This is a genomic window from Amycolatopsis sp. NPDC051373, from assembly GCF_040689465.1.
Classification (GTDB): domain Bacteria; phylum Actinomycetota; class Actinomycetes; order Mycobacteriales; family Pseudonocardiaceae; genus Amycolatopsis.
Genome location: NZ_JBFBAE010000014.1, coordinates 90593 through 147265, shown reverse-complemented (window position 1 = coordinate 147265; position 56673 = coordinate 90593). Strand labels below are relative to the sequence as shown.

General features: G+C 69.6%; 52 protein-coding genes, 1 pseudogene and 1 riboswitch (1 of these 54 running past the window's edge). Of the genes and pseudogenes, 20 read left to right on the top strand and 33 right to left on the bottom strand.

Annotation, left to right across the window (positions count from 1 at the left end):
* The 7 genes from asnB to AB0383_RS26615 all read right to left on the bottom strand — a co-directional run.
* On the bottom strand, positions 1-489 hold the start of the coding sequence (asnB, locus tag AB0383_RS26645; protein ID WP_366188814.1) for an asparagine synthase (glutamine-hydrolyzing). Its footprint begins 1347 nt before the window's first position; the window shows 489 of its 1836 coding nt (coding positions 1-489); its start codon is at positions 487-489; its stop codon lies beyond the left edge, outside the window.
* 163 nt (positions 490-652) lie between these two features.
* On the bottom strand, positions 653-1243 hold the full coding sequence (locus AB0383_RS26640; protein WP_220243583.1) for a TetR/AcrR family transcriptional regulator: 591 nt from the start codon (positions 1241-1243) through the stop codon (positions 653-655).
* Between the two features lie 22 nt (positions 1244-1265).
* Positions 1266-2570: an ABC transporter substrate-binding protein gene (locus AB0383_RS26635; protein ID WP_364184601.1), complete on the bottom strand. Its 1305-nt coding sequence runs from the start codon at positions 2568-2570 to the stop codon at positions 1266-1268.
* Positions 2567-3637 carry a branched-chain amino acid ABC transporter permease gene (locus AB0383_RS26630; RefSeq protein ID WP_366188813.1) on the bottom strand — a complete coding sequence of 357 codons (1071 nt, stop codon included), beginning with the start codon at positions 3635-3637 and terminating at the stop codon, positions 2567-2569. Before AB0383_RS26630 ends, AB0383_RS26635 begins: the two co-directional genes overlap by 4 nt.
* Positions 3634-4512, bottom strand: coding sequence for a branched-chain amino acid ABC transporter permease (locus AB0383_RS26625; protein ID WP_326565514.1), 879 nt, complete (start codon positions 4510-4512; stop codon positions 3634-3636). The genes AB0383_RS26630 and AB0383_RS26625 overlap by 4 nt, the downstream gene beginning before the upstream one ends.
* A complete protein-coding gene (locus AB0383_RS26620; protein ID WP_366188812.1) occupies positions 4512-5219 on the bottom strand; it encodes an ABC transporter ATP-binding protein in 708 nt (235 codons plus the stop codon). Before AB0383_RS26620 ends, AB0383_RS26625 begins: the two co-directional genes overlap by 1 nt.
* The gene (locus tag AB0383_RS26615; RefSeq protein ID WP_364184594.1) at positions 5212-6090 is read right to left on the bottom strand and encodes an ABC transporter ATP-binding protein; all 879 of its coding nucleotides are present in this window, start codon (positions 6088-6090) and stop codon (positions 5212-5214) included. Before AB0383_RS26615 ends, AB0383_RS26620 begins: the two co-directional genes overlap by 8 nt.
* A 66-nt stretch (positions 6091-6156) precedes the next feature.
* Here AB0383_RS26615 and AB0383_RS26610 point away from each other — a divergent pair, with 66 nt between their 5' ends.
* A complete protein-coding gene (locus AB0383_RS26610; protein ID WP_366188811.1) occupies positions 6157-8367 on the top strand; it encodes a DUF6351 family protein in 2211 nt (736 codons plus the stop codon).
* 58 nt (positions 8368-8425) lie between these two features.
* Here the strand turns inward: AB0383_RS26610 and AB0383_RS26605 are convergent, their stop codons facing one another.
* Both AB0383_RS26605 and AB0383_RS26600 read right to left on the bottom strand, forming a co-directional pair.
* Positions 8426-9511, bottom strand: coding sequence for a 5-aminoimidazole-4-carboxamide ribonucleotide transformylase (locus AB0383_RS26605; protein WP_366188810.1), 1086 nt, complete (start codon positions 9509-9511; stop codon positions 8426-8428).
* A gap of 27 nt (positions 9512-9538) precedes the next feature.
* Positions 9539-9618, bottom strand: a riboswitch (ZMP/ZTP riboswitch).
* A gap of 21 nt (positions 9619-9639) precedes the next feature.
* Positions 9640-11190, bottom strand: a complete 1551-nt coding sequence (locus AB0383_RS26600) for an alpha/beta hydrolase domain-containing protein (RefSeq protein WP_366188809.1) — start codon at positions 11188-11190, stop codon at positions 9640-9642.
* A gap of 456 nt (positions 11191-11646) precedes the next feature.
* Between AB0383_RS26600 and AB0383_RS26595 the strand changes: the two are divergent.
* Positions 11647-11691, top strand: a pseudogene (locus AB0383_RS26595) (hypothetical protein); the annotation flags it as partial.
* A gap of 37 nt (positions 11692-11728) precedes the next feature.
* On the opposite strand, the gene AB0383_RS26590 reads toward AB0383_RS26595, so the two are convergent.
* Complete coding sequence (locus AB0383_RS26590) at positions 11729-12085, bottom strand: oleate hydratase (RefSeq protein WP_366188808.1); 357 nt, start codon at positions 12083-12085, stop codon at positions 11729-11731.
* Between AB0383_RS26590 and AB0383_RS26585 the strand changes: the two genes are divergently transcribed.
* Positions 12069-12455: an oleate hydratase gene (locus AB0383_RS26585; RefSeq protein ID WP_366188807.1), complete on the top strand. Its 387-nt coding sequence runs from the start codon at positions 12069-12071 to the stop codon at positions 12453-12455. The two genes, AB0383_RS26590 and AB0383_RS26585, sit on opposite strands and share 17 nt — an antisense overlap.
* Before the next feature lie 110 nt (positions 12456-12565).
* On the opposite strand, the gene AB0383_RS26580 is transcribed toward AB0383_RS26585, so the two are convergent.
* The gene (locus AB0383_RS26580; protein WP_366188806.1) at positions 12566-12820 is read right to left on the bottom strand and encodes a hypothetical protein; all 255 of its coding nucleotides are present in this window, start codon (positions 12818-12820) and stop codon (positions 12566-12568) included.
* Between the two features lie 47 nt (positions 12821-12867).
* Here AB0383_RS26580 and AB0383_RS26575 point away from each other — a divergent pair, with 47 nt between their 5' ends.
* Positions 12868-14049: an alpha/beta hydrolase gene (locus tag AB0383_RS26575; RefSeq protein WP_366188805.1), complete on the top strand. Its 1182-nt coding sequence runs from the start codon at positions 12868-12870 to the stop codon at positions 14047-14049.
* A gap of 51 nt (positions 14050-14100) precedes the next feature.
* Here the strand turns inward: AB0383_RS26575 and AB0383_RS26570 are convergent, their stop codons facing one another.
* Positions 14101-14508 carry a YbjN domain-containing protein gene (locus AB0383_RS26570; protein ID WP_220243591.1) on the bottom strand — a complete coding sequence of 136 codons (408 nt, stop codon included), beginning with the start codon at positions 14506-14508 and terminating at the stop codon, positions 14101-14103.
* A gap of 124 nt (positions 14509-14632) precedes the next feature.
* On the opposite strand from AB0383_RS26570, the gene AB0383_RS26565 reads away from it, so the two are divergent.
* On the top strand, positions 14633-15184 hold the full coding sequence (locus tag AB0383_RS26565; protein ID WP_366188804.1) for a dihydrofolate reductase family protein: 552 nt from the start codon (positions 14633-14635) through the stop codon (positions 15182-15184).
* Here the strand turns inward: AB0383_RS26565 and AB0383_RS26560 are convergent.
* The gene (locus AB0383_RS26560; RefSeq protein WP_364184572.1) at positions 15181-16572 is read right to left on the bottom strand and encodes an aspartate aminotransferase family protein; all 1392 of its coding nucleotides are present in this window, start codon (positions 16570-16572) and stop codon (positions 15181-15183) included. The genes AB0383_RS26565 and AB0383_RS26560 overlap by 4 nt on opposite strands.
* Before the next feature lie 178 nt (positions 16573-16750).
* Entirely contained in the window at positions 16751-17248 is a 498-nt protein-coding gene (locus AB0383_RS26555) for an Lrp/AsnC family transcriptional regulator (protein ID WP_364184569.1), read from the bottom strand.
* A 166-nt stretch (positions 17249-17414) separates the two neighbouring features.
* Between AB0383_RS26555 and AB0383_RS26550 the strand changes: the two genes are divergently transcribed.
* A complete protein-coding gene (locus tag AB0383_RS26550) occupies positions 17415-18782 on the top strand; it encodes an APC family permease (RefSeq protein WP_366188803.1) in 1368 nt (455 codons plus the stop codon).
* Positions 18783-18786: 4 nt separating this feature from the next.
* On the opposite strand, the gene AB0383_RS26545 is transcribed toward AB0383_RS26550, so the two are convergent.
* The 3 genes from AB0383_RS26545 to rho all read right to left on the bottom strand — a co-directional run bounded on the left by AB0383_RS26545 (position 18787) and on the right by rho (position 22702).
* Positions 18787-21015, bottom strand: coding sequence for an LLM class flavin-dependent oxidoreductase (locus AB0383_RS26545; RefSeq protein WP_366188802.1), 2229 nt, complete (start codon positions 21013-21015; stop codon positions 18787-18789).
* Between the two features lie 105 nt (positions 21016-21120).
* A complete protein-coding gene (locus tag AB0383_RS26540; RefSeq protein WP_364184559.1) occupies positions 21121-21612 on the bottom strand; it encodes a MarR family winged helix-turn-helix transcriptional regulator in 492 nt (163 codons plus the stop codon).
* Positions 21613-21634: 22 nt separating this feature from the next.
* Entirely contained in the window at positions 21635-22702 is a 1068-nt protein-coding gene (gene rho / locus AB0383_RS26535; protein WP_364184556.1) for a transcription termination factor Rho, read from the bottom strand.
* A 207-nt stretch (positions 22703-22909) separates the two neighbouring features.
* Between rho and AB0383_RS26530 the strand changes: the two genes are divergently transcribed.
* Positions 22910-23215 carry a DUF6412 domain-containing protein gene (locus AB0383_RS26530; protein ID WP_366188801.1) on the top strand — a complete coding sequence of 102 codons (306 nt, stop codon included), beginning with the start codon at positions 22910-22912 and terminating at the stop codon, positions 23213-23215.
* A gap of 81 nt (positions 23216-23296) precedes the next feature.
* Positions 23297-23968 (top strand): membrane protein insertase YidC, encoded by a 672-nt coding sequence (gene yidC, locus AB0383_RS26525; RefSeq protein ID WP_366188800.1) that lies wholly within the window; start codon positions 23297-23299, stop codon positions 23966-23968.
* A 128-nt stretch (positions 23969-24096) separates the two neighbouring features.
* Here the strand turns inward: yidC and AB0383_RS26520 are convergent, their stop codons facing one another.
* The gene (locus AB0383_RS26520) at positions 24097-26112 is read right to left on the bottom strand and encodes a glycogen debranching N-terminal domain-containing protein (RefSeq protein WP_364184550.1); all 2016 of its coding nucleotides are present in this window, start codon (positions 26110-26112) and stop codon (positions 24097-24099) included.
* Between the two features lie 175 nt (positions 26113-26287).
* Between AB0383_RS26520 and AB0383_RS26515 the strand changes: the two genes are divergently transcribed.
* From AB0383_RS26515 to AB0383_RS26500, 4 genes are read left to right on the top strand one after another with little or no spacing between them, the layout of a single operon-like run.
* Positions 26288-27289: a LacI family DNA-binding transcriptional regulator gene (locus tag AB0383_RS26515; RefSeq protein ID WP_364184547.1), complete on the top strand. Its 1002-nt coding sequence runs from the start codon at positions 26288-26290 to the stop codon at positions 27287-27289.
* A gap of 30 nt (positions 27290-27319) precedes the next feature.
* Positions 27320-28561, top strand: coding sequence for an extracellular solute-binding protein (locus AB0383_RS26510; protein WP_366188799.1), 1242 nt, complete (start codon positions 27320-27322; stop codon positions 28559-28561).
* Positions 28562-28568: 7 nt separating this feature from the next.
* Positions 28569-29660 carry a sugar ABC transporter permease gene (locus AB0383_RS26505; RefSeq protein ID WP_364184542.1) on the top strand — a complete coding sequence of 364 codons (1092 nt, stop codon included), beginning with the start codon at positions 28569-28571 and terminating at the stop codon, positions 29658-29660.
* Positions 29657-30484 (top strand): carbohydrate ABC transporter permease, encoded by an 828-nt coding sequence (locus tag AB0383_RS26500; RefSeq protein ID WP_366188798.1) that lies wholly within the window; start codon positions 29657-29659, stop codon positions 30482-30484. The genes AB0383_RS26505 and AB0383_RS26500 overlap by 4 nt, the downstream gene beginning before the upstream one ends.
* A gap of 14 nt (positions 30485-30498) precedes the next feature.
* Here AB0383_RS26500 and AB0383_RS26495 read toward each other — a convergent pair whose 3' ends face one another.
* The 3 genes from AB0383_RS26495 to AB0383_RS26485 form a co-directional block, all read right to left on the bottom strand.
* The gene (locus AB0383_RS26495; RefSeq protein WP_364184613.1) at positions 30499-31266 is read right to left on the bottom strand and encodes a metalloregulator ArsR/SmtB family transcription factor; all 768 of its coding nucleotides are present in this window, start codon (positions 31264-31266) and stop codon (positions 30499-30501) included.
* Between the two features lie 429 nt (positions 31267-31695).
* Positions 31696-33159: a M81 family metallopeptidase gene (locus AB0383_RS26490; RefSeq protein ID WP_366188797.1), complete on the bottom strand. Its 1464-nt coding sequence runs from the start codon at positions 33157-33159 to the stop codon at positions 31696-31698.
* Complete coding sequence (locus AB0383_RS26485; protein ID WP_366188796.1) at positions 33156-34304, bottom strand: ROK family protein; 1149 nt, start codon at positions 34302-34304, stop codon at positions 33156-33158. Before AB0383_RS26485 ends, AB0383_RS26490 begins: the two co-directional genes overlap by 4 nt.
* Before the next feature lie 162 nt (positions 34305-34466).
* On the opposite strand from AB0383_RS26485, the gene AB0383_RS26480 reads away from it, so the two are divergent.
* Genes AB0383_RS26480 through AB0383_RS26460 form a run of 5 tightly spaced genes read left to right on the top strand, consistent with a single transcriptional unit; the run spans position 34467 to position 40584 of the window.
* Positions 34467-36278 carry a peptide ABC transporter substrate-binding protein gene (locus tag AB0383_RS26480; protein ID WP_366188795.1) on the top strand — a complete coding sequence of 604 codons (1812 nt, stop codon included), beginning with the start codon at positions 34467-34469 and terminating at the stop codon, positions 36276-36278.
* 4 nt (positions 36279-36282) lie between these two features.
* Positions 36283-37242, top strand: coding sequence for an ABC transporter permease (locus tag AB0383_RS26475; protein WP_364184533.1), 960 nt, complete (start codon positions 36283-36285; stop codon positions 37240-37242).
* Positions 37239-38069 (top strand): ABC transporter permease, encoded by an 831-nt coding sequence (locus tag AB0383_RS26470; RefSeq protein WP_366188794.1) that lies wholly within the window; start codon positions 37239-37241, stop codon positions 38067-38069. The genes AB0383_RS26475 and AB0383_RS26470 overlap by 4 nt, the downstream gene beginning before the upstream one ends.
* A complete protein-coding gene (locus tag AB0383_RS26465) occupies positions 38066-39691 on the top strand; it encodes an ABC transporter ATP-binding protein (RefSeq protein WP_366188793.1) in 1626 nt (541 codons plus the stop codon). Before AB0383_RS26470 ends, AB0383_RS26465 begins: the two co-directional genes overlap by 4 nt.
* Positions 39688-40584, top strand: coding sequence for an ROK family protein (locus tag AB0383_RS26460; protein WP_364184526.1), 897 nt, complete (start codon positions 39688-39690; stop codon positions 40582-40584). Before AB0383_RS26465 ends, AB0383_RS26460 begins: the two co-directional genes overlap by 4 nt.
* Here AB0383_RS26460 and AB0383_RS26455 read toward each other — a convergent pair.
* Positions 40571-41323, bottom strand: coding sequence for an MBL fold metallo-hydrolase (locus tag AB0383_RS26455; protein WP_366188792.1), 753 nt, complete (start codon positions 41321-41323; stop codon positions 40571-40573). The two genes, AB0383_RS26460 and AB0383_RS26455, sit on opposite strands and share 14 nt — an antisense overlap.
* An 86-nt stretch (positions 41324-41409) precedes the next feature.
* On the opposite strand from AB0383_RS26455, the gene AB0383_RS26450 reads away from it, so the two are divergent.
* Positions 41410-42363 (top strand): helix-turn-helix domain-containing protein, encoded by a 954-nt coding sequence (locus AB0383_RS26450; RefSeq protein WP_364184521.1) that lies wholly within the window; start codon positions 41410-41412, stop codon positions 42361-42363.
* Here the strand turns inward: AB0383_RS26450 and AB0383_RS26445 are convergent.
* A complete protein-coding gene (locus tag AB0383_RS26445) occupies positions 42341-44386 on the bottom strand; it encodes a glycoside hydrolase family 2 TIM barrel-domain containing protein (protein ID WP_366188791.1) in 2046 nt (681 codons plus the stop codon). The two genes, AB0383_RS26450 and AB0383_RS26445, sit on opposite strands and share 23 nt — an antisense overlap.
* A gap of 488 nt (positions 44387-44874) precedes the next feature.
* On the opposite strand from AB0383_RS26445, the gene AB0383_RS26440 reads away from it, so the two are divergent.
* On the top strand, positions 44875-45807 hold the full coding sequence (locus AB0383_RS26440; protein WP_364184515.1) for an MBL fold metallo-hydrolase: 933 nt from the start codon (positions 44875-44877) through the stop codon (positions 45805-45807).
* Between the two features lie 230 nt (positions 45808-46037).
* Positions 46038-46199, top strand: a complete 162-nt coding sequence (locus AB0383_RS26435) for an aldehyde dehydrogenase family protein (RefSeq protein WP_364184512.1) — start codon at positions 46038-46040, stop codon at positions 46197-46199.
* 69 nt (positions 46200-46268) lie between these two features.
* Here AB0383_RS26435 and AB0383_RS26430 read toward each other — a convergent pair whose 3' ends face one another.
* From AB0383_RS26430 to AB0383_RS26385, 10 genes are all read right to left on the bottom strand, one after another.
* The gene (locus AB0383_RS26430) at positions 46269-47273 is read right to left on the bottom strand and encodes an iron-siderophore ABC transporter substrate-binding protein (protein WP_364184510.1); all 1005 of its coding nucleotides are present in this window, start codon (positions 47271-47273) and stop codon (positions 46269-46271) included.
* Positions 47274-47289: 16 nt separating this feature from the next.
* Positions 47290-48090 (bottom strand): ABC transporter ATP-binding protein, encoded by an 801-nt coding sequence (locus tag AB0383_RS26425; RefSeq protein WP_364184611.1) that lies wholly within the window; start codon positions 48088-48090, stop codon positions 47290-47292.
* A 33-nt stretch (positions 48091-48123) separates the two neighbouring features.
* Positions 48124-49170 carry an iron chelate uptake ABC transporter family permease subunit gene (locus AB0383_RS26420; protein ID WP_255638390.1) on the bottom strand — a complete coding sequence of 349 codons (1047 nt, stop codon included), beginning with the start codon at positions 49168-49170 and terminating at the stop codon, positions 48124-48126.
* On the bottom strand, positions 49167-50186 hold the full coding sequence (locus AB0383_RS26415; RefSeq protein WP_364184507.1) for an iron chelate uptake ABC transporter family permease subunit: 1020 nt from the start codon (positions 50184-50186) through the stop codon (positions 49167-49169). Before AB0383_RS26415 ends, AB0383_RS26420 begins: the two co-directional genes overlap by 4 nt.
* Positions 50187-50392: 206 nt before the next feature.
* On the bottom strand, positions 50393-50812 hold the full coding sequence (locus AB0383_RS26410; RefSeq protein WP_364184505.1) for an Lsr2 family protein: 420 nt from the start codon (positions 50810-50812) through the stop codon (positions 50393-50395).
* A 57-nt stretch (positions 50813-50869) separates the two neighbouring features.
* A complete protein-coding gene (locus AB0383_RS26405; RefSeq protein WP_366188790.1) occupies positions 50870-51448 on the bottom strand; it encodes a GNAT family N-acetyltransferase in 579 nt (192 codons plus the stop codon).
* A gap of 88 nt (positions 51449-51536) precedes the next feature.
* Positions 51537-51920 (bottom strand): hypothetical protein, encoded by a 384-nt coding sequence (locus AB0383_RS26400; protein ID WP_364184500.1) that lies wholly within the window; start codon positions 51918-51920, stop codon positions 51537-51539.
* Between the two features lie 179 nt (positions 51921-52099).
* Positions 52100-53740 carry an alkaline phosphatase family protein gene (locus AB0383_RS26395; RefSeq protein ID WP_366188789.1) on the bottom strand — a complete coding sequence of 547 codons (1641 nt, stop codon included), beginning with the start codon at positions 53738-53740 and terminating at the stop codon, positions 52100-52102.
* Between the two features lie 59 nt (positions 53741-53799).
* A complete protein-coding gene (locus tag AB0383_RS26390) occupies positions 53800-55029 on the bottom strand; it encodes a Dyp-type peroxidase (protein ID WP_366188788.1) in 1230 nt (409 codons plus the stop codon).
* Positions 55026-56201: an EfeM/EfeO family lipoprotein gene (locus tag AB0383_RS26385; protein ID WP_364184491.1), complete on the bottom strand. Its 1176-nt coding sequence runs from the start codon at positions 56199-56201 to the stop codon at positions 55026-55028. Before AB0383_RS26385 ends, AB0383_RS26390 begins: the two co-directional genes overlap by 4 nt.
* Positions 56202-56673 lie beyond the last annotated feature (472 nt).

Here is a 56673-nt window from a genome sequence, read left to right as displayed (position 1 = left end):
GGGCTCGGAGCCGAACAGCAGCCCGTCGCCGTGCGGCGAGTAGTACAGCGGCTTGATGCCCATCCGGTCACGGATCAGGACCAGGCGCTCCTCGCGCGGGTCCCAGATCCCGAACGCGTACATGCCGTTGAGGCGCTCGGCCAGGCCGGTGCCCCATTCCAGGTAGCCGCGCAGGACCACCTCGGTGTCGCTGTTGGTGGTGAAGCGGTGTCCGCGCGCCTGCAGCTCCGCGCGCAGCTCGGCGAAGTTGTAGACCTCACCGCTGTAGGTCAGCGCGACGGTGCCGCCGGCCTCGGCCGTCATCGGCTGCGTGCCCAGCTCGAGGTCGATGATGGCCAGGCGCCGGTGGCCGAAGGCCACGTGACGGTCGAACCACATCCCGCTCGCGTCCGGCCCGCGGCACGCCATGGTGGCGGTCATGGCCGCCACCGTCTCCCGCTCGGCCGCCAGGTCGCGGCCGTAGTCCACCCATCCCGTGATCCCGCACATGTCCAGCCCCCGGAACCTTCAGAGAGAAACATTCATAGGGAATGAAACTGGTTTACGGGTGCGGGCGCCACCCGGACGAACCGGACTTGCGCGTGCCGATCCGACCGGGACGCCGACGTTTGCGCTGCTTGAGCGAGCGTGGGACCGAGAGGGGTGACCTGCGTCACGAAGTGGGGTAGAGGCGGCCCATCAGCTCGAGGACCTCCTCGATCATCTGCCCCGCCTTCGCCTTCGACCCAGCGGCCGCGACCTCGCGGCCCGCCTCGGTCGACATCGCGGTGAGCGAGAGCACGAGCATGTCCGAAAGCGGCCGGGTGTGGCCGTTGACCAGCGTGGCGTTGGCCGTGAGCCACTCCCGGAACCGCTCGCGCGTGAGCAGGCCGAAGCCCGCCGGGCCATTGCCGGACAGGAACAGCCGGGCGAGCTTGCGCTCCTGCCAGCACCCTTCGAGGTAGGCGCGCGCTCCGGAGATGTAGAGCCGGAGCGCGTCCTCCTCGCCCTGCGCCAGCGCCGTGCGGAACGCCTTGGCGGACCGGTGCTGCTGGCGGCGGTTGTATTCGTTGTAGAGCGTGATGTACAGATCGGACTTCGCGACGAAGTGGTGATACAGGCTGCCGATGCTGGCGCCGGCCCGTTCGGCGATGGCGGCCATGCTCGCCTGCTCGTACCCCGACGCGGTGAAGACCTCACCGGCCGCCTCGAGCAGCGCCGCGCGGGTCGCTTGCGCCCGCTTGCTCCCTGTCGCCTCCGTCATGGCGTGATTGTGCCGGACGGACTCACGCCGCGGGGATGCCGTTGGCCGGAGCCGGAGGTTGCGGTTGCGTGTAGGGGGTCACGGGACCGTCACCGTCGTCCGTGGTGAGCGGCGTCCCGGACGGCACCTGCTTGCCGTCCTTGATGGTCGCGATCTGCCCGCCGGTGTAGCCGGCGTGCGAATCGGCGCCGTAGCGGAACGGCACCAGGCCCGGCCCGGTGAGGCCGCCCTTCTTCAGCGCGTCGACCACGCCCTGGCGCGTCGGGTTCTGCCCGGCGCGGGCGAGCGCCTGTGTGAACGTGTAGGCGTAGGCCATGGCGTAGTAAACGTTGCCGTCGAAGGGCACATTCGGGATGTACTGGTCGTGGATCTTCTTGAACAGCGCGGTCCACGAGTTGCTCGTGTCGTCGAGCGGCGGCAGGTAGGCCGAGGTGACCAGGCCTTCGATCAGGTCCTGGCCCTTCACCGACGAACCCGCCTGCTTGGCGAAGTTCTCCAGCAGCCCCGACACCGTGATCGGGTCGGCGCCCACACTGGACGCGACGAGCGTCGGCGAGTAACCGAGCTTCAGCGACGTCAGCTTGAACAACGCGGTGTAGGCCGGGATCGCCTCGAGCACCACGACGTCGGCCTTCGACGCCGCGATCGCCGACACTTGCGCGGCCACGTCGGTGTTGCCCGGCTGGTACGGCTGGCGCGAGACGACGAGGCTCTGGTCGATGTACTTGTCGAGGCCCTTCATGCCGTCGCGGCCGAAGTCGTCGTCCTGGTAGAAGTACGCGACCTTCTTGCCGGCCAGGTTCTTCTTCACGTAGTCGCCGAGGATCTTGCCCTCCACCGTGTAGTCCGGCTGCCAGCCGAACGTGTAGGGGTTCTTCTGCGGCTGGTCCCAGCACGTGCAGCCGGACGCGACGAACAGGTCGGGCACGCGCGAGGAGTTGAGGAAGTCGACAACCTTCGTGTGCGTCGGTGTGCCGAGCGAGCCGACGATCGCGAACACCTTGTCCTGCAACACGAGCTGCTTGGTCAGCGTGACGGTCTGGGCCGGGTTGTAGGCGTCGTCGAGGTACTTGAGGGTGATCTTGCGGCCGTTGATGCCACCGTTGGCGTTGACGTAGTCGAAGAACGCCTTCGCGGCCGGGCCCTGCTCGCTGTAGCCCGGCGCGGCCGTGCCCGTGAGCGGGATGGTGGACCCGATGGTGACGGTGTCGGCGGTGATGCCGGGTGTCGACTCGGCGGCGTCGTCACCCGAGGCGCAGGCGGTGGCGGTGAGGGCGACCACCGCGGCCAGGGCGACCGCGACGGATACTGGTCGGCGTACGGTCATCTTCTCGTCTCCTGACGGGTCTGGAGTGGACGGACGAAACGAGCCTTGAGCAGGGCGCCGAGTTTGCGGACCCCCGACTGGATGCCGCCGGGGAACGCGATGATCACCACGATCAGCACCAGCCCGTAGAGCACGAGCGGGATGTTCGCGTAGATCGCGCGGGGCAGGTCGGCCTGCTGCGCGAGGTCGGCGGTCCAGTTGGGCAGCAGGGTCACGATCACCGCGCCGTACACCGCGCCGGCGAGGCTGCCGAGCCCGCCGAGCACGGCCGCGGTGAGCAGGGACAGGGAAAGTGACAGCGTGAACGCCCCGGGCGCAGCCAGGCTGTTGACGATCGCGAACAGCCCGCCCGCCAAGCCCGCGAACGCCGCGCTGATGCCGAAGGTGACGATCTGCGTGCGGGCCACGTGCACGCCCGACAGCGCGGCGGCCTGCTCGTCTTCGCGCACCAGCCGCATGTCCCGGCCGATGCGGCTGCGCGTGAGGTTGGCGAGCAGGAACAACGTGAGCACCAGGCACAGGCCGCAGATCCAGGCCTGCCAGCGTTCGAGCGGAAAGGTCTCGCCGAGGGAAAGCGGCGGCGGGTCGGAGGTCACGATAAGGCCGTTGGCGCCGCCGAGCAGGTCGCGCAGGCCGTGGTAGTCGGCCAGCGACGGCAGGCCGACGGCGAGCGCGAGCGTCGCACCCGCCAGGTACGGCCCGCGCAACCGCGCCGCCGCGACGCCGACGAGCGAACCCAGCGCGCCGCCGACGACCACCGAACCGAGCAGCACGAGCACGATCGGCCAGTCGAGGTGTTCCAGCAGCAGCGCCGTGGTGTAGGCGCCGACGGCAACGAACGCGCCGTGGCCCAGGGAGATCTGGCCGGACAGTCCGGAGAGGACGGTCAGGCCCGCCGTCGCGATGGCGGTGTAGCAGATCTGGGCGAACTGCAGGTTCGCGAACGAGTCGAGCGAGGTCGTGACGAAGTACAGCACGATCAGGCCCAGCACCGAGAGCGTCAGGTGGCGGACCAGCGTGGACCGCTGCCAGACGCGGACCGGTGCCGCCGCGGCGAGCGCCGTCATACCCGCCTTCCCTTCGTCGAACCGAACAGCCCTTGCGGACGCAGCATCAGCACCCCGATGAGGACGACGAGCGAGGCCAGCGTGACGATGTCGGACCCGAGGTAGCCGGCCACGTAGCTGAGCACGATGCCGAGCGCGAGCCCGCCGACGACGGCGCCCGGCGGGCTGTCGAGGCCGCCGATCACCGCCGCGGTGAAGCCGAACACCAGTACCGCGTCGAACGCCGTGGGGCTCACGAACGTGCTGGGCGCGACGAGCACACCGGCGATCGCGCCGACCGCCGCGGCCAGGGCCCAGCCGACCGTGAGCATCCGCCCGACGCGCACGCCGAGCAGGCGCGCGACTTCCGGCGCGAAGGCCGAGGCCCGCATCCGCAGGCCGAGGTTCGTCTTGCGGAACACCAGCGCCAGCACGGCCATCACGACGAGGACCACGAGCACGATCCACAGGTCGTTGGGTGCGAACAGCAGCTGGCGGTCGCCCGCCTTGAACCCCGCGATTCCGAACGCCGGCGGGTACGAGCGCGGGGTGCCACCGAAGAGCATCCCGGCCACGCCCTGCAGCAGCACGAGCAGGCCGAAGGTGACCACCACCGCGTCGAGCGGCGATCTCTTCTCCACCGGCCGCACGAGCACGCGTTCCACCACGGCGCCGAGGACCAGTCCACTGAGGACGGCCACGATCAGCGCCAGCCAGTACGAGCCACCGTGGGAGACGATCGTGTAGGCGATGAACGTGGTGATCATCAGCATGCCGCCCTGCGCGAAGTTCACGATCCGCGTGGAGCGCCAGATCAGCACGAGCGCCAGCGCGACGGCCGAGTACACGGCCCCGCTGGTGAGCCCGGCGAGGGTCAGGTCGAGGAAGCGGCCCATCACACCTCCAGGTAGGCGCGGCGCACGCGGTCGTCGGCCGCGAGGGTGTCGGCGGTGTCGTCGGCGACCTTGCGGCCGAGGTGCAGGACTACGGCCCGGTCGGCGACCGACAGCGCGGTCGCCGCGTTCTGCTCCACCAGCAGCAGCGTGAGGCCGTTCTCCTCGCGCAGTGTCCGCAGCACGGCCACGATCCGGGCCGAAACCCGTGGTGCGAGGCCGAGTGACGGTTCGTCGAGCAGGAGCAGCTCGGGCCGGCTCATCAGCGCGCGGCCGATGGCGAGCATCTGGCGTTCACCGCCGGAAAGCGCTTCCGCGCGCTGGTGGCGGCGTTCGGCCAACGGGGGGAACAGGTCGTACATCTCGCCGGTGCCCGAGCGCAGCCAGTGCCGGTCTCGCCGCCACAGGCCGCCGAGGCGCAGATTCTCCTCCACCGTCAGCTCGGCGATCACGCCGCGGCGCTCGGGCACGTGCGCGACCCCGAGGCGCACGAGATCTTCGGGCGCCAGGCGGGTGATGTCGTGGCCGTCGAGCTGCACGGCGCCGTCGCGCGGGCGGTGCAGACCACTGAGCGCGCGCAGCAACGTGGTCTTGCCGGCGCCGTTGGAGCCCAGCACGGCGGTGATGGATCCCTGCTCCACCACCAGGTCGACATGGTCGAGCGCCCGCACCGGCCCGTAGTCCACGACGAGCCCGCTGACGTCAAGCATGCGCACCGCCTTCTCCCGCGACGGCCGCCACGGGGTCGCCCAGATAAGCTCGCTGCACCTGCGGGTCGGCTCGCACCTGCGCCGGCGTGCCGCGCGCGATGACTTCGCCGAAGTCGAGCACCACCAGCCGGTCGCACAGGTTCATCACGAAGTCCATGTGGTGCTCGACGAGCATCACGGTGGTGGCCGGCGCCAGGCCGCGGACGATGTCGGCCAGCTCTCCCACCTCTGTCGCCGACAGGCCGGCCGCCGGTTCGTCGAGCAGCAGCAACCGGGGCTCGCTCACCAGGGCGCGCGCGAGGGCGACGCGTTTGCGCACCCCGTAGGGCAACCCAGCGCAGATCCGCCCCGCGTCACCGTCGATCCCGAGCTCGCGCAGCACCTCCATGGCGCGGCCGGCGAGGGCTCGCTCGTCGCGGTCGGCCCAGGGCGACGCGAGCAGCGCGCCGCCGAGGCTCGTGCGCGAGCGGTGCGTGGCGCCCGCGACCACGTTGTCCAGCACAGTCAATCCCGCGAACAGACCGAGGCCTTGCAACGTGCGGGCGATGCCGTGGCGGGTGAGCCGCTCGGGCCTGGGCCGCTCGAGGGCGTGGCCGGCGAAGGTGATCGTGCCGGAGTCGGGCCGCACGAACCCGCAGATCGTGTTGAACAGCGTGGTCTTGCCCGCGCCGTTCGGGCCGATGACGCCGAGCACGCACCCGGCGTGAACCTCCAGCGAAACCTGCCTGAGCACCTCGAGCCCGCCGAAGGAGACACAGAGTCCCTCAGCGCGCAGGAGTACAGGATCCTCGACCACGCTCACCCCACCGCCTCGTTGCAGTGACACCGGCAAAGCAGAATCCGATTCGGACGCGACGAACAGTACAGTCATCTCCCTTGCTTGCCCAGACCTGTTATCGGGCCGAGTTCGCGGTTACCGAAGCTTGATCCGGCTCGTTTGATCAACTCGGGTGGCCGAATGTTGTTCTGGCTAAGTAACGCGTGCTATACCCGGCACTTGCGTGGCACCGCACCCGAGCGGTGCCGTGAGCAACGAGGTGCGAAGTTGAGAAACCGTACTTGGCGCTCGACCGCGGTAGTGGCCGCTCTGGCCGTGCCGATCCTCCTCACCACAGCGGCGACCTCGGCCGTCGCGCAACCGGATCACCACTCCCGGTTGGGAATCACGACCGTCTCCAACCCGCGGCCCGATCTGGTCAGCGGAGGCCAGGTCCTGGTCAGAGTCACGCCGCCGGACGCGCACTCCGGTGTTCGTGTCTCGGCCGGCGGCCATGACGTCACGCGGGCCTTCCACGCCGAGTCCGACGGGAGCCTGCTCGGGCTCGTCACCGGACTGCGCGACGGCTCGACCGACCTGGTCGCGACGGCCGGGCATGATCGCGCGAGCGTGCGCGTGGTGAACCATTCGATCACCGGTCCCGTGTTCTCGGGACCGCAGCAGAAGCCGTTCTACTGCGAGACCACCGCGTACGGCCTGCCCCCGGCGACCATGCCGCTGTGCAGCGCCCCAACACAGGTTACCTACCAGTACAAGAACACCGCCGGGAAGTTCGTGGCCTTGGCCGACCCGGCGAGCCGCCCGGCCGACCTGGCTTTCGCGACCGGCGGCGCGCCCTACATCGTCCGGGTGGAACGCGGCACGATCGACCGCGCGGTGTACGAGATCGCCGCCCTGGCTTCCGGGCCGGCCACCCCGTCACCGTTCGCTGCCACTCCGGGCTGGAACGGCAAGCTGGTCTACACCTTCGGCGGCGGCTGCAACTCCGGCTACCACCAGGGCGCCGGCACCGGTGGCGTGGTCAACGACCTGTTCCTCTCCCAGGGCTACGCGGTCGCGTCGTCGAGCCTGAACGTGCTCGACAACAACTGCAGCCCGATCATCTCGGCCGAGGCCGCGATGATGGTGAAGGAACACTTCATCGAGACCTACGGCCCCGTCCAGCACACCATCGGCTGGGGCGGTTCCGGCGGCGCGATCCAGCAGTACGACATCGCCGAGAACTACCCCGGCATCGTCGACGGCATCATCCCCGGGGTGTCCTTTCCTGACCCGATCACCACGGCCGGGCCGGTGGCAGACTGCCGGTTGCTGAACCGGTACTTCTCTTCAGCTTCGTTTACGGATGCCCAAAAGCTCGCCGTAGCGGGCTGGAACTCGTACTCGAGCTGCCTCTCGTGGGACGCCACCTTCGCCAGCCGTGCGACCGCCACGGACAGCTGCAACTCGGCCATCCCCGTCGACGTGCGGTGGGATCCAGTGACGAACCCGCATGGCGTGATCTGCAATTCCAACGAGCAGTTCGCGAACCAACTGGGGCGCGACCCGCGCACGGGGTTCGTGCGGAACACGCTGGACAACGTGGGAGTGCAGTACGGGTTGGACGCGTTGAAGGCGGGTGCGATTTCGGCGGCGCAGTTCGTGTCGCTGAACGCCTCGATCGGCGGGCTGGACTACACGGGCAAGCCGGTGGCCGCGCGGTCTTCGGCCGACCCGAAGGCCCTGGATGCTTTGTACCGCGACGACATTTTCAACACAGCGTCGCAGGGCCTGGCGTCGACGCCGATCATCGATCAGCGCACGGACCTCGACCTGGCGGGTGCGGGGAACGACATCCACACTTCGGAGTGGTCGTTCGTGCTGCGGCAGCGGTTGCTCGCCGCGAATGGGACTGCGGCCAATCAGGTGATCATCGCCAACCACCCGACGGCTGCGGAGCAGGCCGCCGCGAGCGCGTATGAGCTGGATGCGATGGACCGCTGGCTGACGGCGATCGACCGGGATCACTCGGGTCGGAGTGCTGCTTCTCGCGTCATTGCCAACCGACCGCACGACCTTTCGGACGGTTGCTACCTCTCCGCAACCCAGCGCGTGCAGGAAAAGCTGACCGACCCGTCGTCGGGCCAGTGCGGTGCGCTGTACCCGGTCGCCGAGAACACCCGCATGGCGGCGGGTGAGGGCCTGGCCATGGACGTGCTGAAGTGCCAGACGAAGCCGCTGGACTTCGGCTCGTACCCGGTCAAGTTCACTTTCGCCGAGAAGGCCACCCTCCGGGCAACCTTCCCGACCGGCGTCTGCGACTACCACCGCAACGGCGTCGGCGAGCGCAAACCCGCCGGCGTGTGGCGAAACTACGGAAGCCGCGCGTAAGCACTGCTCGAAAACGGCTCCTCGCCAGGGTTCCCGCCCTCGCGAGGAGCCGTTCTCGTCAGTGGTGGAACAGGCGCAACCCGGTGTGGGTCAAGCTCATGCCGTGCCGCGCGCACGCGTCGGCGACATCCGGGGAACGCGTGGAGCCGCCAGGTTCGACCACGTGACTGATGCCGATCGTGGCGGCGTGCTCGATGTTGTCGCGGAACGGCAGGAGCCCGTCGGACACGAGGGTCGCGCGGCTGGCCCACGGCCCAGGGTCGGGCAGAACTAACGGGAAACCTGGGAAAAGCTCGGTGAACTCCACTTCCTGGGCCGGCGTGAGTCGGCCCTCGGCGAGGCGGATCTGCCAGTTGAGGCGATCCTGCCGGGACATGCCGGGGACGCGGGGCAGCGTGCGCACCACGGGGTGCCGGCGCAGCCACCAGGTGCGGGCCTTGCCGACGGCGAGGCGGACGCAGTCGACGCGGTTCTGCTGCCCGGCGCCGATGCCGAGGGGCATCCCGTCGCCGACGACCGCGACGGAGTTGGACTGCGTGTGGCGAAGGGTGGCCACGCCGAGCAGGGCGTCGCTCGGGAGCCCAGGCAGGAACGGCGCACGGTCGCGGCGCTGCGCGACAACGACACCGTGGACGTCGCGGCGCTCGCACTCGGGTGGCTCGTACGCCGGATCTGCTTCCAGGACCAGGAAAGTGCCGGATTTCTTGCGCACGAGCACTTCCAGCGTGCCGGGCTCGAAGCCGGGCGCGATCACGGCGTCGGAGATCACCTGCGACAGCAGGTCGGCCAGCTCCGCGTCGACGGGCGCGGAAACAGCGACGACGTCACCGAAGCCGGACTTCGGATCGGCGTCGCGGGCGCGCACGTAAGCGCCGGTGAGCGGGCCGGGTTCGGTGACGCGCCAGGTTTCCCGAATCACGTCGTCCAGCCCGCCGGCCGAGGCCACACCCGCGGGAGACACGTGTTTGAACGACGCCGCGACCACGGCCCCGGTGGCGGCCGAGGCCGTGCGAACGAGCTGCCACGCGTTGAGCGCGTCGAGCAGGTTGATGAAGGACGGGGTACCGGCGCGGACCCGTAACGGTCCGTCGTCCAGTACCCAGGCGGGTTGGTGGGGATGCGTGCCGTAACGCAGGTCGATCACGCGAAGCGCTCCTCAGTGCCGGGCACCGAGGAGCCCCCAGGCGGACGACGCTCCCATTGCTCGCGCTCCCCGGTGGTGACCCACCCTCGCCAGTCGCGCGGGGGCAGGCTACCACCGGGGAACGTCCGTCAGAACAGCTTGCGCTTCGCAGCCTGGTTGATCAGCGTGCGACCGTCCTCCGGGAGAAGGAAACGCTGGGTCTCCAACCGCTGCACGACGTCAGCCACCTGCTGCCGGTAGTCGTTGTTGTTGTAGTACAACGACTTCAGCTGCGCAGCGTCGAAGTCGCGGTGGGTGCCGTACAGGACGCAGAACGAAGACAACGGGTTGTCGAGGTTGGCGGGGGAGTTGATGCCGTCGTTGAGGCCTGTGGGGACTTCCACGTCGGGCAGGCGGATGCCGCCCTGGGCGATGCCGTTGGCGTCGCGGGCGATGTCAGCGGGTGGGCCCGGGTCGATCAAAGCCAGCGGCGCAGCGCGGCGCGGCGGGACGCCGCGGCTGACCCACTTGTCGAGGGCGTCGTAGGCGGCGTGGAAGACCGTCCAGGATTCGACCTGGCTCGGGCCGGGGTTGGTGCAGGAGAAGGGAGCCTGCTCGCCGAACTCGCGGGACTGGATGGCGCCGAGGGTGGTGCGGAAGTCGTTCGGGTCGGTGCCGGTCGAGTAGGCGGGCACGTGCGAGGCGCCGGCGATTTCCCAGGTGCGCAGGGAATCGCTGTCGGGCACGGTCTTGCTCGGCACGCCGGCGCCGCGGTAGACGTCGTTTTCGGTGTAGACGCGGATGGCCTTGGTGCCGACGCCGTCGCGCGGGGGCAAGGAGCTGTCGGACAGCGCGAAGAGGAAGCCGTCGTAGACGTGGCGCAGGGGCTGCACGGTGTTGTAGTACACGCCGAGGTAGCGGCCGGACTGCGACGCGCCGCCGGCGTACACGCGGTCGATGCCGAGGTCGGCCAGCGGGTTCTTCTTGCCGCGGCCCTTGAGCAGCTGCGCGATCTGCGTGTAGATGTCGAACGACTGCGAGTCGTCGAGCACGGCGCCGCCGTTGGTGACGTCGAGCGAGCCGTAGCGCTGCGGGCTCCACTGGGTGAGGCCCAGGCCGGCGGTCCCGCCGGTGGTGGCGCCGTTGACGCCGACGCGCTGCACCGAAGCGCCTACCCACGTCCAGCCGTTGCGGACGTAGTAGTCGGCGCTCGTGCCCCACTCGGTGTCGATGTCGTGCCCGGCGGTCACGTTCTGCCAGTCGACCACCGCGACGCCGGCCGACTTCGCGGGCTTCACCGGGCGCCGCACCACGATCCGGGTCGTGTACGGCGTGGTGCCCAGGGGGATGGCTGCCTGCTTCTGCTCGTCGACGGTCGGGTTCGGGTTGTACCGCGTGGCGGTGCCGGAGATGAAGAACTCCTCCTCCTCGTAGCCGGCCTTCTTCAGGTCGTACGGCGTCGAGTAGAAGACGTAGTCGTGCGCAGAATCCCCAGGTTTGCCCTGCGCGGGGATGGGACCGGTGATCTTCGCCGGGCCGTTGCCCGGGGCGAAGGTCGGGGGCTTCGGCGGCGGGGCCTTCGCAGCAGGAGCGGCAGGAGCGGCAGGAGCGGCGAGCGCCGGCGTCGCGGCGAGCAAGAGGGTGAGCGGTGCCAGGAGGATGGTGGTTCGCAGTCTTCGTTGAGTGCGGTTTCCGGACATGTACGTCCCTTCACGAGGGTGACAGCCTCTTTCCGGCGCCAGCCAGTGAACGCCCGCTTAGTGAGCGATGTCAAGAATCTGATTCGGTTTTGACCGCCGGCCACGGCCGCGCCGGCACCGAGGCGCGCGGACACCCACCACCCGGACCGGCGAACACTCTCCGTCACCCGAACAGGTGCAGCCCGTCGCAGGGCCCGGAACCCCTGTTATGTTTCGAAGGGAAGCGTGCTTACTTCCGAGCCCATTCCCGCGGCGTTTTCGCCGCCTTCACTGAAAACAATTCAAGTTCCTCCCCGTGGCCATAACGGCGAGTTGAAACCTGTCATTTTCCGGGGAGCGCTTGGTCGGAGGAATCCTCGAGCTCGCCAAGTGCGTGTCGACGCCGGAAAGACTCCTGGACGGCAAGCGGATCTCCGACTGCTTCCACCTGAGTTCTTCACCACGAACTTCTGGTACATGTGGTGCACGACGTTCGCGTTCGAGCCCTGGCACAGCGCGATCGAGTTCCGCCGGTACCTCAACCGGTTCGTCCACCTGTTCAAGACCTTCGACACGATGTCGCCGCCAGCGTGCGCCACAGCTTCCACGCGTCCGCCGAACGGGTGGTGTGCAGCGTCGGGGGCGTGGTGGTCGAGCCCAGCGTGGAGTCGGCAGTCATCGAGCCGTCGGTGACGAAGACGAACTCGTCGGGTCCGAGGGCGATCTGCTCGGTGGCGCCGTTGCGGGTCCAGTGCAGTGCCTGGACGGTGACCTCGGAACCGGCGGCGAACGCGAGGTCAGTCACGGTCGTGCCGAGCTGGATGGTGACTCCCTGTGCGTCGAGCCAAGCCAGCAGGGGGCGAACGATCGAGTCGTACTGGTTGAACTTCGTTCGGTAGATGCCCGGCACGACCATGGCCGAGAGCTCCGGGCGCGACATCCTCGCCGAGGTACTGGGCTACCTGCACTACGACGTCCGCGACCGGATCCTCGACAGCTCCATCGTGCTGCCGGCGACCATGCCGTACATCACCAGCCAGTTCCTGGTCCGCAAGACCGGCGACCGCCCGCAGGTCGTCCCGCCGGGCTCCACCAACCTGGCCTTCATCGGCCAGTACGCCGAGGTCCCGGACGACGTCGTCTTCACCGTCGAGTACTCCGTCCGCACCGCGTGGACGGCCGTCGCACAGCTCCTGCGCCTGGACCGGCAGCCGCCGGCCGTCTACAAGGGACAGCACAACCCCAAGGTGCTCGTGGAAGCGCTCGAGACGCTGCACCGCCGCTGACGCCCTGGCTCGCCGAGCTCCCCCGGTACGACCGGGGGACTCGGCGAACCCCTCCTCACCGGGCCAGGACGACGTTCTTCTGGCAAGATCCACGCCCGAACGGTTGATCTTCACCACCGGAAGGCGTGGCGCATGGCCCTGGGCCGGAAACTGACCGTCGTCACCGCGGCGGCCACCACTCTCGCGGCCCTGCTCGCCGCCCCGGCCGGCGCCGCGCGCGAGACCGTCGACTGGAAACCGTGCCCCACCGCCGCCGGCGTCGACTGCGGCACGGTCACCGTCCCGATCGACTGGGCGAATCCCGGCGACGGCACGATCCAGCTCGCCCTCGCGCGGCGCAAGGCCACCGACCCCGCCCACCGCATCGGCTCCATCCTCATGGATCCCGGCGGCCCGGGCGGCGAGGGCGCGGGTGAGGTGCAGGACGGCTGGACCCCTGTCGCCGGCCATCACCGCCCGCTTCGACACCGTGGGTTTCGACCCGCGCGGCGTCGGGCAGAGCAGCCCCGTGCGCTGCGGCCTCACCGAGGTCACGGCCCCGAACCCGCAGCTGCCGAAGAGCGTCGCCGAGTTCCGCCAGCTCACCGCCCGCAACGAGGCCCTCGGCACGAGCTGCGCCAAGACCACCGGACCGCTCGCCTCGCACGTCGACACCACGAGCGTCGCCCACGACATCGACGCCATCCGCGCCGCACTCGGCGAAAGCAAGCTGACGTACTACGGCACTTCCTACGGCACGCTCATGGGCCAGGAATACGCCGAGGCCTATCCCGGCCGCGTCCGTGCGCTGGTGCTCGACGGCACGATGGACCACTCCGTGCGCAGCACCTGGGCGTTCCTGAGCTCGCAGACTCGCGCCACGCAGGAGATGTTCGACCAGTTCGCCCACTGGTGCGCCACCACCCCGTCCTGCGCTCTGCACGGGCAGGACGTCCGCTCGGTCATGGCCCAGCTCTACACCCGCGCCGAACACGGCAACCTCGGCACTCCCGACGACTCCCTCGACCCGGTCGCGCTGATGGGCATGATCACCCACGCCTTCTACGGCCCCGACTGGTCCGGCCTCGCCACGAGCATGGTCAACCTGCGCGACGGCAAACCCGCCGAGTCCGCGTTCGGCGACATCACCGTGCCGACCTCGTTCAGCAGCATCTTCTGCTCCGACTGGCGCCTGCCCGTCAGCGGCTACGGCGAGCTCGAAACCTTCCGCCGCTCCCTCAGCGCGATCGCCCCGGACATCCGGTTCTCACCCCTGGCCTGGACCTCCGCCACCGGCTGCCTCGGCTGGCCCGGCACCGTCCGCGACCCCCAACGCGCGCCCGGCTTCCTGGGCAACCTGCCCGTTCTCCTGCTGAACAGCCGCTACGACCCCGCCACGCCGTACTCCTGGGCCCAGCACGTCTCCCGCCAAACCGGCGCACCCCTGCTGACCTACGACGGCTGGGGTCACAGCGCGTACTTCAAGAACAGCGACTGCATGGTGTCGGCCACGGACAAGTTCCTCATCGACGGCGTGCTTCCCGCCCGCGGAACCCACTGCGCCGCGGTGACTCCTGGTCCGTCGAAGTCCAGAATGGACGGACCTGCCTACTGAACCGAGAAGGGCCTCCCAGGTTTCCCGGGGAGGCCCTTCTCGGTTTACAGGTCAGTAATCGTCACGTCCGGTGAACTGCTGCTCCAGCAACTCCGCCGACCCCGCCACCAGCTCCAACGGGTCCGTGAACTCGTTGATGTCGAGGTTCACCAACGGCAACGAATGCCGCAGGACGACGTGCTCCCCCATCACCACGATCCCCCCGACGACGAGCGTGTGCCCCACCTCGGTCAGCACGTCGAGGAGGTCCACCTCGTCCACCCGCGCGAACGGCGTCGCGATCTGCACCCAGTCTTCCTTCTTGTCGAAGACCTCGTGCGCGACCACGACCACCTGCGCGCGCCCGGTCGTCTCCGCATCCTCCCCGAACGCCATGCGAATCCGCACCTCGTCGGGCTCCTCCCGGATCACCCGGTACTCCTGCCTCATGAACGCGACCAGATCGGCCCATCCCGCCACGCGGCTTCCTCCGTTTCGTGAGTGAACAGGGGAAAGCGTAGTGAAGGCGGGCACGCGCGGCTCGCCTTGCGCAAACTGTCCGCTTTGCGTAGTTCGGCAGCCCGTCCGCCGCTATTCTGACTCCATGCGACCCTTGCGGTACACCATCAACGTCACCCTCGACGGCTGCGTCGACCACCGCGCCATCGAGCCCGACACCGACACCCATCAGCACGCGACGGCCGCCCTGCGCCGCGCCGACGCCCTGCTCTTCGGCCGCGTCACTTACGAAATGATGGAAGCAGCCTGGGGCCCGCACGCGGACATGGCGGCGATGCCGGCGTGGACGCGGCCGTTCCACGAGGTGATTGACCCGGCGAAGAAGTACGTCGTGTCAAGCACGTTGGCCGCCGTGGACTGGAACGCCGAACTGATCACCGGCGACCTCGCCGACTCCGTGCGGCGCCTGAAAGCCGAGCCGGGCGAGGGCCTCTACGTCGGCGGCGTGAGGTTGCCACTGGCCTTGGCCGAGCTGGGCCTGATCGACGAGTACGAGTTCCTGGTTCACCCGAGAATCGCCGGCTACGGCCCGAAGCTGTTCGAAGGCCTGCCCACCCCGCTCGACCTGCGTCTGGTGAACCGCCACGAGTTCGGCTCCGGCGCCGTGGCCCTGACCTACGAACCCAAGACGACTTAGAGCAGCTTCCACGCTCCCGTCAGCGCCTCGCGGAGGATCTGCTCCATCTCGTCGAATTCCCTCTGCCCGCAGATCAGCGGCGGCGACAGCTGGATCACCGGCTCGGCACGGTCGTCGGCTCGGCAGTACAAACCAGCTTCGAAAAGGGCGTCGGAGAGATAGCCGCGAAGAACGCGCTCTGATTCCTCAGCCGTGAAGGTCTCCTTCGTGGACTTGTCCTTCACCAGTTCAATACCGTAGAAGAAGCCCGCACCGCGGACGTCACCGACGATGGGGAGATCCAGCAGGCGGTCGAGGGTGCCGCGGAACACTGTCTCCTGGGTGAGGACGTGGCCGTAAAGATCCTCCCGCTCCATGAGGTCCAGGTTCGCCAACGCGACAGCACACGAAACCGGATGACCACCATACGTAGAGCCGTGCATGAACGTCGTGGATCCAGTCTCAAAAGGCTCCATCAGACGATCACTGGCCAGCACGGCACCCAGCGGGGCATACCCAGACGTCAGCCCCTTGGCCGTCGTGATGATGTCGGGCTGATACCCATACCGCTTGGCCGCGAAGTCATACCCGACCCGACCGAACGCACAGATCACCTCGTCCGAAACCAGCAACACATCATGCCGGTCACAGATCTCGCGAACCCGCTCGAAGTACCCAGGCGGCGGAACAAAACACCCACCAGTGTTCTGCACCGGCTCCAGAAACACCGCGGCGACCGTGTCCGCACCTTCGAACTCGATCGCCTGCTCGATCTGATCAGCAGCCCACCGGCCATAAGCCGCATAGTCATCAGCATGCTCGGGAGCACGGTAGAAATTCGTGTTCGGCACCCGCACCGTACTGGGCACCAACGGTTCGAAGTCCGCCTTCGCACCAGGGATGCCCGTGATCGACAGCGCCCCCTGAGAAGTGCCGTGATACGCGAGCGCGCGGCTGATCACCTTGTGCTTGGTCGGTTTCCCGACGATCTTGAAGTACTGCTTGGCCAACTTCCACGCCGTCTCCACGGACTCACCACCGCTGACAGTGAAGAAGACCCGGTTCAGATCCCCAGGCGCGGCAGCCGTCAGACGCTCGGCCAACTCGATCGCCGGCGGATGCGCATGGCCCCACAACGGGAAGTACGCGAGCTGCTTCGTCTGCCGAGCAGCCGCCTCCGCCAGCTCATCGCGACCATGACCAACCTGCACCGCGAACAACCCGGCAAGCCCGTCGAGGTAACGCTTCCCACGGGAGTCCCAGATATAGGCACCTTCCCCGCGCACGATCACGGGGACCTCGGCGGAGTCAAAGCCCGAGTGGCGCGTGAAGTGCAGCCAGAGGTTGTCGCGCGCGGACTCGGCCAAGGCAGTCGCGGGGGCGGCGTTGGGGTCGGCGGTGGTGGTCATGGCTCCTCGCAAGCGGGCCTCGAAGTGCCGGGCACGCATGGCGGCGCGAACCGGCCGGACCTCTTCGTTATCGCACGAGCCCGCCACTCAACGCAAGCGTATCGGTTGCCGAACGGAGTAACCTCGACTAATTCTAGGCCAGTGGGCGCCAAAGACCTTCGGATTTAGTCGCTCAGGATCAGCGGGTGCCCCACTGGTACGACTGCTTGCGCAGCTTCAGGTACACGAGCGTCTCCGCAGTACGCACACCAGGCAAGGTGCGGATCCGGTTCGAGATCAAATCCAGCAACGCCTCGTCGTCGGCGCACACCGCCTCGCACAGCACGTCGAAGCGGCCGGCGCAGAGCACGACGTAGTCGATTTCCGCCATCTCCGCGAGCGCGTCCGCGACGGGCTCGAGCGGACCGTCCACGGTGATCGCCACCATGGCCTGACGCAAAAGCCCTACCTGCAAGGGATCCGACACCGCGACGATCTGGATCACCCCGGAATCGGACAGGCGCTGCACGCGCTGGCGCACCGCGGCCTCCGACAGGCCGACGGCCTTGCCGATCGTCGCGTAGGCGCGGCGGCCGTCCTCCTGGAGCTGGGCGATGATCTTCTTCGAGATGTCGTCGATCACCGGCGGCGCGGGCCGGGGGTGGTTCGGTTCCTGGCTGGTCACCCCCGGGATCATCCCCGACCCGCCCGAGGCCCGGCAAGCCAGCGCGCGAGCCGCTGAACGCGACCGTCCACAGTGCGACGGGCGACGGATTTAGTCGTCTTGGCGGCGTTGACAACACCGAATCAGTGCTGTTCCATCCGTCGAAACATTGCGCCGCCGACGGAGGGACATCGCCCCCATGCCCCCTGAACCGGCTCTCGCCGAGTCCACCACGACAGGCACCGCAGCACCCCGCGAGCTGACCCGCTCCATCGGCGTCACCGGCGGAACACTGCTGACACTGAGCTGCGTGACGCCCGCGTCCTCATTGTTCGTGCTCGTGCCGCCACTGTTCGCCGACCTCGGCACGGGCACCGCGCCGGCCATCGCGCTGGCCGTGCTGCTGTGCGTGGGCATCGCGTTCTGCTATTCGGAGCTCGGCACGCTCGTGCCCAGCGCGGGCGGCGAGTACGCCATGGTCACCACGGTGCTCAACCGCTTCTCCGGCTGGATCACGTTCGTGCTGTCGTTCATCGTGGTCCTGGTCGTGCCGCCGATCATCGCGCTCGGCGTGGCCGACTACCTCGCGCCCATCGTGCACCTCGACCCCTCGCCGGCCGGCGCGGCGGTGATGCTGGCGTCGACCGTGATGGGGCTGGCGAACCTGCGCTCCAACGCGTGGATCACCGGCGTGTTCCTCGCCATCGAGCTCATCGCCGTGGTGGTCGTGTCGGTGCTCGGGTTCGCGCACGCCGACCGCTCGCCCGCGGTGCTGGTGCGCCCGAGCCTCGACGGCGTGAGCAGCGTCGGGCTCGTCACGGTGATCGCCGGGCTCGCCGTGGCTCTCTTTGTGGTGCAAGGGTTTTCGACGGCCGTGTATCTGGCCGAGGAGATGCGCGAGCCGCACCGGACCGTTTCGCGAACCGTGCTGTGGACGCTCGGCATCAGCGCCCTCGTCATCCTCGTCCCCGTCGTCGCCATCACGCTCGCCGACACCGGCTCCCTGGGCGAGGTCGATCTCACCGCCCTCGTCGTGAGCTGGAGCGGCTCGACACTCGGCACCGTCATCAGCCTCTGCATCGCCGCCGCGATCGTGAACGCGGTGATCGTGATGGTCATCCAAAACTCGCGCGTGCTCTACGCGTCGGGCCGCGACCGTGCCTGGCCGGACCCGGTGAACCGCGCCCTGAGCGTGGTCAGCTCCCGATTCGGCTCGCCGTGGGTCGCGACGCTGGTGGTGGGCCTGTCGGAGGCCGTGCTGTGTTTCGTCCCGGTCGAGACGCTGAGCGGCGTCACGGGTGTCGCCGTGGTGGCGCTCTACCTGGCCATCGCGATCACCGTGCTCGGCGCCCGCCGCGCTGCCCACCGCGGCCCGCACGTCTGGCGGATGCCGGGCTGGCCCGTGATCCCGGTGGTCGTGGTGCTGGCGCTGGGGTACGTGCTCGTCGAGCAGACCGCGCTGGACCTGGGCATCACGGCCGCGGTGCTCGTGGTGTCGGGCGGGTACTGGCTTGGCTACCTGCGCCGGCGATCCGACCGGTGGCTGGTGACCATTCCGGGCCACTGACCCGTCAGCTGATCGGGAAGTTGCGGTTGAAGACGCCGTCCGGGTCCCATTCCGCCTTGAGGGCGCGCAGTTTCGTGAGCACCGGCTCGGGGAACGCGTCGAGCAGGCGTTCGGGGCGGGTGTCCGTCTCGAAACTCAGGTACATGCCGTCCAAGTACGGGCGGAAGCCGTCCCAGCGGCGGTCCATCCTCTCGCGCAACGCGGGGGCGGTGGTGGCCAGCACGGAGAAGTTCTGCGTGCGGTGCGAGTAGGCCATGGCGTCGGCCGGCTGGTCGTTCACCGCGCCGCCGGCCGAGCGGAACTGGACCATGAGGATGTCGCCGGAAGCCACGAGGTCGGCGACGGCGTTCGCGACCGGCGGGGTCACGTGCGTGAGCAGGCCGCTGCGGGTGTCGGACAGGCCTTGGCCGTGGTGCGGACCGTGGTGGGCCACCATGATCGCCGAGTACGGCACGAGCTGCGCCTGCTGCGCGAGCACCGGGCCGACGTCGAGGAAACGACTGAAGACCTCCTGTGCGGCTTCGACGTCGTCGTTGGCGTAGATCAGGGTGATCTGCGCGGTGGGCGCGCTTCGGCGGCGCCCGGGCAGCAGAGCCAGGAAGCTGCTCAGCTCGCGCGGCGCGCTCTCGACGGTCGTGGCCCAGGCTTCCAGCAGGCCCGCAGTATCGGTGGCGTCCACGGTGAGGTTGGCGAACGCGACATTGTCCACTTCGTCCGCTTCGAGCTCGAACGCCGTGACCACACCGAAGTTGCCGCCCGCTCCGCGGATGGCCCAGAACAGGTCCGGGTAGTGGGCGGCATCCACGCGCAGCACCCGTCCGTCGGCGACCACCAGCTCGGCCGCGACGACGTGGTCGATGGTGAGCCCGTACTTCCGGGCCAGGTACCCGAGACCGCCGGCGGTGGCGAGGCCGCCGACCCCGACGTCGCCGTAATCACCGGAGCTCATGGCGAGGCCTTCACGCGCCAGCACCTGCGCGACGTCACCCCACCGCGCACCCGGCTCGAGGCGCACCAAGCGTTTCGCGCGATCCAAGACCTCAACGGAGTTCATCCGGCCCAGGTCGAGCACAACCCCACGGTCGAGCGTCGATCGACCACTGATGCCGTGGCCACCGCTGCGCACGGCCAACGTCAGGTTCTGCTTACGCGCAAAAGCGAGTGTGTCCACCACGTCCTGTGTGGACCGAGCGCGGACCACCAGGCTCGGCGACCCCGTGCGCACGTACGTGTGCCGCACCTGCTGGTACGCGGAATCCCCCGGCTCCACAGCCTTGCCCGCCAACGACGACGGCAGCGCGTCGTAGTCCACCCCATGGTGCCGCTGAGCCAACGCAGCCGCCGAGCGCACCCCACTGCGTTCCTTCTCCACGGCCTCCCGCACTGCCGGCGCGACCTCCTCGCCGAGGATCCGCATCACGCGCGGATCGTCACCGCCGAAGAGGAAGCCGGTGATGCCGACGTCGAGGATCAGCGGCAGCAGCTCGTCGACCCACTGTTCGGGCGGCCCCTGCAGAAACCCTTGCCGCGTGGGCGAAAAGCCGACGTTCATCACGTTCAGCAGCCGCCGCACCGCCGCCGGGTCGCGCCCGGCTTCGGCGGCGGCGTGGTCGATGCGCTTGATCGCCTCGGTGAGGCCGGGGTTGCGGAGGTACTCGTAGGTGGGCAGCCAGCCGTCGGCCGCGCGGCCGGTGAGGGCGAGCATGCGCGGCTGGTACGCCCCGAGCCAGATGCCGATGTCGTGTGCCGGCCGCGGCCCGCGGTTGAGGCCCGGGACCTGGTAGTGCTTGCCGTCGTGGCGCAGCGGACCGGACGTGTCGGTGTCCCAGATGCCCCGCAGGATGTCGATGGCTTCGGTCAGCGCCTCGATCGACTCGCCCGTGGTGCGGCGCTCGCCGGTCATCCGGAACGCGGCGTCGGCGAACGCGCCGGCGCCCAGCCCCAGCTCGAAGCGCCCGCCGGACAACAGGTCCAGCGACGCCGCGGCCTTCGCCAGCACCTGTGGCGGGCGCAGCGGCAGGTTGGTGACGTTCGCCGCGACCCGCAGCTTCGTCGTCCTCGCCGCGAGCCAGGTCAGGAGCGTCTGCGTGTCGAGGTAGCCGGCGTTGTACGGGTGGTCCTGCACGGTCACCAGGTCCAGCCCCGCGCGTTCGGTCTCGATCGCCAGGTCGACGACGTGCTCGGGGTGGTGCGCGTCGGGCGTCAGGAACGTCCCGAACAGCAGGTCGTGCATGGGTTGCCGCCTTCTCGTCTGTGCTGCAACTTATATAACTCACAACTCATCTGTTTGACAACCTATTCCGGGGCAAGCGTCAACCAGGTGACAAGGCGAGAAGGATCAGCGCAGGGCTTCGGAGACGGTGCGGCACGAGTCCGCGACCGGGTCTTGCTCGTGGATCAGGCACGCGGCCTGGTAGGTGAGGTTCTGGAACAGCGCGCGCTGCTCAGCGCTCAGCCCGCCCAGCACGGCTTCCTCCACGGCGGCGACGCGGCGCTCGGCGTCGGCCAGCGCTTCGCGGCCCTGGACCGTGGCGACGATGCGGCGGACCCGGCGGTCTTCCGGCGCGGGCTTGCGTTCGACGAGATCCGCGGCGACGAGCTCGTCGATGAGGTAGGTCATCACCGTGCGGTCGATGCCGAGGTGCGCGGCGAGCGCGGCCTGCGTCGGGATGTCGGCGTGGACGACGGCGCCGAGGACCTGGAAGCCGCGCGGACCTTGGGGCAGGCCTGCGAGGACGTGGTCGACCTCGCCGTTCCAGCGGCGCAGCACCGTGCCCAGTGCCCAGCCCAGGTTGCCGGCCGGCCGGTCTTCGGGCCCGTGTGTCGCCATGTTTCGAGATTACCTCCCGCGCTCACGCGGCGAGCTCGGCCGGCGTGCCGAGCGACGCGGCGACCCGGGCGATGAACTCGGAGTTGGACTTCGTGGTGCGGACCTGGTCGAGGAACTGTTCGGTCGCGCGCTTGGGGTCCTGGCCGGACAGGGCGCGGCGGACCTCGTTCATGACCTGGAGCTCCGCGGCCGGCACGAGCAGCTCGTCGCGGCGGGTGCCGGAGCCGAAGAGCTCCACGGCGGGGAACACGCGGTTGTCGGCCAGCAGGCGGTCGAGGCGCAGCTCGGAGTTGCCGGTGCTCTTGAGCTCCTCGAAGAACACCGTGTCGGCGAGCGAGCCGGTGCCGACGAGCGCCGTGGCGATGATCGTGAGCGAACCGCCGCCCTCGATGTTGCGCGCGGCGCCGAGGATCTTCTTCATCGGGTGCAGCGCACCGGCGTCCACACCGCCGGAGAGGACGCGGCCCGACGTGCGAGCGGCGAGGTTGTAGGCGCGGCCGAGGCGGGTGAGCGAATCGAGCAGCAGCACGACGTCGCGGCCGCTTTCCACGAGCCGCTTGGCGCGCTCGACGGCCAGTTCGGCCACGGCCACGTGCTCGGACGGCTTGCGGTCGAACGTCGACGCGACGACTTCACCGCGCACCGACCGCTGCATGTCGGTGACCTCCTCAGGCCGCTCGTCGGCGAGCAGCACCATGAGGTGCACGTCGGGGTGGTTCACGGCCACCGCTTGCGCGATCGCTTGCAGCACCGACGTTTTCCCGGTGCGGGGCGGCGCCACGATCAGCGCGCGCTGCCCCTTCCCGACGGGCGCGACGAGGTCGAGCACGCGGGTGGTGAGCTGGTGGCGAGTGGTTTCGAGGACGAGGCGCTGGTCGGGGTGCACCGGCGTGAGCCGTTCGAACTCCGGGCGGTTCTGCGCCGGAGGAGCACCGTTGACCGAGACGACCTGCTCGCCGTCGACGACGATCTCGTCGCCGCGCCGCAGGTCGTGCTTGCGGATCAGTCCAAAGGGGACGGACGGACCGCCCGGCGTGTAGCCGAGGGTGGCGGTCTTGCCGTGGATGTCGAGAATTCCTTGGTATGACATGGTTTTGACTCCTTGAGGATGAAAGGCGCGATCAGTGGGACCGCGAAACGAGCGAACGCCACATCGAGATCGACGGGGCTTTCGTGAAAGTGAGAACTCCCCCGGGCGGCCGGGCCGGCATCCATGGGGATCGAGGTGAGCATAGCGCAAGGGCGCCGAGGACCACAACCGGCTACAATCGCGGCGACGGAGAAAGGGGGCGTCACCATGCATACGCTGCTGCACCTTGCTTCACCACTGCAGCTGGCGTTCCCCGCCGTGCACGTCTTCGACCAAGCCGGCCCGGCCGCGATCCTCGCGTTCGCCTCCGTGGTGGCCGCGAGCCTGCTCGTGGTCCTGGTCGTCAGCAACGCCAACCGCGGTGAGCTGGCCGCGTGGACCGTACCGGTCCGCGCCCGCCGCACCGCTCTGAACCAGCGCGCGCGTCGCGCGGCTTTCCTGCGGCTGCGCGATCCCGGCGCCTCCGGCCGAAGCCGGCCCCGCGCACCCGGGTGGCACTCCCCGGCTGCGTAACGCCTTTCCAGGTCAGTCCGATCAGGACGGTCCGCAGCCGATTCCGCCTGCCCTGAAACGACTTTCCCCTGGAGTGCTGTCATGCCCGAAATCTTCGACGTGCCCGTCGCCGGCGCGTACCACCTTGTCGGTTGGCTCGCCTCGGCGACCGAACCGCTCACCGGCTCGTTCGCGGCCGCCGCCGCGATCGTGCTGTTCACCGTCGCCGTGCGGCTGCTGCTCGTGCCGTTCGCCCGAGCCGCGGCGCGCGGTCAGCAGGCCCGCACCGCGTTGGCCCCGGAAATCCGCAAGCTGCAGGAGAAGCACGGCAAGAACCGCGAACGGCTCGCGGCGGAGATGGCGAACCTCCAGCAGGAGTCGGGCACGTCGATGTTCGTCGGGTGCCTGCCGATGCTCGCGCAGCTGCCGTTCTTCTGGGTGATGTACCACCTCTTCAGCACGGCCGTGATCTCCGGCGCGCCCAATGCCCTGCTCGGCAGCACGTTGTTCGGCATCACCCTCGGCGCCCACGGACTGGCGGCGGCACCGGTCGTGTTCGTGGTGGCCGGCCTGCTCGCCGTGGTGTCGTGGTTCTCGATCCGGTGGCAGGACCGCCGGCGCGACCTCACCGCTCCCGGCGCTCGGTTCCTGCGCCTCCTGCCCTATGGAACAGTCGCGGTAACCGCTTTTGTTCCCTTGGCCGCTTCGCTGTATCTGCTGACGACCACGACGTGGACGGTCGTGGAGCGGGCGATGCTGTATCGGATGAGCTGAACTCACGACACCGAGGTCCCCTGGCGCAGGGTCGTTCCAGGGAACCTCGGGTTCGTGGCAGGAGCAAGGTGACTTTCACACCACGGTTCGGCGGCACCCCCCGAAGCGTGGCGTGAGACTCGAGGGCCTCAGCCCAGCCGCAGGCCCGGCGGCAGTCGCAGCTCCGTCACCGTCCCATCGGCGGCCACACTGACGTCCAGCGTGCCCCCGGCCAGCGGCAGGTCCGTCACGCGCAGGGCACCCACCGGGCTCGGCCGCGGCGGGTCGAGGGTGACCACGCCGGCGGGCACGTCGACGCGCAGGCCCAGGAACGTGACGAGCAACGTCACCGCGGACGCCGCCGCCCAGGCCTGAGGACGGCACGACGCGGGGTACGGCAGCGGTGACGACACGTCGGCCGAGCCGTAGCCCGAAAACAGCTCCGGCAGGCGGTTGTCGAACCCGCCGGCCGCACGCACGAGTTGCAGGCCGAGCGCAGCGGCGCGCGACGACTGGCCCGCCGCGTGCAGGCCGCGGACGACCACGGCCGTGTCGTGGGGCCAGACGGAGCCGCAGTGGTAGCTCAGCGGCGAGAAGCCGCCCGCGGTCGAGGACATCGTGCGCAGGCCGAAGCCGGCGGCCATCGACGGGTGGAGCAGCAACTCGCCGACCGAAGCACTCTCGGCCGGGTCCAGGATGCCCGTACCCAGCAGGTGCCCGATGTTGCTCGTCAACGAATCCACCGGTTGCTTCGCGCCGTCCAGGGCCAGCGCCGGGAAATGACCGTCTGCAGTGGACACCCAGAAGTGCGAGCGGAAGCGCGCGCGCAGGGCCGCGGCCCACGAAAGCAGCCCGTCGGCCGGTTCGCCGAGCGCCGCGAGCAGCTCGGCGGCGTGGACGGCTGCCTCGTACTGGTAGCCCTGCACCTCGGACAGCGCGACGGGCGGCTTGGCGATCGTGCCGTCGGCGAAGCGCACGGCGTCGCCCGAGTCCTTCCAGCCCTGGTTGGCCAGGCCGCGGCCGCTTTCGTCGAGGTACTCCGCGAAGCCGTCGCCGTCGGTGTCGGACAGGCCGGTGATCCAGAACAACGCGGCGCGCAGGTTCGGCAGCAGCGCGCGGACCTCGGCCTCGGGCAGGCCCCAGCGCCAGGCGTCGTACAGCAGGCCGACCCACAGGGCGGTCGCGTCGACGGTGCCGTAGTAGCGCGCCGGCAGTGACATGCCGTGGACCTCGAAGCCGGCGCGACGGCGTTCGTGCAGGATCTTGCCGGGCGCCTCGCCGGTCGCCGGGTCGTGGCGCTCGCCCTGGGCCCGGGCGAGCGTGCGCAGCGTGCCGCCCGCCAGCGAAAGCGAGAGCGGCAACGCCAGGCGCGCGGCCCACAGGCTGTCGCGGCCGAAGAGCGTGAAGAACCAGGGTGCACCGGCGCCCGCGAACACGTCACGCGGGTGCTCGCGTTCGGCCAGCAGCAACGCATCCAGGTCGTCGAGCGAACGGTTGAGCAACGCGGTGAACCGCCGGTCGTCGGCCTCCACCACGGGCACCGGCAGCCGCGCGGCGGAGCCCGGCACGAAGGGTGCTTCCGGGTCCGTGGCGGTCAGCGTCCAGTGCAGCTCCACGCGGTCCTCGACGCGCACGCGCCACTTCACCAGCACGCGAGCACCGTCCACAGTGGTCCCGCCGTCGGTGGCGACCACCGCCTTGACCAAGTCCTGCTCCCACCGCACGCCACCGTCGACGCGCACCGGCTCCAGCGGGACCGTCGAGCCGCCGGACTTGATCACCTCGATCGACGCGAAGTCCGCCGCCAGCGCGAGCTCGACCACGCACTCCACGGCCTCAGATGCCGAGGACACCAGCTCCAGCTCCTCCGTCACCCCGCTCGCCGTGACGCGGCGGTGGCGGCGCAGCCACACCGTCGGGTCCGGGCCGGGATTGCCGAGGTGGCGCACCAGCCCGGTGAAGGTGCCGCGGTCCGCCGCCGGCTCCTCGAAGCCGATCGGTTCGGGCTCGTGACCGTCGACGGTCACCACCGCTTCGCTCACCAACCGCAGGTCACCGTGCAGCAGACCCTGCGTGCCGTTGCCGCGGATCTGCCCGTCGCGACCGGAGAGGACGACGGTCGGCGCGCGCAGGGCGATCGCGAGGTCATGGAGCAGCGGCTGCATGGAAACGTCCTCCGGTGGGGTCGGGTGCCCTCGATTTGATCGATCAAACCAGGTTCGTGTCAAGTTCAATTGAAGTCTTGACAGGTCAGCGGCCACCGTTCAGAGTAGCCGCCAGATTGAACGTTCAAATCGGTACCTCGATCGAGGTACGACACCAGGTCACCAGGAGGCGAGCATGGCGCAGCGGGCCACGCTGAACTCGGTCGCGGAAGCCGCCTCCGTCTCGCGCCAGACCGTGTCGAACGTGATCAACTCGCCCGAGCTCGTGAGCCCGGAGACCCGCGAACGCGTACTCGAGGCCATCGACCGCCTCGGCTACCGCCCGTCCACTGCGGCCCGCCAGCTGCGCACCGCGCGCTCGCAGATCATCGGGATGCGCATCGCGCCGGTCGGCAACGGCGTGAGCGGCGTGGTCCTCGACCAGTTCCTGCACTCCCTCACGGCCACGGCCGAGGAGTACGACCACCGGATCATGCTCTTCACCGCCGCCGACGACGAAGCCGAGACGCGCGCGTACGCCGATCTCATCGCGTCGGTCGGCGTCGACGGCTTCGTGCTCACCCATACCCACCACGACGACCTGCGCACGCGCTGGCTCAAGGAGCGCGAGCTGCCGTTCGTCACCTTCGGGCGGCCGTGGGGCGACGAGCGGGCGCACGGCTGGGTCGACGTCGACGGTGCCCGCGGCACCCGCCTGGCCACCGAGCACCTCGTGCGCCAGGGCCACCGCCGCATCGCGTTCGTCGGCTGGCCCGCGGGCTCCGAGACCGGTGACGACCGGCGCGCCGGCTGGGAGGCGGGGCTCGCCGCCGCCGGACTGGCGGACCGGCCGCAGATCCCCGTGTTCGACGGTGTGGAGGGCGGGCGCTCGGCCGCCGCCCGGCTGCTCGACGAGCCCGCCGCGCCCACCGCGTTCGTGTGCGCCAGCGACTCCCTCGCGCTCGGCGTGGTCGGCGAGCTGCGCGACCGCGGCCTGCGCCCCGGCGCCGACGCGTCCGTGATCGGTTTCGACGACACCCCGACCGCCGCCGTGCTCGGCCTGAGCTCCGTGGCGCAGCCCATCGCCGAAGTCGCCGCCGAATGCGTGCGCCAGCTGCGCGCGACCCTGCGCGGCACCGCCGGCCCCGAACCCGCTTCGACCCTGCTCGCCCCCCGGCTCGTGCTGCGCACGACCTGACATCCCCACCTGCACGATCAAGGAGGATCGATGCGTCACCCCCGTTCCCTCCCGCGCACGGCTGTCGCCGCTGCCGGCCTGTTGCTCACGCTCACCGCGTGTGGCGGCGGCTTCGACGACTCGACGGCGCCCGCCACCCAGCAGTCCGGCCCGGCGTCACTCAAGCTGATGATCGCCTCCAGCGGCGGCGCCGAGCTCACCGCGGTTCAGGACGCCACCGCGAAGTGGGCGGCGGGCTCCGGCGGCTCGAAGGTGCAGGTGATCGCCGCCAACGACCTGCCGCAGCAGCTGAGCCAGGGCTTCGCCGCGGGCAGCCCGCCCGACGTGTTCGCCGTGGACGCCACCAAGTTCCAGAGCTACGCCGACGAGATGCTGCCCTACGGCGATTCGGTGTCCTACAAGGACGATCTCTACCCGACGCTGCGCACCACGTTCACCAAGGACGGCAAGCTCTACTGCGTCCCCAAGGACTTCTCCACGCTGGCGCTGGCGATCAACACCGACCAGTGGACCGCCGCGGGCCTGACCGACAATGACATCCCGAAGAACTGGGACCAGCTCAAAGCCGCCGCGCAGAAGCTGACCACCGGCGGGCACACCGGGCTCGTGTTCAACGACACCCGCGACCGCGTCGGCGCGTTCCTGGTCCAGGCCGGCGGCTGGCCGCTCGACGCGGACCAGAAGAAGGCCACGGCCGACACCCCGCAGAACCTGCAGGGGCTCACCTTTGTGCGCGACCTGCTGGCCTCCGGCGTCGCCAAGTACCCGAAGCAGATCGGCGCGGGCGACTCGGGTGAGGCGTTCGGCCAGGGCAAGGCCGCGATGAGCGTCGACGGCAACTGGATGGTCGGCGGGATGACCAAGGACTACCCCAACGTGAAGTACCGCGTGGTGCCGCTGCCGGCCGGCCCTGCGGGCGCGGGCACGCTCTCGTTCACGCAGTGCTGGGGCATCGCCGCGAAGAGCAAGTTCCAGGACCAGGCCAAGCAGCTCGTGGACGCGCTGATGCAGCCGCAGCAGGAGCTGGCGTTCGCGAAGACGTTCGGCGTGATGCCCTCGCGGCAGTCGGCGCGGACGCAGTACCAGCAGGAATTCCCGCAGCAGGCGGCGTTCCTCGCCGGGGCCGACTCGGCACACGGCCCGGTGACGCTCACCAAGATGGACCCGGTGCTCACCGACTTCGACGCCCAGATCCAGCAGCTGCCCGGCGCGGACCCGAAGCAGATCCTGCAGCAGCTGCAGACCAACACCACCGCCGCGCTCGGTCAGTGAGCTGGGCATGACGACCCTGCTCACCACCACGAGCACCCCCGCCGCGCCACCATCCCCGGCGCGGCGGGGGAAGGGCCCGAGCCGACGTGAAGGCCGCGTGGGCTGGCTCTTCCTCGCGCCGACGCTGGTGGTGCTCGCTCTGTTCTTCGTGCTGCCCATCGGGATGGCGCTGTGGGTGAGCGTGAGCGACTGGACCGGCAACGGCAGTCCGTTCTCCTCGCGCGTGCACTTCGTCGGCGGCGACAACTACGCAGCGCTGCTCACCGAACCCGGCCTCACGCAACGCAACTTCGCCACGAGCATCCGCAACAACGGCTACTTCGTGCTGTTCGTGGTGCCGCTGCAGACGGCGCTCGCGCTGTTCCTCGCGATGGTGCTGAACCAGCGCCGGCTCAGGGGCAAGCAGTTCTTCCGCACGGCGTTCTACTTCCCCACCGTGACCAGCTCCGTCGCGATCTCCGTGGTGTTCCTGTTCCTCTTCTCCAGCACCGGCACGGTGAACGCCGCGCTGAAGCTGTTCGGAGTGGACGGTCCCAGCTGGTTCGCCGACCCCCGCGGCGTCTTCCAGATCGTCCTCAACGGACTCGGGGTGCCGAAGAACCCGGCCGCGCTGACGTCGCACGGTTTCCTCGGACTGACCTGGTGGGACTGGCTCTCGGGCCCGAGCGTGGCGATGTGCTCGATCATCGTGCTCGTGGTGTGGACGACCACCGGCGGCTTCATGCTGATGTTCTACGCGGCGCTGCAGAACCTGCCGCCGGGCATCGACGAGGCCGCGTTGATCGACGGCGCCAACGGGTGGCAGCGCTTCTGGCGCGTGACTCTGCCGCAACTGCGCCCGACGTTGTTCCTCGTGCTCACCCTCGGGCTGATCGGCACGTGGCAAGTCTTCGACCAGATCTACGTGCTCAGCCGCGGCGCCCCCGCCAACACCACGCTCACCCCCGCGTACCTGTCCTACTCGACGTCGTTCATCGGGAAGGAATGGGGCCAGGGCTCGGCGATCGCGTTCCTGTTGTTCTTGGTGATCGTGGTGCTCACGCTCGTGCAGCGCTGGCTGTTGAAGGAGAAGGACGGAAAACGGAGGAGCCGGCGGTGAAGCGACGCGGATACCTTCGCTGGGTCGGTCACGGCGTGCTGCTGCTGGTCGCCGTGGCCTACATCTACCCGTTCCTGATCCAGCTGGCCACGGCGTTCAAGACCGACGCCGACGCCACGGCCCACCCGCTCACCCCCTGGCCGCACGAGTGGTCCGTGGCCGTGTTCTCCACGCTCGCCCAGCAGGACTTCCCGCGCTGGGCGCTGAACTCGATCTTCATCTCGGTCACGATCACCGTCGGCCGGGTGGTGTTCAACTCGATGGCCGGTTACGCGCTGGCGCGGCTGCGGTTCCGCGGCCGGAGCGCGGTGTTCGGCGCGATCGTGGCCGTGCTCGCCGTGCCGAGCGTGGTCCTGCTCATCCCGAAGTTCCTGGTGCTCAACCAGTTCGGCATGTACGACACCTACGCGGCGATGATCATCCCGCTGCTGGCCGACGCGTCGGGCGTGTTCATCATGAAGCAGTTCTTCGAGAGCGTGCCGCTGAGCGTGGAAGAGGCGGCTCGCATCGACGGCGCCGGACCGCTGCGCACGTTCTGGTCCGTGGTGCTGCCGATGTCGAAGCCGGCACTCATCACCATGACGATCCTGGGGTTCCAGGGGTCCTGGAACGAGCTGCCGCACTACATCGTGTCGCGGCAGGACCCGGCGCTGAACACGCTCACCACCGGCGTCGCCTCGCTCGTGTCCGGCGAGCTCGGGCAGGGCAACCAGTTCCCGCTCAAGCTCGCCGCCGCGCTGCTGATGACGGTGCCGGTGGCGATCGTGTACTTCGTCTTCTCGAAGCGCTTCACGCGAGGCACGTACGAGGGTGTCGACAAATAGCCGGCGCCCGGTGATCAGGGCATCGTCCACGGCTGCTGCGGCAGCACGTGACCGGTTTCCAGCAGCGACTTGAGGTTCGCCAGCACGGCGGGCCAGCCGCGGCCGACGTCGCGCTTCGCCTGCTCGTCGGGCAGCTCCTCGTGGGTCACGGTGAGCCGCACGATCGCGTCGTACTGCTCGATGTCGAACGTCGCCCGGGACGGCGGGACCTCCGGGTTGCCGACGTCGTACCAGCTGGTGACGAGCCGCTTCGGCGGCACGGCCTCCAGCACATCGCCGTAGACGTCGGCGATGCCGGAGCCGTCGAGGCGCACGTGCTCCCAGCGTGAGCCGACCTGCCAGTCGGATTCGTTGCGGTGGCCCCAGAACTGGCCGGTCAGCTCGGCGCTGGTGAGCGCCTGCCACACCTTCTCCGGTGTGCTCTCGATGTAGGTGACGTAAACGTAACTCGGCTTGTCGGTCATGGCTTCCTCTGCTCGGCGTTTGACGGCGCTCAGCGCGCGCAGCCGGGGGCGCTCGAACTTGTCCACCCAGCGTTCCTGCATCTCGTGCAACGGGACCGGATTGAGGTAGTGCAGCTTCTCCCGCCCGCGGCGCACCGTGCTGACCAGGTTCGCCGCCTCGAGGACGGACAGGTGCTGCGTGACCGTCTGGCGCGTCATGTCCAGCCGGGCGCACAGCTCGTTGAGCGTCTGTCCGTTGTCCTCGTGCAGCTGGTCGAGCAGGTAACGCCTTGTCGGGTCGGCCAGCGCCTTGAACACCGCGTTCAAATCCGGTTGCACACTCACAGTAAGGCAGTCAAACGACTGCATGTCAAGCCCTCGGGCATACTGGCCTGGTGAAGAGCGTGGTCAAGGCCTGGACAGTGGCAGCGACCGGCAGCGGGCTGCCGTCGACCCTGCACGCAGTGATCACGCGTGGTGATCCGCTGGCGGCGACGCGCGCGGCAGGCACGCTGGCGCCCGGCGGCAAGGCCGGACTGGTCCGCGGCGCCCTCGTCCACGGGCTCGTGTCCGCAGGCTGGACGGCCGCGCTCGCCTACGTGGACCGCCGCCGGCCGCTCTCGGTCGCCGACGGGGTGGCCGCGGGAGCGGCCATCGCGGTGCTGGACCTGGAGATCGTCGGGCGGCACAACGCGGCGATCCGGGCGTTGCCGCGCGGGGCGCAGTGGCTTGACCACCTGGCCTTCGGCGCGTTGACGGCCGTGGCGCTCAGAGCAGCTCGGGCAACAGCTTCGGGCCCGCCATCTCCGCGTCGAAGGGGAACATCGGCCGCTCGATCCCGGCGTGCCCGAGGCGCAGCAGGTCTTGGTCGACGCCCCCGGGCGTGAGGGCGAGCAGCCAGTCGGCGGCCATGTCGTACAGCTCCGGTTCCAGGTAACCGATTTTCACGATCACCACGTCGGCTTCACGCGGGCGCAGGCCGAGGGCGAGGAAGTCGGACTCCAGGTGGTACGGCTTGCGCAGTGCGGTGACGATCACGCGCAGGCCGCCGACGGCGAACACCACGGCCGTGCCCGCGACCGGGTCTTCGGTGTCGATCGCCTCGACGCGCGCGGTCACCGGCACCGGGCCGTGCGGGCCGGAATCGACCTTTCCGCCCAGTTCCACGGAAACCGTGGCACCCACGCCGGCCGATACCGCCGCCGCGACGGCTTCCGGGTCCACGATCGCGGCGTACAGCGCGGTCAGCTCGGAGTCCACAATGGCCGGAGTGCGCAGGAGGACGTCGAGGCTCCAGGAGGTGTCGCCGGCGCCACCGGCGGTCGGGTTGTCGCCGGAGTCGCTGACGAAGAACGGCCGCGCGGTCGACGCGACGGCTTGCTCCAGACATTCGGCCAGGGTCCCTGTCGGGGCGACGAAGGCGAAGTCGCGGCGGGCGTCCCAATAGGACTTGGCAAGCCGTTCGGCCTGCTGCAGGAGCACGTCTTCATCGTCGCCGGACACGACCACGGCCGCTTGGCAGCGTGGTTCGTCGGCCCAGGCGTAGCCGACCCAGATGGCGGCGTCGAGCACCCCGTCGAGCGCTTCGACCTCGTCGACCGCCGCGTAGACGCTCTTCGCGGGTTCGAGGCGGGTACTGGTCTTCTCGCCGGGCAGCAGCACCGGCACCTGCACCCACGCCTTCTTCGGCTTGGCCCCGTGCCGCAGGCGAGCGGCGAGGTTGCGGGCCGCGCGCTCGCGCGTGTCCCACGCGTCGATGTGCGGCGCCTTGCGATAGCAGGTGATCAGGTCCAGCGCCGCGGCCAGTTCACGCGAAACGTTGCCGTGCAGGTCCATCGACGCCGAGATGAGCACTGAAGGCCCGAGGATCGAGCGGATCTCCTCGGCCAGCGCGGCTTCGACGTCCGTCCGGCCGACCACACTCATCGCGCCGTGGATGTCGAAGAACAGCCCGTCGAGCTGCTCCGCCGCGCGCACCCGCTCCAGGATCTCCCCCGACAGCTCCGCGTACGCCTCCTCCGTCACCGCGCCACCGGGCAGCGAACGGGCGTGCACGAGTGGCACCCATTCGACGTCGTCCGTCCACGAAGGACGGTCATCGCGCAGGAACGGGTAGCGGGCCAGCAGTTCGTCGCCCCGGGTCACGTGGAAGTCGGCCACGGTCGAGCGGTGCGGGGAGAACGTACTCGACTCGATGGCGATCCCCGTGATCCCGATCCGCACCTTCGTCATCGTCTGCTCCGTATCGCTTCGTCGAAGACCTCGTCCAGCACCAGCGCGCCCGCGCCGTAGAGCCCGGCGTCCGGGCCGAAGCGCACCCGATCGATGCGCAGTTCCCTGGTGGCCAGGGGAAGACAGCGTTCGTAGAGCGCGCCGCGCACGGCGGCCACGAACGCCTCCGAACCCGACAGTGCGCCGCCGAGCAGCACTTCGTCGGGGTTGCCGAAGTTCACTACCGTGGCCAGCACCTCGCCGAGCTGCAGGCCCGCGCGCCGCACGGCCGTGGTCGCGTCGGGGTGCCCGTCCTCCGCCGTCGCCATCACCTGCGCGGTGCTGTTCACGTCGACCCCCTGCTCGCGCAGCTGCGCGACGAGGGCCGCACCGCTGGCCACCGTCTCCAGGCAGCCACGGTTTCCGCAGGTACACGGACGATCTCCGGCCGCGGGCACGCGCACGTGGCTGATGTCGCCCGCGACGCCGGCACGGCCACGGTAGAGCCGGCCGGTGACGACGAGGCCCGAGCCGATGCCCGTGCCCGCCTTCACCACGAGCAGCGTGCGCCCGGGCGCCCCGGCGACGGATTCGCCCAGCGCCTGCAGGTTCGCGTCGTTGTCCACCGCCACGGGCAGGTCGAAGTGCTCGCGCAATGCGTCGCGCACCGCGAACCCGCGCCAGCCCGGCATGCGCGAGGGCAGCGTGATCGTGCCCGCGCCGACGTCGACCGGTCCGGGGAACGCGACGCCGATGCCGAGTTGCCGGCCCGGGCACCGCGCCTCGGCCGCGACTTCCCGCGCGGTGTCGGCGAAAGCCGCGACGACCTGCATCGGTTCGCGGTTGATGTCCAGCGGCCGCTCGGCCACGTGCAGCAGGTTGCCCGCGATGTCGAGCGCGCCGATGCGCACGTGCCGCGAACCGACGTCGGCGGCCCAGACGTGGCCGAACCCCGCGTTGACGGACAACAGCTTCGGCCGCCGCCCGCCCGCCGAGCTGCCCTCGCCGGACTCGACGAGAACCCCGGCGGAGATCAGCGCCTGCGTCCGGACGGACACCGTCGACTGCGGCAGACCGAGCACGCGCGCGAGGTCCATTCGCGAGACGGCGTGCTCGTGGGCGACGAGCCAGAGCAGCCGCAGCAGACCGGCGGGATCCTGGGCCACGGCCGTCACCTACTTACTTCATGTCTGATGTAACTGTCCGGAAACTTGCCCCCGAAATCACCTCTTGGCAATTTCCAACGCGCATGCGACATTACACGGCAACCAAGAACACGCCCAGTCCCTCGACATCGACTTACACCAAGGATGTTGGAAGTGATGCGGATGGCTCGACACCGGTGGCGCGCCGCGCTCGGGGTCACGCTCGCCGCCGCGCTGGCGCTCTCCGGCTGCGCGACGAGCCGCGAGCAGCATGGCGGTGGCGCGGGCAAGCCGGTGACCGGCGGCAGCGCGCGGTTCGCGCTGCCCCCGTCGGCGACCCCGAACTGGATTTTGCCGATCTCGATCCCCGGCTACGGCGCGAGCTACAACGGCGTCGTCCGCAACGAGTTGTACGTGCCGCTGTACAACTACGACGGCAGCTCGGGCTCGGTCACGCTCGACGATCCCTCCAGCGCCGCGAACCCGCCGGGCTACTCGGCCGACGGCTTGACCGTGACGATCACGCTCAAGCCGCTGACCTGGTCCGACGGCACGCCGCTGACCAGCCGCGACGTCGAGTTCTGGTTCAACCTGGTGCGCGCGGGCAAGGACAACTGGGGCAAGTACTCCGAAGGCCTGATGCCCGACAACATCAAGGCCTTCCACGCGGTGGACGACCACACGTTCACGCTCACCCTCGACAAGCCCTACAACGCCGACTGGTTCACGGCCAACCAGCTCAGCCTGGTGGTGCCGATGCCACAGAAGGCGTGGGACCGCACGAGCGCGGGCGGCCCGGTCGGCGACTTCGACCGCGACCCGGCCGGCGCCAAGCAGGTGTTCGACTTCCTGGTGGGGCAGGCGAAGCAGCTCGGCACGTACTCGGCGAATCCACTGTGGAAGGTCGTGAACGGGCCGTTCACGCTCGGTGGGTTCACCGCGGCGGGCCAGGTGACGCTGAACAAGAACCCGAAGTACACCGGGCCGGACGCGGCGAAGCTCGACACCGTGCAGTTCCTGACGTTCACGAGCTCCTCGGCCGAGTACAACGTGCTGCGCGCCGGTGGCGTCGATTACGGCTACGTGCCGACGACGAACCTCGGCCAAAGCCCGAAACTCGAGGCGCAGGGTTACCGGATCGAACCGTGGAACGGCTGGTCGATCACGTACTCGCCGTTCAACTTCAACAACCCGCAGCTGGGCGCCGCGTTCAAGCAGCTGTACGTGCGCCAGGCCCTGCAGCACGCCGTGGACCAGGACAGCATCACGTCGGTGATCTGGCGCGGCACGGCCCGCGTGGACTACGGCCCCGTGCCGCAGGACAACGACGTGAAGTACCTGTCGGCGCGGCAGAAGACCAACCCGTACCCGTTCGACCTCGACGCGGCACGCGAGCTGCTCACCCGCCACGGCTGGAAACCCGGCTCCGACGGCATCCTCGAGTGCGCGGCGCCCGGCAACGGACCCGCGCAGTGCGGCGAAGGTGTCAACGCCGGCACACGGCTGTCGCTCACGATGCTGACCGAGTCGGGCTCCGACGAGACCGACGGGACGATACAGGAGCTGCGCTCGGAGCTGTCGAAGATCGGCGTGGAGCTGAAGATCAACGCGCAGCCGCTGAACACCGTGCTGGCCAACGGCACGGCGTGCAAGCCGGAAGAGCCGTCGTGCTCGTGGCAGCTGTCGTACTTCGGCACGCAAGGCAGCTGGTACTTCCCCGCCAACCCCAGCGGCGAGGACCTGTTCGCCACCGACGCGGGCACGAACTTCGGCAGCTACACCGACAAGCACGCCGACGAGCTGATCACCGCGACCAACCTGGCCACGGGCGATCAGCCGATGCTCGACTACAGCGCCTACCTGGCCGAGCAGCTGCCCGTGCTCTGGCTGCCCAACCCGCCGTACCAGGTGTCGGCGATCGACACCGCGCTGCGCGGGGTGAACCAGGATCCGCTGGCCGGGCTGCAGCCGCAACGCTGGTACTGGACGAGGTGAGGACATGACCCGCTACCTCCTCAAGCGGCTCGTGCTGGCCGTGGTCGTGGTGCTGCTGGTCACCGTGGTCACGTTCGTGCTGCTGCATCTGCTGCCCGGTGGTCCGGCGCGTGGTGTGCTCGGCGTGAAGGCCACGCAGGAGCAGATCGACGCGTTCAACAAGGCCCAGGGCTTCGACCAGCCGCTTCCCGTGCAGTACTGGGAGTACCTGGTGCGCCTGCTGCACGGCGACCTCGGCGACTCGTACACGCAGAACTCCCCCGTCTCGACGCTGCTGGAACAGCGCGTGCCGAAAACGCTGCTGCTCACCGCGATCTCGACGCTGCTCGCGATCGTGGTGGCGCTGCCGGTGGGCGTGTGGCAGGCGGTGCGGCGCGGCAAGGCCGCGGACCACGTGACCACCGGCGTGACGTTCCTGCTCTACGCGACACCGGTGTTCTTCCTCTCGCTGGTGCTGATAATCGTGTTCGCGCAGGTGCTCCCGTTGTTCCCGGCGCAGGCCGCGCAGGGCGAGACGATCGGTGAGCTGCTCTCGCAACCCGGCTCGCTGGTGCTGCCGGTGGTGGCGGGCATGGGGGCGGCGCTGGCCGCGTTCAGCCGGTACATGCGAGCGTCCACTCTGGACAACCTCGCCGAGGACTACGTGCGCACCGCCCGCGCGAAGGGCACGCCGGAGCGCACGATCATCTGGCGGCACGTGTGGCCGAACTCGCTGACGTCCGTGGTCTCGATGCTCGGCTACTACGTGCCGGTGGTGTTCAGCGGTTCGCTGGTGGTGGAGTCGATGTTCAACTATCCCGGCGTCGGCCTGCTGTTCTGGACGGCCGCGCGCAACGCCGACTTCCCCGTACTGCTCGGGGTGGTGCTGGTGATCGCCGTGGCGACCGTGATCGGCTCGCTGCTCGCGGACGTCGTGCAGCTCGTGATCGATCCGCGCGTGCGGGTGAAGGGGGTGCGGTCGTGACCGTCCTTTCGCGAGTGTTCGCGCGGCGCACGGCGCTCGTCGGCGTGATCCTGCTGCTGGCGGTGATCCTGTTCTGCTTCTTCGGGCCGCTGCTCTACGGCACGGACCAGTCGCACACCGATCTCGCGGCCGCGCGGCTCGGGCCCGGCAGCGGCCATCCGCTGGGCACCGACGACCTCGGCTACGACGTGCTCGGCCGGCTGATGGTGGCCGGGCGGACGTCGCTGATCATCGGCGTGCTGGCCGGGCTCATCGCGACCGCGATCGGCGCGGTGTGGGGCGCGCTCGCCGGCTATACCGGCGGCTGGCTCGACACGGTGCTCATGCGCGTGGTCGACACCGGCGTCGCGATTCCCGCGCTGTTCCTGCTGCTGGTGGCGGCCACGTTGGTCACCCCGAGCGTCGGGGTGCTGGCGCTGATCATCGGCTGTGTGTCGTGGCTGGTGCCGGCGCGGCTGATGCGCGCGGAGACGGTGACCCTGCGCGAACGCGACTACATCCGCGCGATCACGGTCCTCGGCGCGAGCCGCACGCGCGTGGTGTTCCGGCACGTGATCCCCAACGCCATCGGCACGGTGGTGGTGAACGCGACGTTCCAGATCGCGGATGCCATCCTGCTGGTGGCGTACGTGAGCTTCCTCGGCCTCGGCGTGCCCGCGCCGGACACCGACTGGGGCGCGATGCTGTCGAAGGGCATCACCTACACGTTCGACGGCGCGTGGTGGCTGATCCTGCCGCCGGGCATCGCGATCGTGCTCGTGGTGTGCGCGATCAACTTCCTGGGCGACGGACTGCGCGACGCGTTCGCGGTGAAGGGACGGCGATGAGCGAGCCGGTGCTCGACATCCGTAGCCTGCGGGTGTCCTACGGGGACGGTGACCCGGCCGTCGACGGGCTGTCGCTGACGGTCGAGCCGGGTGAGATCGTGGCGGTGGTCGGCGAATCCGGCTCGGGCAAGAGCACGGCCGCGCTCGCGGTGCTGGGGCTGCTGCCCGAGTCGGCCTCGGTGTCCGGGGCGATCGAGCTGGCCGGGCACAACGTGCTGGAGCTGCGGGGCGAGGAGCTGCGGAAGCTGCGCGGGCAGGGCGCGGGCATAGTGTTCCAGGAGCCGATGACGGCGCTGAACCCCTTGCTGCGCATCGGTTTTCAGCTCGCGGAGGCGATCCGCAACCACGATCCCCGGAAGCGGCGGCACAAGCACTATCACCCGCGGTGTGTGGAGCTGCTGGAACGCGTCGGGGTACCAGAGCCCGAGGCGCGGCTGAAGCAGTACCCGCACGAGCTTTCGGGTGGGTTGCGCCAGCGCGTGATGATCGCGATCGCGCTGGCCGCACGGCCCAAGCTGATCATCGCGGACGAGCCGACCACCGCGTTGGACGTCACCGTTCAGCAGCAGATCCTGGACTTGCTCAGGGACACCCGTTCGACGGAAGGTACGGCGACGCTGCTGATCACGCACAACATGGGCGTGGTGGCGGACGTCGCCGACCGCGTGCTCGTGCTGCGGTCGGGACGGCTGGTGGAAGAGGCTCCGACTGCCGAGCTGTTCTCCTCGCCGCAGGCCGCGTACACGCGTGAGCTGCTGGCTGCCGTGCCACGGTTGGGCACGGGCGAGCATGCCGAAGCCGCTGCGGCGCCGGAGAAGCCGGTGCTGGCATTGACGGACATCGTGGTGGAGTACGGCGGGAAGCGGGCCGTGGACTCGGTGTCGCTGAACGTCAGGCCGGGCGAGATCGTGGGGCTGGTCGGGGAGTCGGGCTCGGGCAAGACGACGCTGGGTAACTGCGCGCTGGGCCTGGTCACGCCGAAGTCGGGCCGGGTCGAGGTGCTCGGCGGGCCGCTGCCACGCGGTACCGGACGCTCGGCGCGGGCGGTGCGGCGACAGATCGGGGCGGTGTTCCAGGACCCGGCGTCTTCGCTGGACCCGCGGATGACGGTGGCCCAGACCGTGGCCGAGCCGCTGGTCATGCACACCTCGGCCGGCCGGTCCGAGCGGCGACGGCGCGTGCGCGAGCTGCTCGACGCCGTGGAGCTGCCGGAGTCGCTGATGGAGCGCTACGGCCACGAGCTGTCCGGCGGGCAGCGGCAGCGCGTCAGCCTCGCGCGGGCGCTCGTGCTGGGGCCGAAGCTGCTGATCGCGGACGAGCCGACGAGCGCGCTCGATGTGTCCGTGCAGGCCGTGGTGCTGGACGTGTTCAAGCGGCTGCACGAGGAGTTCGGGTTCGGCTGTCTGTTCGTGAGCCACGACCTCGCCGTGGTCGACAGCCTGTGCGACCGCGTCGGCGTGCTGCGCGGGGGCCGGCTGGTGGAGCAGGGGCCGGCCGCGCGGGTGCTGCGCGAGCCGTCGCACGCGTACACGCAGGCGTTGCTGCTGTCCTCGCCCGTGCCGGACCCCGCGGTGCAGCGGAGCCGTCGGGACGCGCTGGCGGACGTGGATCCCGCGGCGTGAGCGAAGTGTGGGCCGGGGTCGACATCGGCGGGTCGAAAACGCTCGTGGTCGTGTGCGATGCCGACGGCCGGGAGGTGGCGTCGGCGTCGGCGGATTCGGGAGCGCACCTGGGCGGTGCGGCGATCCTGGACCGGGCGGCCGCGTTGGTGTTGTCGCTGGCGCCCGGCGAACTGGCGGGGGTCGGCGTCGGCGCGGCCGGCGTGGTGGAGCCGGAGACCGGGACGATCGTGGTCACCGGCGACTCGTTCACGGGCTGGGCAGGCACGGCCGTCAACGCCGGGCTGTCCGCCCGGCTGGGCGGCGTGCCGGTGGTGACGGAGAACGACGTGAACGCGTTCCTGCTGGGCGAGCTGTCCACAACGGACCGGCACGTGCTCGGCGTCGCGCTGGGCACGGGTGTCGGCGGCGCGCTGTACGTGGACGGCACCCTGCTGCACGGCGGCGGCACGGGCGCCGGCGAGATCGGCCACGTCGGCACCTACGGACCGGCGCCGTGCACCTGCGGGCAGACCGGTCACCTGGAGGCCTACGCGTCCGGCCGGTCCCTGGCCCGCCGCTACACGGAGGCGACGGGGGTTTCCCTGCCTGCCGAGTCCGTCGCGGCCGCCGCCCTCGACGGCGACGAGGCCGCGTCGGCGGTGTTCACCGACGCCGGGCGCTTCCTCGGCGAGGCGATCACGCACGCGTGCGGCCTGCTCGGCATCGCGACGGCCGTGATCGGCGGCTCCGTGACGAACTCGTGGGCGCTGCTGGAGAAGCCGATGCAGGAGGCGCTGACCGAGCACCCCCTGCTGTCGGGCTCTCCGGTGGAGGTGCGGCTGGCCCGGGGCGGCGCCAAGGCGGTCGCGCTGGGTGCGGTCGCCCTCGCGCGATCGACGTTCAGCCGAGGGTGACCTCAGCGCCTGGCTCCAGCAGGTGCAGCCGCGGCTTGCCGGCGGCGGCAAAGGCTTCCGCCAGCGTTTCCGGTCCCTGCGTGAAGTGTCCCCAGCCCTCGGGGTGCAGCGGCACCACGTCTTCGGCGCCCAGGATCTCCGCGGCTTCGGCGGCGGCCGTGGACTCAAGGGTCAGGTAGGCGTCGATGAGCGGCGTGCGCGCGGCACCGGCGAAGAGGACGGCGATGGGCACGGGCCCGAAGCGGCCGGCGATTTCGCGGACACGGTCGAGCGAGGCGTTGTCACCACTGACGTAGACGGTCGGCAGGCCGTCTTTCGACAGCAGGAACCCCGTGACCTCACCGACCTTGGCCTCGGCGCCTTCCGGCCCGTGCAAAGCCGGCAGTCCGGTCACCCGCACTCCCCCGACGTCCGCGTGTGTCCAGTTCGGCAGCGCCCGCGCCGTGCCGCCGAGCCGCTCGGCGCCCGACGTCGTCGTGAGGGTGAGCGGCGCCGTCGCCAGGTACTCGCGCCCGCCGCGGTCGAGGTTGTCCGCGTGCTGGTCGTGCGACAGCAGCACGGCGTCCACGGCGCCGACCTCGGCGGGACTCGCCACCGGCCCGGTCGTCTTCACGAGCACGCGGTTGCCGACCGGGTACTCGCCCGGCTGGTCGAACGTCGGGTCGGTCAGGAACCGCACCCCGCCGTAGGTGATCAATGACGTCGGTCCGCCCAGGTGGCGCAGCGAGAAAGTGGTCATGCCGCCATCCTGCCCCGGCGCGCCGGCGAGCAGTGAGTGGCAGTGAAGTCGTTCATCGATGAGATCCTGCCAGCTACTGTGGAGCCGTGCAGAAGATCGCGCTGGTGCTGTTCGACGGGGCCCGGCTGTTCGACACGGCGGTGGTCGACGAGGTGTGGGGTGCGCGCAGCGGGCCCGGGGCGGAGCTGCGCCGGTGCGCGGCCACGAAGGAGCCGGTGGAGCTGGCCGGCGGGGCCGTGCTGAAGCCCGAGCGGACGTTCGCCTGGTTGCGCACGGCGGACGTCGTCGTGGTTCCGGGCCTGGCGAACGTCGATGCCGAGCCCGCGCCGGAGCTGCTGGCCGCGTTGCGCGCCGCCCATCGGGCCGGGGCGCAGGTGGCGGGGCTATGCCTGGGCGCGTTCGTGCTGGGTGCGGCCGGGTTGCTGGACGGGCGACCGGCCGCCACGCACTGGCGCTTCACGACCGAGCTCGCGCGGCGGCATCCGTCCGCGCGGGTCGACCCCGGCGTGCTGTACGCGGGCGGCGACGGCGTGTGGACGTCGGCGGGTGTCGCTGCCGGCATCGACCTGTGCCTGCACCTCGTGCGGATCACGCAGGGCGCGGACGTCGCGGCGGGAATCGCGCGGGCCATGGTCACGGCGCCGTTCCGCTCGGGCGGGCAGGCGCAGTTCATCACGGTGCCCACGCCGCCGCGCGACGAGGAACCGCTGGCCGCCGTGCGGGAACGCGCGTTGCGGGAACTGCGGCGGCCGCTCACGGTCGCGGAGCTGGCGGGCTGGGCGTCGATGTCCGAGCGCACGTTCGCGAGGCGGTTCGTGGCCGAGACGGGCACCACGCCCGTGCGCTGGCTGCTGGACCAGCGCATCGCCCGGGCGCAGCAGCTGCTGGAAAGCTCCGACCTGCCCGTCGCCGAGATCGCGGGCTGTTGCGGGTTCGGCTCACCGGTGTCGTTCCGGCAGCACTTCACCCGCCACGTCGGTGTCGCGCCCAGCCGCTACCGCACGGATTTCCGCCCTGCTACTGCGCCAGCGTCCAGGTGACGGTGTCCGTGTAGGAGTGTCCCTTGCGGACTCCGGTCACCTTCACGACGTTCTTGCCGGGCTCGAGGGTGACCGGCCAGGTGTAGATGTGATCGGGTGACGCGGCGGGCGTGCCGACCGGCTTTCCGTTCAGGGTGAGCGAAACCGTGTCCACGCCGTTGCCGTACGCCTTCACCGTGGTGGCCGCGGTCGTGCGGTCGGTCCAGCGGCGGCTGGTCAGGTAGACGAACGGCGTGGTGGTCCAGTTGGCCTTGTACCAGTAGAACGCGTCCTTGCGGACCTGCCGGTCGTAGGTGACCAGGCCCTTGTCGTTGCGGCCCAGGGTGTCGCCTTCGGTGCGGCCGTCGGAGGCGAAGTCGAACATGTTCCACACGAACGTGCCCCACAGGTAGGGCCGCGTTTCGATCTGCTTCCACGAGTTCTCGTGCACGAAGGTCTCGTACTCCTCGGGGTGCACGCGCGACGGGATCACGGGCGGCTTCACCGTGGAGTTCTCGACGTGGTCGTAGATGCTGCCGCCGGCGCCGTACTCGCTGATCGCGATCTTGCGCGCGGGGTCGGCCGCGTGCAGCTGGTCGGTCCACGGGCCGGGGCCGGGCGCGGACAGGTCGTACCAGCCGTAGTACTTGTTGTAGGCCGCGAGGTCCGCGTGGCCGGAGACGGCGTCCTGCCCGCCCTTGTGGTTGGCGTACACGGAAAGCCGCGCCGGGTCCTCGGCCTTCACCTGGTCGGCGAGGCTTTGGAGGATGCCGTTGGTGACGTCGTCGTTCTTGGCCTGCTCGTTGCCGATGCCCCAGAACGCGATGGACGGGTGGTTGTAGTTCTGGCGGATGAGCTCGGACATCTGCCGGGTGGCGTTGGCGCGGAACGCGGCGCTGTCGGTGATGCCGTTGACCAGCGGGATCTCCGCCCACACCACGTACCCGCGCTGATCGGCGAGGTCGTAGACGTGCTGCGACTGCTGGTAGTGCGCGGTGCGCAGCGCGTTGACGCCCATCTCGTCCATGAGGTCGAAGTCCTGGTCACGCTGCCGGTCGGCCACGGCCCAGCCTTCGTCGAGGCGGTCCTGGTGCGCGTTGACGCCGTGGAGGGCGACGTGCTGTCCGTTGAGGAAGAATCCCTCGTCGGAGTCCACTGTGGATTCCCGGAGCCCCAGCGGTTGACTCACGGTGTCGGTGACGCGACCGGTGCGCGCGTCGAGCACGTCGACGGTCGCGTGGTAGAGGTACGGGTCGGCTTTGCCTTGCCAGAGGTGGGGCTTGGCGATACCCAGCTGCTGCTTGATGTCGGCGTCACCGGTGAGCTGCTGCGGCTCCGACGTGGCCTGCGCGACGACGTGACCCCGGGCGTCGGCCACGGTCGTGCGCACGGATGCCTCGCGGCCGGCGCCGGAACTGTTGCGCACCTTGGTGACCACGTCGACGTTCGCCGCCTCCGCCGTCACCTCGCGCGGCGTGAGATAGAAGCCCGAGCCGCCGAAATCGTCCATCCGCACGGCGAGCGGGTCGACGGCCACCAGCGAGACGTCGCGGTAGATGCCGCCGAAGAACGTGTAGTCCGCGCTGAGCGGGGCGACATCGGCCTGCGCCAAGTTGTCCACGCGCACCGCGATCACGTTGTCGCGCCCGGGTTTCAGGGCGTCGGTGGCGTCGAAGCGGAACGTCGCGTAACCCCCGCGGTGCTGCCCGAGGTGCACCCCGTTGACCCACACGTCGGCGACGGTGTTCACGCCGTCGAACTGCAGCCACAACCGCTTGCCCTGCACGGTTCGCGGCGGCGTGACGTGCTTGCGGTACCAGCCGGCGCCCCGGTAGTAGTTGCCGCCGCCGTCCTGTCCGTCGAGCGCGTTCCACGTGTGCGGCACACTCGTGCGCTCCCACGACCCGTCGGCGAACCCGGGCTTCTCCGCTCCGGGCACATCGGCCCGCACGAACCGCCACCCCGCGTCGAGGTCCGTCTGCACCCGCCCCGCGTCCTTCGCGGCGCTCGAAACCGCCGGCGTGAACGCCAAACTCAGAGCCACGGCCAACACCACGGGCAACCAGCGCCGCACGACACACCTCGTCATTCACAGACGGGGTTCAACAGATTGAACGGACTGTAGGCGGCTGGTCACCGAGGAGTCAACGCACGAAGCTGACAAAGGCGAGTCAAGCGCCGGAAGCAGTACCAAAGTTCTGGACCGCACCCACGAACTGGTCCGGGTCGAAGTCCATCGCCTGGTGCGCCTGCCCGCTCGGCGGCACCACCTCGGCGCCGAGAGGCGGGGACGTCCTCACGAGAAGTGACCACACCGTCACCATAAGTCGCCGACCTGAGGGAAGTTCGAACCGGAGGTATGGTCTGCCCGTCGGCGTAGGGAGGAATCGGCCCGGGCTGTGCGACGTAGCACACGGTGGGCTCGCAGCCTGCTGACATACGCCCACCTGGTCTATACCATTCAGAGGGCCAGTGATCCACTACCATGCAGTGGTCCGGGATCACGGCGGCGCAGCCCACGAGGGGGACCCCATGCCCGCCATCAGGCGAAACATCGTGCCGCTCAGGTACTCCGACCCGAGCGTGGTCGCCTACGTCCGCAGCCCGACCGACTGGCTCGTGTCCAACTGCGGCTGGATCCGCGGCCGGTCCGGCGTGATGCTGGTCGACACGTGCGGCACTGAGCGGGACACGCTCGACCTGGTCTCCGACGTCCGCAAGTACTCGACCGTCGAAATGCCGCTCACGCTCGTGCTCACCCACGCCCACGGCGCGCACCACAACGGCGCCGGCGTGGCGTTGCGCAATGGCGGGCGCATCCTCGCCGCCGAGTCGGCCGTGTCCGCGGTGCGGGCGGGGCCGCAGCGGTACGAGGACACGTTCGACTGCAAGAACTGGGGCACGCTCGAAGCGCCCGAACCCGAGGCGGTGCACGCCGTCACCACGCCGCGCGAGGTCGACCTCGGCGGGGTGGTCGTGGAGGTCGTGCCGTTCCCCGGCGTCGCGCACACCGACGGCGATCTGGTGGCGTTCGAGCCCAAGACCGGCACGCTGTTCACGGGCGACTTGCTCTCCGTCGGCTCCACGCCGATGGCGCTGCACGGCTCGATCCCCGGCTGGCTCGACGCGCTTTACTGGCTGGACAAGACTTTCCCGACCGTCCGCACGTTCGTGCCCGGCCACGGCGCGCTCAGCCACCCCGGCAGCTTCCCGGTCGCCGTGCTGCGCACCTACCTCAACTGGCTGCTCGACGCGACCACCCCGGAAACCCCCGACTTCGCCGAGCTGGCCACGATCGCGCGCCGCCGCTGGCCGAACTGGAGCAACCCCGAGCGCCACATCGGCAACCTCATGCGCGCGCACGCCGACCAGCACGGCCGGACGCTGCAGGAGAAGACGGCGCTGCGCGCGATCCTCGACGCGGTGGGCGGCAAGATCGACCTCGACGCGCGACTGGGCCGCTAAGACCCGGTCATCCGCCGCCGAAGCCCCGAGGGCGTCACCCGTACTCCGCCCGGAACGCCCGCGAAAGCCACGGCTGGTCCGTGATCCCCCAGCGCGCCGCCACGGCCGCGATGCCGCGCCCCGCCAGCAGCGGATCGGTGAGATCCCGCCGATCTTCGCCGACGTGGACAACTCCGCCACGATCTCGCGCGAGGAGATCTTCGGACCACCGACGCCGACCGCGGCATGCCGTGGCCCGGCGCGTCGAGACGGGCACGATCGGCGTGAACACCTACCTGCCCGACCCCGTCGCGCCGTTCGGCGGCGTGAAGGCCGGCGGCATCGGCCGTGAGCTGGGCCCGGAGGCGCTGGGCAACTATCAGCAGTTCAAGACGATCTACTGCGGCGCCTGACGCCACAATCGGACAGGCCTTCCCGGGATCACCCGGGGAGGCCTGCTCGGTGCCACAGCGGAGAAGCGGTCAGCCGAGGTACTTCTTCAGGTCGTCGAGCACGTGGTCGGCGCCGATCGGGCCGAGCCCGAGGAACCACACCTCGTCGGAGACACGGATGGCGTGCTGCGACTTCACGGCGCTCAGGCCGGCCCACAGCCCGCTGCTCGTCACGGCCTTCTCGTCCGCGTTCGGCCCCGCGCCGTAGCTGGAGTAGAAAATCCAGTCGCCGTTGGCCTCGTCGATGCGCTCGCGCGAGATCTGCTTGGCCAGCTCGTTGATGTGCTGGTTGTCCGGCCGCTGCAGGCCGACATCCTTGAAGATCACGCCGATGAACGACAGGTCACCGTAGATCCGGATGCCCGTGGAGTGGAAGCGCAGCAACGAGATCTTGGGGTTGCCCTTGATCCCGGCCTTCACCTCGTCGGCCTTCTTCTGGTACGCGTTGAGCGCCGCCACGGCCTTGTTCTCCTGGCCCAGCGCCGCGCCGATCAGCAGCAGGTTCTCCTTCCACGGGAAGCCCGGGCGGATGCTGAACACCGTCGGCGCGATCTTCGACAGCTGCGGGTACAGGTCGTTGGCGCGCAGCTTGCTGCCGAGGATCAGGTCCGGCTGCAGCGAAGCGATCTTCTCGAGGTTGAGGTTGCTGACGTCACCGACGGTCGGGATGCCCTTGACTCGGTCGGCGAGGTAGCTCGGCACGCCGGTCTGGCCGGCGGTCGTGGCCATACCGACGGGCGTGACTCCCAGCGCCAGCACGTCGTCGAGCTCACCGCTGTCGAGCACGACCACGCGGGTGGGCGCTTTCTCGATCTTCGTCTGGCCCAGCGCGTGGGTGACCGTGCGCGGGAAGACGCCGGGGCCGACGTCGGCCTTCAGCTTGGCGGTCTCGGAGTCGGCCGTGGAGAACAGGCGGCCGCCGGTGGCGACATCCTTGTCCCCGACGCCCGAAGTGGTCGTGTTGGCGGGCTGGCTGCACGCGCCCAGGAGCGTGGCGGCGGCGAGGACGCCGAGGACCTTGGTCCATCTGGCCATCGTGGGGTGTTCCTTCCTAGGGCTGTGTGGTGGGAATACCGGCGCGGTGGCGGCCGATCGGGACGACCATGGGGGTGCCGGACACGGGATCGGCGATGATCCGGCAGGGCATGCCGAACACGTCCTCGACGAGCTCGGCGGTGAGGATGTCGCCGGGAGCTCCCTCTGCGGCGATCGACCCGTTTTTCATGGCGATGAGGTGGTCGCCGTAGCGGGCCGCGAGGTTGAGGTCGTGCAGCACGATCACGACGGTGGTGCCGTCGTTGTGGTTGAGGTCCGCGAGCAGGTCGAGCACCTCGACCTGGTGGCTGATGTCGAGGAACGTGGTGGGCTCGTCGAGCAGCAGCAACGGCGTGCGCTGCGCGAGCGCCATCGCGATCCACACGCGTTGGCGCTGCCCGCCCGACAGCTCGTCGACGGGCCGGCCGGCCAGCTCCACGGTGTCGGTGGCCAGCATCGCGCGCGCCACGGCGTCGTCGTCCTCGTCGTTCCAGCGGCGGAACACGCCCTGGTGCGGGTAGCGGCCGCGGCCGACGAGGTCGGCGACCGTGATGCCCTCCGGCGCCGTCGGCGACTGCGGCAGCAGACCGAGCACCCGGGCGACGTCCTTGCTGCGCAAGGAGGAAATGCGCTCGCCGTCGAGGAACACCGCACCGGCCGAGGGCGCGAGCAGGCGCGCCAGGCCGCGCAGCAGCGTCGACTTACCGCACGCGTTGGTCCCCACGATCATGGTGACCTTGCCCTCGGGGATGCGCACCGAGAGGTCCTTCACCACGGTCACGGGCCCGTAGCCGAGCTCGAGACCTTCGGTGTGCAGGGTGGGTGTCGTCGGTTTCACGCGCCTTCTCTCTCAGACTCGGCCGGCCCGGTTCGCCGTGGCGAGGAGGTACAGCAGGTACGGCGCGCCGACGGCCCCGGTCACGACACCGACCGGCAGCTGCGTGCCGAGCAGGTGCTGCGCGACGAAGTCGCCGAGCAACGTCACGAGCGCGCCGGTGAGGGCGGGCGCGACGAGGCCGACGCGGGCGCCGCCCACGAGCCGCGTCGCCACGGGGTTCGCCACGAACGCCACGAAACTCACGGGCCCGGCCGCCGCCGTGGCGAACGCGGCGAGCGCGGTGGCGACGAGGAGCAGCAGCAGGCGCATGCGTTCCACGCGCAGGCCGAGCCCGGCCGCGGTGTCGTCACCCAGCTGCAGGCCGGTGAGCGCGCGGCTGAGCAACAGCGCGGCCGGCCCGAGCACCACGAGGGCGATCGCGAGCGGCACCACCTTGTCCCAGCTCGCGCCGTTGAGGTTTCCGGTGAGCCACACCAGGGCCTGCTGCGCCAGCGTCACGTCGGCCCAGGTCATCAGGTACGACACGATGCTGGCGAGCACCGCGCCGACTCCGACGCCGATGAGCACGAGGCGGTAGCCGTTCACGCCGCCGCGGCGCGAGAGCACGTAGATGATCACGCCGGTGAGCAGCGCGCCGACGAACGCGGCGGCCGAGAGCACCGGACCGGACACCCCGAACAGGACCAGGCAGATCACCGCGGCGGCGCTGGCACCCTGCGTCACGCCGATCACATCGGGGCTGGCGAGCGGATTGCGCAGCAGGCGCTGGAAAAGCGCGCCGCCGAGTCCGAACGCGACACCCACCAGCACAGCCGCCACGGCACGCGGCAGCCGCAGCTGCGTGACGACGTAGGCGCCGCCGCCCGTGCCGTCGCCGAAGAGGATGCCGGGCAGCTGTCCCAAGGGGACGTCGAAGTCACCGACGGCCAGGGACAGCGCGAAAACTCCGACCAGCAGCACGAAGAGCACGATCGACACGAGCCACACCCGCGCCGCGCCCTGGCGACGGGCGGCCGAGACCGCCTTCAGCGCGTCGGGGAGCGCCTGCGGCGGGTTCACACCTTCACCAGCTTCCGGCGCCGCACCAGCACGATGAACACGGGCGCGCCGATCACGGCGGTCACGATGCCCACCTGCACCTCGGCCGGGCGCGCGATCACGCGGCCGATCACGTCGGCCACGAGCAGCAGCAACGGCGCCAGCAAAGCGGAGTACGGCAGGAGCCACCGGTGGTCGGGCCCGGTGATCAGCCGCGCGACGTGCGGCACGGTCAGCCCCACGAAGGCGATCGGGCCGGCGATGGCCGTCGCCGATCCACAGAGGACGACCACGGCGAGCGCGCAGATCGCCCGCGCCACGGCGACGTTCTGCCCGAGCGCGCGGGCGACGTCCTCACCCAGCGCCAGCGCGTTGAGCATCCGCGCGGACACCAGCGCGAGCACCACGCCGACCACGATGAACGGCACGGCCTGCGTGATCGTCGATGCGTCGCGCCCGGTCAGCGACCCGACCTGCCAGAAGCGGAACTGGTCGAACGTGGTGGTGTCGGTGAGCAGCAGCCCGCTCGTCACCGATTGCAGCGCCGCCGTCACCGCGGCGCCCGCGAGCGCCAGTTTCACCGGTGTGGCGCCGACTCGCCCGAGCGCGCTGATCCCGTAGACGACCACTGCGGCGGCAGCCGCACCGGCGAAGCCGAACCAGACGTAACCGGTGACGGTGGTGATACCGAGCGTGCTGATGCCGAGCACCACGAACAGCGCGGCGCCCGCGTTCACGCCCAGCAGGCCCGGGTCGGCGAGCGGATTGCGCGTGGCACCTTGGATCACGGCGCCGGACAGTCCCAGCGCGACACCCGCCAGCACGCCCACGAGCGTGCGCGGCAGGCGCAGCTCGTGTACCACGAGGTGATCGGGATTCGAGGCGTCGTAGTGGAACAAGGAGTCGAGGACGGTGCCGAACGACAACCCGCGCGATCCGACGGCGATGCTCAGCGCGGCGGCGAGCACGAGCGCCACCAGGAGCACCACGAGCCCCGCCGTCAGCGAGAGTGTTCTCGGGCGGGCTCTCTCGGCCACAGTCGGTTACCTTCACTCACAGGACATTTAGGCTTGGCTACCCTACCCCGCGCGTGGCGCCGCCGTCGTGTGGCCATCACCACGGTCGTCGCGTGTCATCACTGCTACACCGCCCGGTGATTCCGCCGTGGCGGGCGAAGCATCCCAGCAAACGCCGAAAGGGGTCCGTCACCGCGGTGACGGACCCCTTTCACGGAAAGCTCGGCTCAGGCGTTCGCCTTCTTGCGCGGCGCACGCTTGCGGGCCGGCTTGGCGGGAGCCTCTTCGACCTCGTCGATCTCTTCTTCACGCTCTTCGAAGGCCCTCACGATCTCCGCGGGGAGCCGGCCCCGGTCGGACACCTTGAAGCCGTTGGCCTCGGCCCACTCCCGCATGAGGCGGTTGCGCTCCCGATCGGCGGCGGACGACGTCGCCCGCGGCGCCTGCCCGGCGGCCATGCGCACCTTGCGGCCCCCGACGCGGCGGGAAGCGGTGACGTAGCGCGCGAGCTCATCACGAAGCGCGGCGGCGTTGTCTTCGGACAGATCGATCTCGTAACTCACACCGTCGAGGCTGAAGGGGACGGTCTGATCGGCAATGCTGCCGTCGATGTCGTCCACCATCTCGACGTGAACCTTCTGCGCCATGGTTCGTCGTTCCTTCACCTTCTACAGGACGTGCCTGGGGGAACCCTATCGTGTCGACTAATGTCGCGCGGTGCTGGACACCCATTCCTCTCTGGACAGCGCGTACTCGACATCGCCGTGTTCCGCGCCTTCCAGGTATTCCGGCCACTCGAGGAAGAAGGTGCGCACGAGCTTGAGCCCCGCCTTCTCGAGCACGCGACGGGAACGGGTGTTGACCGTCATCGTCGTCGCGACGACCCGCTCGACACCGAGTTCCGCGAATGCCTTGCGAAGCACCGCTTGCAGCCCTTCCGTCGCGAACCCGCGCCCCCACACCGCGGGCAGCAGGCGGTAGCCGACTTCGATACCGCCTCCCCCGAGTCCACGGCTCGTCGCCGGCCGCACCGAGAACCACCCGGCGAATTGGTCCGTCTCCGAATTCACGGCGGCGAAACACCCGAGTCCCGCGGGCAGATCCCGGTATTCCGCGAGGAAACCCGGAAGTGTCATGCCCTCGACGACTTCACGGGACACCGGACTGCCGTCGTCGACGAAGCGCATCACCCCGGGATCACCGTGGAGATCCGCGAGCACGCCCGCATCGGCGGGCGTGAACCGGCGCAGCCGCAGTCGCGGCGTTTCGGTCCACGTGGCCATGGCGGGGATTGGACCAGTGCGGCCGTCCGAGCGCAAGGGGCATTTCCGAACTGTTGCCCCCTGCCGGAAAATCGCCGCGAAAATGTGCTCAGGCGCGCGTGAAGCCGCCCAGGTGGTGCGGGAAGACGGTGATCGGCACACCCGCGCCGGCCAGGTCACGCAGCATCGTCAAGATCGCCTCGGTGGGCGTGCCGTGGACGCGGATGTTCGTGGTGGCCGTGAGGTTCTCCCGGAACGCCGGGTCGGCGTGCTCGGTGAGCACGCGCATGTGGTGCTCGAACGAGTCGGTGTCCGGGTGGATCTGCACGAATTCGACCTCGGTGCCGTCGGCGTTCGCGTACTCGTGGAACGCGATCAGCCGCGGCTCATGGTCCTCGACGAACCGGGCCCAGCCGGGCGCGCGGTCCTTCTCGGCGTCGAACCTGCCGGGGACCACGCTGTTGGTGGCGATGAAAACGAACGGACCGGACATGATTTCTACCTCCATGTACTATCCAACCAGTTGGTTACCTGATTCGCTACCGCCGCCCGCTGTCTCGTCGCCCACAGCAGGCGAGCCCGGAAACGGCCGAAGGCCACCGGATTCGACGAACCCGGTGGCCTTCGGAGTGGTGCTGGGTACTGCTGGTGTTACTGGGTACTACGCGGTGTTCAGTGGTGCCCGTTCTTGACGGCCGCACCCGTCTTCGGGTCCAGCGGCAGCTTGCCCGCCTGCGGGTACCAGAAGTTGAACATGTTCCACAGCCCGCCGGCACGGGAGTCGAACGACGAACCGCCGACGCGACCGGTGAACCAGTTGTCCTCCACGAACTGCAGCACCGAGGTCTGGTCGGTGCGGGTGTGGTCGACGAAGTTCACCTTGCTGTAGGGCGAGATGACCTGCAGCGGCAGACGCGGGCCGTAACCGCAGCGGTCCGCGGTCGTGCCCAGCTTGGTCTTGGTGCCGGTGCAGACCGACTGGTCCTGCGCGGCGTCGTTCGACCCGTTGACGATCGTGGACTTCTGGTGGTCGTACCAGCCGTCCGAGTCGTCGTAGGCGAGGACGATCGCGGTGGACTTCCACTCCGGCGACTGCTGGATCTTGTTGATCTCGCTGACCACGAACTGCTGCTCGTCGAGCGGGTCGGAGTTGGCCGCGTGGGCGTCCTCGTAGGCCGGGGCCTTGAGGTAGCTCACGGCGGGCATCGAGCCGGCCTTCAGAGAAGCGTCGAAGTCGCTGATGTCGTACTGGTGGTTGGCCTGGTCGGTCTGACCGATGGCCTGCACCGAGGACGGCGGCAGGTGGTGCGGGTTCGACGTCGACTTGTAGTACGAGAACGCGTTGTGGTGCGGGCTGTAGTCCGTCACCGGGATGCCGCCGACGTTGTTGTGCTGCGCACCGCAGACCGCGAACCCGTTCTGGGTGCCGGTCGGCTTGAAGCCACCCTGGAACCAGCCCCAGGTCACGTGGCGCTGGTTCAGCATGTCACCGATGTTCTTGCCCTGCAGCGAGGCGAGGTTCTCGGTGGCGGTGTGGTTCTTGTCCGAGCAGTCGTCGTACGCCGGGTCAGGGTCGTTGATGACCGTGCCGATCCCGTTCTTGTCCGGGGAAACGACGGCGTAGGAGTCGGTGGTCGGCTGGTGCGTCACCGAAGTGAGCGCCTGCGCCCCGCCCGTCTGGCCGGAGATCAGGTTGAGCGCACCGGGGGTCGACGGGCCGAAGTTCGTGTTGTAGGAGTTGTCGCTCATCGCGTAGTTCTGAGCGTAGTTCCACAAGCCCGTGACAGTGTTGCCGTCGTAGTAGTCCATGACCAGGCCCGGCGCGCCGTAGAGGATCGGCTGCCCCGTGCACTTGTCGGTCTCGGTCTTCTCGACGAACTTGTCCATCTTGCCGCCGTTGAACGCGGCCTGCTCAGCACCGTAGGAGTGGTTCTGGTCGCAGGTCAGCGCCCGGTCGGGGGAAAGGCGCTTCGGGTCGTAGGCGTTGGGGTTGTTGTTCAGCAGCTTCTTGTCGAGGCCGTTGACCTTCGGGGTGTTCTTCGCGGCCTTGAACGGCGTGCCGTCCTGGTTGGTCGCGTTGGGGTAGGTGCCGAAGTAGTGGTCGAACGAGATGTTCTCGCCGAAGATCACCACGACGTGCTTGATCGGGGTGAGCGTCGGCAGCCACGACGCCGGCAGCGTGTGCAGCGCCTGGGCGTCTGCGGTCGACGCCGCGGAGCCGGTGACGATCGCCAACACGGCGGCCGAAGCGAGCGCACCCGCGCCGATCAGCCCGCGTGAACGGCGACGCCGTCTGCCGATTCCTTTGTCCACTGGGGAATCCTCCTGATTTCGATGACTTCGTGGTGGGAACTGCAACTGCGGGAACACGGTCAGGCCAGCAAAGCCCGTCCGTAGTGGTCGTCGGGACCGGTCACCCCCGGCAGCGCCAGGAAGTAGCCGCCACCGAACGGGGAGATGTAATCGACCAGCGGCTCGTCGATGAGCCGCTTCTGGACCGCCTCGAACTGACGCTCGAGGTCCTGCTGGTAGCAGGCGAAGATCAGGCCCATGTTCAGGTTGCCGTTGGTGTCCACGCCGCGGTCGTAGTTGACCGCGCGGCGCAGGATCCGGCTGGAATCCGTCTCCGGCTTGCGAGGGTTCGCCATGCGGATGTGGCTCGTGAGGGGGATGACGGTGCCGACTGGGTCGTCGGCGTACTTCGGCACGTCCTGCTCGTCGGCGCCGTCGAGGGGCGCGCCGGTGTCGCGGCGGCGGCCGAACATGTTCTCCTGCTCGGTCAGCGACACGCGGTCCCAGAACTCGACGAGCATCCGGATCAGCCGCACGACCTGGTAGCTGCCGCCCTTGGTCCACGCCGGCTCGCCGCTGCCCTCGCCGAGCCAGACCAGCTTGTCGTACTCGGCGTCGGTCGGGTTCGAGATGCCGTCCTTGAAGCCCATGAGGTTGCGCGGAGTGCCGGAAGGCCGCGGCTGCGAGGCGAAGCCGTTGATCTTCCAGCGCAGCTGCATCCCGCCGCGGGTGGCGCGGGCGATGTCGCGCAGCGCGTGCAGCACGGTGTCGGTGTTGTCCGCCGAGAGCACGAGCGACAGGTCACCGTGGCACTGCGCGGCGTCGAGCGCGTCGTTGGGGAACATCGTCATCGGCTTGAGCTTCTTCGGCTTGAGCGCCGCGAGACCGTAGCGGTCGTCGAACAGCGACGAGCCGACGCCGAGCACCACGCCGAGGTTGCCCGCCGGCACGACCGGGCCCAGCACGCCGGAGTCGGCGGGCGGCGCGGTGATGCCGAGCGCCGCGGGGGCGCCGCCGGTGGTGAGGAAGCGGGCCCGGTCGGTGATCTCCTTGAACAGGTCCGTGAGCTCGGCCTTGTTGTCGGCCACGACGTCGAACGACGCCACCACGCTCTGCGCGGGCGGCCGACGCACGATCGCGGCCTGGCGGTCGCCGTGGAACGCGACGGAACCGGAGCCGGAGTCGGCGGCGCTCGCGGCGACCGAGCCGACCCCCACACCCGCGGCGGCGGTCAGGCCGGCACCGACGACGGTGCGGCGCAGGAACGTCCGGCGGGAGGACTCCCCCGGCTGGGCGGGCTTGGCGGTCACGAAACCCTCCTGGGTTCGGCGATGGCCGCGATCGGGGCGAGCCGCTCGGTGAGCTCGCTGACGTCGGCGTTGATCTTCTGGCGTTGTGGCGCGGTGAGCGCGGACACGGGCGTCCACGAACCGTCGGGCTTGCGGGCGCCGTCGAGGGTCGTTTCGGTCCGCTTCATCCAGCTGTCCACACCGGACAGTGCGGGGTAGCGCGGGGCGAGCACCGGGCGCAGGACGTCGAGCACGGTCTGCACGCCGTCGAGGTTCGCCCGCGTGGTGGCGAGGTTGGTGCCGCTGCCGTAGTCGGTCTTGGCGGTGAGCTCGAACTGCAGGGCGTTCTCCACGATCTCGTGGGCGCGCAGGCCGAGGTCGTTCGCGTCGACCTGGCTCTGGGGGAAGGCCGTGCGCAGGTCCTGCACGTCGGAGGACAGCTGGTCGACGACGCCGCCGAGCGAGCCCATGTCCTCGTTGTGCCAGAGGCCGTACTCGAGGCGGTGGAAGCCGGTGAAGTCCGGGTCGGAGGTGCCGCCGGGCAAGCCGGCGGTCGTGCCGTTGATGGCGCCGTCGGAGTCGCCGAAGGCGTCGTACGCGGCGCCGAGGCGCTCGTAGGTCAGGTGCGCGGTGAGCCAGGTGGACTCGGCGGCGCCGCGGTCGCCGCGGTGCACGGCGTCCTTGAGCGCGCCGACGTCGGTGACCAGTGTGTCGAGCCCCTGCGTCACCTTGGCCTCGTAGACCTTGAGCGGTTGCAGAAGGTCGTTCTGCGTCACCGCCGCGACACCCGGGCCGCGCTCGGCGCCGCCACTGACGGTCGTCGTCGGGCCCACGATCGCGGACGAGTCCTCCGGCAGGCACCGGAAGGCGTACAGCCCATTACCGAGTGTCACCGACATCGGCCTGGTCGTCCCGGTGCCGAGACCCTCGACCTCGCCGTAGATCACGCCGGTCTTCGGGTCGATCAGATCGACCTCCGACGTGACGGCGCCAGTGTTGTGAAGGTTGAAGATTTGCGGACCCGGCTTGGGGTCCGTCCAGCCCTGACCACAGGCGGAGCGGGAGATCTGGATCTCCGGATCCTGCGCGGACGCCCCGTCGGGCCAGACCGCGAAGGCGATTCCCACGGCAGCGGCGGCGACCACGACACCCGCGGCCCCCACCACCCAACGGGCACGTACAGACCCCGGCACGCGCACACTCCTGCCACTCGTTCGGACTACCGGGACGGAATTATGCGTGCGGAACGTGAAGAAACAGGGGTCGAGACCACCTCCCGCCCGGGAATTCACCAGGACTTCAACCAAAAACCCGATGAAATCGGATATAAGGACCAAAGCGCCGCACCGCCATAAGTCCCTTTCGGCACTTATGGCGGCTTTTGTATCTTGGACCTGTGTCTTCGACCCCGGCTCGCCCGCGCACGCCGCCACCGGACCGCCCAGCCGCCGCACCTCGGCCACGGGGTTGTCCGGCACCGCGAGCCGGGTGCGGACCTCCCGCCACACGCGCTCCCCGACCCAGCCCGCCGAAGATCTCCGAGCACCACAGCAAAAGACACCCGCCCAAAGCCGACCCACCTGCGAGATCGCGCCGGCGGGGGGGTTTTGGGTGGTTTGTTGGGCGCCCCCCCCGAGCACCCCGCCCCCCCCCCACCCCCCGGCA

What these genes read in the sequence shown, in the direction of transcription:
- AB0383_RS26640 (WP_220243583.1), bottom strand. Translation starts at nt 1,243, where the DNA reads ATGACGGAGGCGACAGGGAGCAAGCGGGCGCAAGCGACCCGCGCGGCG.
- AB0383_RS26635 (WP_364184601.1), bottom strand. Translation starts at nt 2,570, where the DNA reads ATGACCGTACGCCGACCAGTATCCGTCGCGGTCGCCCTGGCCGCGGTG.
- AB0383_RS26630 (WP_366188813.1), bottom strand. Translation starts at nt 3,637, where the DNA reads ATGACGGCGCTCGCCGCGGCGGCACCGGTCCGCGTCTGGCAGCGGTCC.
- AB0383_RS26625 (WP_326565514.1), bottom strand. Translation starts at nt 4,512, where the DNA reads ATGGGCCGCTTCCTCGACCTGACCCTCGCCGGGCTCACCAGCGGGGCC.
- AB0383_RS26620 (WP_366188812.1), bottom strand. Translation starts at nt 5,219, where the DNA reads ATGCTTGACGTCAGCGGGCTCGTCGTGGACTACGGGCCGGTGCGGGCG.
- AB0383_RS26615 (WP_364184594.1), bottom strand. Translation starts at nt 6,090, where the DNA reads ATGACTGTACTGTTCGTCGCGTCCGAATCGGATTCTGCTTTGCCGGTG.
- AB0383_RS26600 (WP_366188809.1), bottom strand. Translation starts at nt 11,190, where the DNA reads ATGTCCGGAAACCGCACTCAACGAAGACTGCGAACCACCATCCTCCTG.
- AB0383_RS26585 (WP_366188807.1), top strand. Translation starts at nt 12,069, where the DNA reads ATGCCCGGCACGACCATGGCCGAGAGCTCCGGGCGCGACATCCTCGCC.
- AB0383_RS26590 (WP_366188808.1), bottom strand. Translation starts at nt 12,085, where the DNA reads ATGGTCGTGCCGGGCATCTACCGAACGAAGTTCAACCAGTACGACTCG.
- AB0383_RS26580 (WP_366188806.1), bottom strand. Translation starts at nt 12,820, where the DNA reads ATGCGGTGGGCGGGGTCGGTGGCCTTGCGCCGCGCGAGGGCGAGCTGG.
- AB0383_RS26565 (WP_366188804.1), top strand. Translation starts at nt 14,633, where the DNA reads ATGCGACCCTTGCGGTACACCATCAACGTCACCCTCGACGGCTGCGTC.
- AB0383_RS26560 (WP_364184572.1), bottom strand. Translation starts at nt 16,572, where the DNA reads ATGACCACCACCGCCGACCCCAACGCCGCCCCCGCGACTGCCTTGGCC.
- AB0383_RS26555 (WP_364184569.1), bottom strand. Translation starts at nt 17,248, where the DNA reads ATGATCCCGGGGGTGACCAGCCAGGAACCGAACCACCCCCGGCCCGCG.
- AB0383_RS26550 (WP_366188803.1), top strand. Translation starts at nt 17,415, where the DNA reads ATGCCCCCTGAACCGGCTCTCGCCGAGTCCACCACGACAGGCACCGCA.
- AB0383_RS26545 (WP_366188802.1), bottom strand. Translation starts at nt 21,015, where the DNA reads ATGCACGACCTGCTGTTCGGGACGTTCCTGACGCCCGACGCGCACCAC.
- AB0383_RS26540 (WP_364184559.1), bottom strand. Translation starts at nt 21,612, where the DNA reads ATGGCGACACACGGGCCCGAAGACCGGCCGGCCGGCAACCTGGGCTGG.
- rho (WP_364184556.1), bottom strand. Translation starts at nt 22,702, where the DNA reads ATGTCATACCAAGGAATTCTCGACATCCACGGCAAGACCGCCACCCTC.
- AB0383_RS26530 (WP_366188801.1), top strand. Translation starts at nt 22,910, where the DNA reads ATGCATACGCTGCTGCACCTTGCTTCACCACTGCAGCTGGCGTTCCCC.
- yidC (WP_366188800.1), top strand. Translation starts at nt 23,297, where the DNA reads ATGCCCGAAATCTTCGACGTGCCCGTCGCCGGCGCGTACCACCTTGTC.
- AB0383_RS26520 (WP_364184550.1), bottom strand. Translation starts at nt 26,112, where the DNA reads ATGCAGCCGCTGCTCCATGACCTCGCGATCGCCCTGCGCGCGCCGACC.
- AB0383_RS26515 (WP_364184547.1), top strand. Translation starts at nt 26,288, where the DNA reads ATGGCGCAGCGGGCCACGCTGAACTCGGTCGCGGAAGCCGCCTCCGTC.
- AB0383_RS26510 (WP_366188799.1), top strand. Translation starts at nt 27,320, where the DNA reads ATGCGTCACCCCCGTTCCCTCCCGCGCACGGCTGTCGCCGCTGCCGGC.
- AB0383_RS26505 (WP_364184542.1), top strand. Translation starts at nt 28,569, where the DNA reads ATGACGACCCTGCTCACCACCACGAGCACCCCCGCCGCGCCACCATCC.
- AB0383_RS26490 (WP_366188797.1), bottom strand. Translation starts at nt 33,159, where the DNA reads ATGACGAAGGTGCGGATCGGGATCACGGGGATCGCCATCGAGTCGAGT.
- AB0383_RS26480 (WP_366188795.1), top strand. Translation starts at nt 34,467, where the DNA reads ATGGCTCGACACCGGTGGCGCGCCGCGCTCGGGGTCACGCTCGCCGCC.
- AB0383_RS26475 (WP_364184533.1), top strand. Translation starts at nt 36,283, where the DNA reads ATGACCCGCTACCTCCTCAAGCGGCTCGTGCTGGCCGTGGTCGTGGTG.
- AB0383_RS26465 (WP_366188793.1), top strand. Translation starts at nt 38,066, where the DNA reads ATGAGCGAGCCGGTGCTCGACATCCGTAGCCTGCGGGTGTCCTACGGG.
- AB0383_RS26455 (WP_366188792.1), bottom strand. Translation starts at nt 41,323, where the DNA reads ATGACCACTTTCTCGCTGCGCCACCTGGGCGGACCGACGTCATTGATC.
- AB0383_RS26440 (WP_364184515.1), top strand. Translation starts at nt 44,875, where the DNA reads ATGCCCGCCATCAGGCGAAACATCGTGCCGCTCAGGTACTCCGACCCG.
- AB0383_RS26430 (WP_364184510.1), bottom strand. Translation starts at nt 47,273, where the DNA reads ATGGCCAGATGGACCAAGGTCCTCGGCGTCCTCGCCGCCGCCACGCTC.
- AB0383_RS26410 (WP_364184505.1), bottom strand. Translation starts at nt 50,812, where the DNA reads ATGGCGCAGAAGGTTCACGTCGAGATGGTGGACGACATCGACGGCAGC.
- AB0383_RS26405 (WP_366188790.1), bottom strand. Translation starts at nt 51,448, where the DNA reads ATGGCCACGTGGACCGAAACGCCGCGACTGCGGCTGCGCCGGTTCACG.
- AB0383_RS26400 (WP_364184500.1), bottom strand. Translation starts at nt 51,920, where the DNA reads ATGTCCGGTCCGTTCGTTTTCATCGCCACCAACAGCGTGGTCCCCGGC.